General features: G+C 66.5%; 45 protein-coding genes and 1 tRNA gene. 33 read left to right on the top strand and 13 right to left on the bottom strand.

Going from position 1 to position 44,919, the window contains the following annotated elements; all coding sequences use genetic code 11:
• Positions 1–44: 44 nt before the first annotated feature.
• A complete protein-coding gene (locus A9G05_RS22150) occupies positions 45–755 on the bottom strand; it encodes a helix-turn-helix transcriptional regulator (RefSeq protein ID WP_069563001.1) in 711 nt (236 codons plus the stop codon).
• A gap of 147 nt (positions 756–902) precedes the next feature.
• Here A9G05_RS22150 and A9G05_RS22155 point away from each other — a divergent pair, with 147 nt between their 5' ends.
• From A9G05_RS22155 to A9G05_RS22265, 24 genes are all read left to right on the top strand, one after another.
• A complete protein-coding gene (locus A9G05_RS22155) occupies positions 903–1,433 on the top strand; it encodes a hypothetical protein (protein WP_069563002.1) in 531 nt (176 codons plus the stop codon).
• Positions 1,434–1,594: 161 nt separating this feature from the next.
• The gene (locus tag A9G05_RS22160) at positions 1,595–1,969 is read left to right on the top strand and encodes a putative holin (RefSeq protein ID WP_069563003.1); all 375 of its coding nucleotides are present in this window, start codon (positions 1,595–1,597) and stop codon (positions 1,967–1,969) included.
• Positions 1,962–2,237: a phage holin family protein gene (locus tag A9G05_RS22165; protein WP_069563004.1), complete on the top strand. Its 276-nt coding sequence runs from the start codon at positions 1,962–1,964 to the stop codon at positions 2,235–2,237. The genes A9G05_RS22160 and A9G05_RS22165 overlap by 8 nt, the downstream gene beginning before the upstream one ends.
• A gap of 90 nt (positions 2,238–2,327) precedes the next feature.
• A complete protein-coding gene (locus A9G05_RS22170; protein ID WP_069563005.1) occupies positions 2,328–2,861 on the top strand; it encodes a hypothetical protein in 534 nt (177 codons plus the stop codon).
• A 1-nt stretch (position 2,862) separates the two neighbouring features.
• Positions 2,863–4,362 (top strand): DUF3383 domain-containing protein, encoded by a 1,500-nt coding sequence (locus tag A9G05_RS22175; RefSeq protein WP_069563006.1) that lies wholly within the window; start codon positions 2,863–2,865, stop codon positions 4,360–4,362.
• Between the two features lie 62 nt (positions 4,363–4,424).
• Positions 4,425–4,856 carry a phage protein gene (locus A9G05_RS22180; RefSeq protein WP_069563007.1) on the top strand — a complete coding sequence of 144 codons (432 nt, stop codon included), beginning with the start codon at positions 4,425–4,427 and terminating at the stop codon, positions 4,854–4,856.
• A 2-nt stretch (positions 4,857–4,858) separates the two neighbouring features.
• On the top strand, positions 4,859–5,266 hold the full coding sequence (locus A9G05_RS22185; protein ID WP_069563008.1) for a phage tail assembly chaperone: 408 nt from the start codon (positions 4,859–4,861) through the stop codon (positions 5,264–5,266).
• Positions 5,263–5,427, top strand: a complete 165-nt coding sequence (locus A9G05_RS27740) for a hypothetical protein (protein ID WP_165663776.1) — start codon at positions 5,263–5,265, stop codon at positions 5,425–5,427. Before A9G05_RS22185 ends, A9G05_RS27740 begins: the two co-directional genes overlap by 4 nt.
• Positions 5,417–7,168, top strand: a complete 1,752-nt coding sequence (locus A9G05_RS22190) for a hypothetical protein (protein WP_069563009.1) — start codon at positions 5,417–5,419, stop codon at positions 7,166–7,168. Before A9G05_RS27740 ends, A9G05_RS22190 begins: the two co-directional genes overlap by 11 nt.
• A gap of 9 nt (positions 7,169–7,177) precedes the next feature.
• Positions 7,178–7,939, top strand: coding sequence for a phage baseplate protein (locus A9G05_RS22195; RefSeq protein WP_069563010.1), 762 nt, complete (start codon positions 7,178–7,180; stop codon positions 7,937–7,939).
• A complete protein-coding gene (locus tag A9G05_RS22200) occupies positions 7,936–8,253 on the top strand; it encodes a hypothetical protein (protein WP_044411556.1) in 318 nt (105 codons plus the stop codon). The genes A9G05_RS22195 and A9G05_RS22200 overlap by 4 nt, the downstream gene beginning before the upstream one ends.
• Positions 8,250–9,107, top strand: a complete 858-nt coding sequence (locus A9G05_RS22205) for a hypothetical protein (RefSeq protein WP_044411557.1) — start codon at positions 8,250–8,252, stop codon at positions 9,105–9,107. Before A9G05_RS22200 ends, A9G05_RS22205 begins: the two co-directional genes overlap by 4 nt.
• A complete protein-coding gene (locus A9G05_RS22210) occupies positions 9,100–9,741 on the top strand; it encodes a Gp138 family membrane-puncturing spike protein (RefSeq protein ID WP_083265542.1) in 642 nt (213 codons plus the stop codon). The genes A9G05_RS22205 and A9G05_RS22210 overlap by 8 nt, the downstream gene beginning before the upstream one ends.
• A gap of 10 nt (positions 9,742–9,751) precedes the next feature.
• Positions 9,752–10,105 carry a hypothetical protein gene (locus A9G05_RS22215; protein WP_069563011.1) on the top strand — a complete coding sequence of 118 codons (354 nt, stop codon included), beginning with the start codon at positions 9,752–9,754 and terminating at the stop codon, positions 10,103–10,105.
• A gap of 62 nt (positions 10,106–10,167) precedes the next feature.
• Positions 10,168–11,313: a baseplate J/gp47 family protein gene (locus tag A9G05_RS22220; protein WP_069563012.1), complete on the top strand. Its 1,146-nt coding sequence runs from the start codon at positions 10,168–10,170 to the stop codon at positions 11,311–11,313.
• Positions 11,310–11,948: a DUF2612 domain-containing protein gene (locus A9G05_RS22225; protein WP_069563013.1), complete on the top strand. Its 639-nt coding sequence runs from the start codon at positions 11,310–11,312 to the stop codon at positions 11,946–11,948. Before A9G05_RS22220 ends, A9G05_RS22225 begins: the two co-directional genes overlap by 4 nt.
• Positions 11,945–12,277, top strand: coding sequence for a hypothetical protein (locus A9G05_RS22230; protein ID WP_069563014.1), 333 nt, complete (start codon positions 11,945–11,947; stop codon positions 12,275–12,277). Before A9G05_RS22225 ends, A9G05_RS22230 begins: the two co-directional genes overlap by 4 nt.
• A complete protein-coding gene (locus A9G05_RS22235; RefSeq protein WP_139131222.1) occupies positions 12,217–13,581 on the top strand; it encodes a phage tail protein in 1,365 nt (454 codons plus the stop codon). The genes A9G05_RS22230 and A9G05_RS22235 overlap by 61 nt, the downstream gene beginning before the upstream one ends.
• Complete coding sequence (locus tag A9G05_RS22240) at positions 13,581–14,078, top strand: DUF4376 domain-containing protein (protein WP_069563016.1); 498 nt, start codon at positions 13,581–13,583, stop codon at positions 14,076–14,078. Before A9G05_RS22235 ends, A9G05_RS22240 begins: the two co-directional genes overlap by 1 nt.
• Before the next feature lie 255 nt (positions 14,079–14,333).
• Entirely contained in the window at positions 14,334–15,830 is a 1,497-nt protein-coding gene (locus A9G05_RS22245) for a hypothetical protein (RefSeq protein ID WP_069563017.1), read from the top strand.
• Complete coding sequence (locus A9G05_RS22250) at positions 15,830–16,297, top strand: tail fiber assembly protein (protein WP_069563018.1); 468 nt, start codon at positions 15,830–15,832, stop codon at positions 16,295–16,297. Before A9G05_RS22245 ends, A9G05_RS22250 begins: the two co-directional genes overlap by 1 nt.
• 68 nt (positions 16,298–16,365) lie before the next feature.
• On the top strand, positions 16,366–16,923 hold the full coding sequence (locus A9G05_RS22255) for a glycoside hydrolase family 19 protein (protein WP_256548478.1): 558 nt from the start codon (positions 16,366–16,368) through the stop codon (positions 16,921–16,923).
• Entirely contained in the window at positions 16,920–17,300 is a 381-nt protein-coding gene (locus A9G05_RS22260; protein ID WP_069563020.1) for a hypothetical protein, read from the top strand. The genes A9G05_RS22255 and A9G05_RS22260 overlap by 4 nt, the downstream gene beginning before the upstream one ends.
• A 14-nt stretch (positions 17,301–17,314) precedes the next feature.
• Positions 17,315–17,551 carry a hypothetical protein gene (locus A9G05_RS22265; RefSeq protein ID WP_218187205.1) on the top strand — a complete coding sequence of 79 codons (237 nt, stop codon included), beginning with the start codon at positions 17,315–17,317 and terminating at the stop codon, positions 17,549–17,551.
• A 106-nt stretch (positions 17,552–17,657) separates the two neighbouring features.
• On the opposite strand, the gene A9G05_RS22270 is transcribed toward A9G05_RS22265, so the two are convergent.
• Positions 17,658–18,164, bottom strand: coding sequence for a DUF4124 domain-containing protein (locus A9G05_RS22270; protein WP_069563022.1), 507 nt, complete (start codon positions 18,162–18,164; stop codon positions 17,658–17,660).
• A 315-nt stretch (positions 18,165–18,479) separates the two neighbouring features.
• On the opposite strand from A9G05_RS22270, the gene mgtE reads away from it, so the two are divergent.
• A complete protein-coding gene (gene mgtE / locus A9G05_RS22275; protein ID WP_069563023.1) occupies positions 18,480–19,922 on the top strand; it encodes a magnesium transporter in 1,443 nt (480 codons plus the stop codon).
• A gap of 104 nt (positions 19,923–20,026) precedes the next feature.
• Here mgtE and A9G05_RS22280 read toward each other — a convergent pair whose 3' ends face one another.
• Entirely contained in the window at positions 20,027–20,353 is a 327-nt protein-coding gene (locus tag A9G05_RS22280; protein ID WP_044411587.1) for an Arc family DNA-binding protein, read from the bottom strand.
• Positions 20,354–20,804: 451 nt separating this feature from the next.
• Here A9G05_RS22280 and phnN point away from each other — a divergent pair, with 451 nt between their 5' ends.
• Complete coding sequence (gene phnN, locus A9G05_RS22285) at positions 20,805–21,365, top strand: phosphonate metabolism protein/1,5-bisphosphokinase (PRPP-forming) PhnN (RefSeq protein ID WP_069563024.1); 561 nt, start codon at positions 20,805–20,807, stop codon at positions 21,363–21,365.
• Here phnN and A9G05_RS22290 read toward each other — a convergent pair.
• From A9G05_RS22290 to A9G05_RS22305, 4 genes are all read right to left on the bottom strand, one after another.
• Positions 21,362–21,547, bottom strand: a complete 186-nt coding sequence (locus tag A9G05_RS22290; RefSeq protein ID WP_069563025.1) for a PA3371 family protein — start codon at positions 21,545–21,547, stop codon at positions 21,362–21,364. The two genes, phnN and A9G05_RS22290, sit on opposite strands and share 4 nt — an antisense overlap.
• A gap of 16 nt (positions 21,548–21,563) precedes the next feature.
• The gene (locus A9G05_RS22295) at positions 21,564–21,743 is read right to left on the bottom strand and encodes a hypothetical protein (protein ID WP_069563026.1); all 180 of its coding nucleotides are present in this window, start codon (positions 21,741–21,743) and stop codon (positions 21,564–21,566) included.
• Positions 21,744–21,753: 10 nt separating this feature from the next.
• The gene (locus tag A9G05_RS22300) at positions 21,754–21,993 is read right to left on the bottom strand and encodes a hypothetical protein (protein WP_139131223.1); all 240 of its coding nucleotides are present in this window, start codon (positions 21,991–21,993) and stop codon (positions 21,754–21,756) included.
• A 204-nt stretch (positions 21,994–22,197) separates the two neighbouring features.
• Positions 22,198–22,665, bottom strand: a complete 468-nt coding sequence (locus tag A9G05_RS22305; protein WP_069563028.1) for an Lrp/AsnC family transcriptional regulator — start codon at positions 22,663–22,665, stop codon at positions 22,198–22,200.
• Between the two features lie 198 nt (positions 22,666–22,863).
• Here A9G05_RS22305 and A9G05_RS22310 point away from each other — a divergent pair, with 198 nt between their 5' ends.
• Together A9G05_RS22310 and A9G05_RS22315 are read left to right on the top strand one after the other, a co-directional pair.
• Positions 22,864–26,331 (top strand): indolepyruvate ferredoxin oxidoreductase family protein, encoded by a 3,468-nt coding sequence (locus A9G05_RS22310; protein ID WP_069563029.1) that lies wholly within the window; start codon positions 22,864–22,866, stop codon positions 26,329–26,331.
• A gap of 86 nt (positions 26,332–26,417) precedes the next feature.
• Entirely contained in the window at positions 26,418–27,473 is a 1,056-nt protein-coding gene (locus A9G05_RS22315) for a Glu/Leu/Phe/Val dehydrogenase dimerization domain-containing protein (RefSeq protein WP_069563030.1), read from the top strand.
• A 17-nt stretch (positions 27,474–27,490) separates the two neighbouring features.
• On the opposite strand, the gene A9G05_RS22320 is transcribed toward A9G05_RS22315, so the two are convergent.
• The gene (locus A9G05_RS22320; protein WP_069563031.1) at positions 27,491–27,967 is read right to left on the bottom strand and encodes a GNAT family N-acetyltransferase; all 477 of its coding nucleotides are present in this window, start codon (positions 27,965–27,967) and stop codon (positions 27,491–27,493) included.
• 93 nt (positions 27,968–28,060) lie between these two features.
• On the opposite strand from A9G05_RS22320, the gene A9G05_RS22325 reads away from it, so the two are divergent.
• Positions 28,061–28,137 (top strand) — tRNA-Arg (locus A9G05_RS22325).
• 29 nt (positions 28,138–28,166) lie between these two features.
• On the opposite strand, the gene A9G05_RS22330 is transcribed toward A9G05_RS22325, so the two are convergent.
• Positions 28,167–28,988 carry an AraC family transcriptional regulator gene (locus A9G05_RS22330; RefSeq protein ID WP_069563032.1) on the bottom strand — a complete coding sequence of 274 codons (822 nt, stop codon included), beginning with the start codon at positions 28,986–28,988 and terminating at the stop codon, positions 28,167–28,169.
• A gap of 138 nt (positions 28,989–29,126) precedes the next feature.
• On the opposite strand from A9G05_RS22330, the gene A9G05_RS22335 reads away from it, so the two are divergent.
• The gene (locus A9G05_RS22335; RefSeq protein WP_069563033.1) at positions 29,127–29,642 is read left to right on the top strand and encodes a carboxymuconolactone decarboxylase family protein; all 516 of its coding nucleotides are present in this window, start codon (positions 29,127–29,129) and stop codon (positions 29,640–29,642) included.
• 44 nt (positions 29,643–29,686) lie between these two features.
• Entirely contained in the window at positions 29,687–29,944 is a 258-nt protein-coding gene (grxC, locus tag A9G05_RS22340) for a glutaredoxin 3 (RefSeq protein WP_069563034.1), read from the top strand.
• An 86-nt stretch (positions 29,945–30,030) separates the two neighbouring features.
• On the opposite strand, the gene A9G05_RS22345 is transcribed toward grxC, so the two are convergent.
• Positions 30,031–30,534, bottom strand: a complete 504-nt coding sequence (locus A9G05_RS22345; protein ID WP_069563040.1) for a DUF2165 family protein — start codon at positions 30,532–30,534, stop codon at positions 30,031–30,033.
• 299 nt (positions 30,535–30,833) lie between these two features.
• Here A9G05_RS22345 and pqqF point away from each other — a divergent pair, with 299 nt between their 5' ends.
• Positions 30,834–33,248: a pyrroloquinoline quinone biosynthesis protein PqqF gene (gene pqqF, locus A9G05_RS22350; protein WP_069563035.1), complete on the top strand. Its 2,415-nt coding sequence runs from the start codon at positions 30,834–30,836 to the stop codon at positions 33,246–33,248.
• 1,367 nt (positions 33,249–34,615) lie between these two features.
• On the opposite strand, the gene A9G05_RS22355 is transcribed toward pqqF, so the two are convergent.
• The 3 genes from A9G05_RS22355 to A9G05_RS22365 are packed head-to-tail and all read right to left on the bottom strand — an operon-like array spanning position 34,616 to position 39,518.
• The gene (locus tag A9G05_RS22355; RefSeq protein ID WP_069563036.1) at positions 34,616–35,974 is read right to left on the bottom strand and encodes an HlyD family type I secretion periplasmic adaptor subunit; all 1,359 of its coding nucleotides are present in this window, start codon (positions 35,972–35,974) and stop codon (positions 34,616–34,618) included.
• 9 nt (positions 35,975–35,983) lie between these two features.
• Positions 35,984–38,143: a type I secretion system permease/ATPase gene (locus tag A9G05_RS22360; RefSeq protein WP_069563037.1), complete on the bottom strand. Its 2,160-nt coding sequence runs from the start codon at positions 38,141–38,143 to the stop codon at positions 35,984–35,986.
• Between the two features lie 19 nt (positions 38,144–38,162).
• On the bottom strand, positions 38,163–39,518 hold the full coding sequence (locus tag A9G05_RS22365; protein ID WP_069563038.1) for a TolC family outer membrane protein: 1,356 nt from the start codon (positions 39,516–39,518) through the stop codon (positions 38,163–38,165).
• A 469-nt stretch (positions 39,519–39,987) separates the two neighbouring features.
• On the opposite strand from A9G05_RS22365, the gene A9G05_RS22370 reads away from it, so the two are divergent.
• On the top strand, positions 39,988–44,919 hold a 4,932-nt coding region (locus A9G05_RS22370), incomplete at its 3' end, for a retention module-containing protein (RefSeq protein ID WP_139131224.1).

Below are 44,919 nucleotides of genomic sequence, written 5' to 3' on the forward strand. Positions count from 1 at the left end.
ATTTTTTTGCCTGTATTCCGGAGGGCGCTCGACGCCAGGGCTGCCTAGAGCAGCACCGAATACCAGAACACCCGGCCGATGACGTGGATGTGCTCGGCCACTTCGGTGGCCTCGTAGCGTTCGTCGGGGTGTTCGTCGCTGTTGAAGCTGCGGATGCGTAGCCCGCCGCCGGGGAGGCGGTAGAGCAGCTTCACCCGCAGTTGCCCATCGTGGTCGAAGGCGTACATGTCGCCGTCCTTGATGGTGCGCGAGCTGGTGTCCACGCCCACCGTGCTGCCGTCGGGCAGGACCGGTTCCATGCTGTTGCCGTTCACCGTCACGCAGGCCGCGCTGGCCGCGTCGATGTTCTTCTTGCGCAGCGAGTACTTGCCGAAGCGCAGCTTGCGCCCGGTGGTCTGCAGCACCACGGTGCTGCCCTTGCCGCCGGACAGCTCAACTTCCTTGTAGAAGGGCAGCTCGACTTCGTCGGGGTCCAGCGGGGTGTCGTCGTCCCAGGACTCCACGGCGCCGGCCCAGTGGGCGTTTGCGCCGGAAGGCGGCATGCGCGTGTCGAGCATGCCGCCGTGGCCTTCGGCGAGCCAGCGTGGGCTGACGCCGCAGACGGTGGCGATCTGCGTGGCAAAACTGGTCGCGCGCGACTTGCCACGCTCCAGATCGGAGATGGAGGCCTGGGTCATGCCCGTCGCCTGGGCGAGCTGGACCTGGCTGAGGTTGGCGTGCTTTCGCGCCGCCCGGATGCGGTCTTTGAGTTCCATGGGGCAGCAGATTAACGGTGGGCCTATTTCATTGCAAGCACCTATATATAGGTATTATTATATGCGCCTGTGCTGCCCCGTTGCCGTGAACCGGTCGACGGGGCTTTTGTTTAGCCCCGCCACGGGGCATGGAAAAGGAGACAGCCCATGTTTAACAGCACCGAACAGGCCCTGGCCGTAGCGTATTGGATGGCTGAACACCGGGTGGGGCCGAAGTCGTCCACGGCGATGGCGATCGACGTGCTGCGCGAGCGTTTCGACACCCAGTTCGTCGAGCGCCTGCCCAGCGGCCTGAGCCCCCACGAATGGCAGGCCCAGGCCACCATGACGATCCGTTTCGCCCAGCGCCTGCTGGCCGACTACCCCCTTGAACTGGCCGTGGTACAGGCCGAATACGCCCACGGGCGCGACTTCGTGCTGGCCATGGCGGCCCTGCGCGACTGGCTCAAGCCGCAGGCCGATTCGGCCGAGCAGCGCGCCGCCCTGGCGCTGTTGATGCGCATGTTCCGCCGCCCGCCCCACAGCATCCGCGAGATCGAGCGCCTGACCGGCCTGTCCAAGAGCACCCTGCACCGCTGGGACCAGGATTGGCGCGCGCGCGTGGCCCTGAAACTGCGCGAAGCCCTGGCGCGCCTGGAGGCGCCGATGAGCCGTGCGGGGATTGTCGTGGCGCATTGAAAATATTTTTGAAAAAACAGGTTCTCCCATATTGACCTGTTGGGACGATAAAGGTAACCTAGCTCCAAGATCGAAATCAGACCATCAAGAGCCCGCCCACCAGCGGGCTCTTTCGTTTCCGGGCCCGGTCGATCATCGGGCCCTCTTCAAGGAGTCCCATCATGACCGAGCCCAGTGTCGCTGCGGCAATGGCTGGGGGGATGACCGGCGCGGGGTTGGCGATCCTGATCCCCAGCATCGATGGCAACGCGCTGATCGGAGGATTCGGCGGTGCCATCTTCTTCGTGGTGTTTGCCCGCGACTACAAGCCCCTGACCCGCGCCGGCTACCTGCTGGTGTCCTGGGTGGGGGGCTATTACGCCGCCGTCGAGGCGGTCAGTCGCGGGCTGGCACAGACCAGCGGGGTGGTGGCCTTCGTGGCCGCCACCCTCTGTGTCACCGGGGGGATCGGGATGCTCGAATGGATGCGCGGCGGGCAGTTGCCCAGCTGGCTGCGCACCTTGTTGCGCCGAGGCGCGGGAGGCCGCAATGGATGACCCGCTGGCCACCGCGACCCTCTTCGTCTGTTCGGCCATCTGCCTGCGGCTGATCACCTACCGGCGGCGCGGTTCGCGCTTCCGCCCCGGTGTTTCGCTCTGCGCCTACCTGATGGCGCTGTGCACCGGTAGCCAGGCCCTGAGCATTGCGGTCGGCCGCTACCCCGTGGGGCAGTTGTCGCCGTGGATGCTGGGGGTGCTGCTGATCCTGCTGGTCCTGGTGTTCAGGGCCCGCGGCAACCTCGCCTGCATCCTGCGCCTCGGCTGACGCCAGGCGCCCACCCGTTCCATCCCCGGTCTGGCCGGGCGGCCTCGGTCGTCCGCGCTGGGTCGTGCCCTGCATATAAAGGAGAACACCATGAGCATCACCGCCACGCGGCTGGATGTGGCGGCCCTGCGCGAAGCGTTGCGCAGCCTGCTGGAGCTGCCGCCCGGTGCGCTGGTGGCCGCCGACCAGGCCACTGCGCCGCCGGCGGGCCTGTACGCCAGCCTGCGCGAGCAGCAGTCCGCCGAGGTGGGCGTGTCCCGCCGCGAGTTCAACGGCAATGGCGAGCGGGAAACCGTCGTCACCGCCTGTGAAACCACCTTCCACCTCATCACCCATGGCCCCGGGGCGCTGGATCTGGCGCACGACGCGCGCTCGATCCTGCAGTCCAGCCGGGCCCTGGACCGTTTGCGCCGGCTGGGCGTTGCCCTGCCACGCATGAAACCCATCGACAACCTGTCCGCCGTCGAGGCGGGCGTGGCCAAGGAGCAGGCCCGTCTGGAACTGGTCCTCGCCCATGGCCACCAGGTGGTCCTGGAACAGAAACACATCGCTTCCTCGGTGGTGACCGCCCACACCGATACGGGCCTCACCGCCACCCTTACAGTGAATCCAACGGAGACCTGATATGTCCCTTCCGCTTTCGCAGATCGTCAACGTACAACTCAACGTTCAACCGGTGGCCAGCCCGCGCCGTGACTTCGGCCAGCTCGCCCTGTTCACCCCCGAGGCCGGCAACGTCTTCACCGACGCCGCCACCCTCTACATCAGTTGCGCCAGCCAGGCCGAGGTGGAAGCCGCCTTCGGCAGCACCTCCCAGACCGCCCTGGCCGCGAGCGCCTTCTTCGCTCAGAGCCCGCGACCCAAGCAGCTGCTGGTGGCGCGCTGGCTGAAGAACACCCGCAACGTGCCGGCGGTGAAGGCCGCCCTCAACGGCACGCCGCTGGTGGCCACCCTGGACCAGCTCAAGGCCATCAGCGCCGGCCAGTTCTCGGTGACCGTGGACGGCGTCCGCCAGGACGTCACCGGCCTGAACTTCAGCGCCGCCAGCGACCTGCCGGCCATCGCCGCGCTGATCGACGCCAAGCTCACCGCCCAGGCCGTCAACTGCCGCTACGACGCCGTGGCCAACCGCTTCATCCTCGAAGCCGACGTCGCCGGCCAGGCCAAGTCCGTCGGTTTCGTCCAGGACCTGGGCGCCACCGGCACCTACCTGGGTGGCCTGCTGCGCCTGGAGAACGGCATGGCGCAGAAGGTCGCCGGCCGCGATGCCCTGGTGCTGGCCGCACAAACGCTGCCCGAGGCGTTCACCGCGCTGCTGGAGGTCAACTCCGGCTGGTACGCCGCCACCGTCGCCGCGTCCCTGACCGACGACGAGATCGAACAGGCGGCCGCCTGGGTTCTGGCTGCGGACAAGAAGGTCTTCGGCGTCACCACCCAGAACCCCAGCCACCTGGAGAACGTGCCGAGCAACCCGTTCAAGCGCCTGAAGGATCGCCAGAGCTACCGCACCGTCGCGGTCTACGACAAGAACGACCCCTACGCGGTGGCCAGTTGGCTGGCGCGCGCGCTGTCGGTGAACTTCGCCGCCAACAACTCCACCCTGACCATGAAGTTCAAGCAGCTGCCGGGCATCAGCGCCGACAACCTGACCCTCACCGAAGCGGACAAGTGCCGGAAGCTGGGCCTGAACTTCTACACCTACTTCGACGAGTCAGCGATGGTCGCCGAGGGCACCGTGATCGGTGGCCGCTTCTTCGATGAAGTGCACATCCTCGACTGGTACGTCGACGCGGTGCAGAAGGAGGTCTTCGCCACCCTCTACCGCTCTTCGAGCAAGGTGCCGCTGACCGACGCCGGTGTGGCGCGCCTGCTGGCCGCCGTTCGCAAGGTCTGCCGCGAGGGCGTGAACAACGGTGCCTTCGCCCCCGGTGTGTGGAACGGCGACCCCTTCGGCAACCTGGTCAGCGGCGAGCGCCTGGACGAGGGCTACTACGTCTGGGCCGACAGCGTCGACAACCTGTCCACCTCCGACCGCGAGCAGCGCAAGGCCCCGCCGATCCAGGTGGCCCTGAAGATGGCCGGCGCCGTTCACTCCGTGGACGTGCTGGTCAACTTCGACCGCTGATCCCGACCCACCCAACGTATTCCGGCCCCCGCGTGGGGCCTTTTCATTTCCGGAGATTTTCCATGGCTATCTACGACCAGAAACAACTGTCCGTCCTGATCAACGGCTACGAGATCAGCGACTGGGGCGCCGGCGCCGATGTCCTCAAGCTGGCTTTCACCACCGATTCCGGCTCCATGAAGATCGGCAGCAACGGCACCGGCGTGTTCGTTGCCAACAACGACCGGTCCGCGACCCTCACCCTGAAGCTCAAGCAGCACTCGCGTGACAACAAGTTCCTCAACAGCCTGCGCCTGCTGCAGGAAGGCAACCTCAAGGCCTTCACCCCGCTGACCCTGGAAATGCGCGACCTGCTCAACGAAGACCTGATCAGCGCCACCCGCGGCTACTTCACCAAGCGTCCCGAGGTGACCCGTGGCAGCGAGGCCAACGACACCACCTGGACCATCGTCTTCGAGCGCGCCAACGTGAACCTGGAACAAGGAGTCGCCTGACCATGAACGCCGAACATCGCATCAACCTCGACGGCTTCGACTACGTTATGCGCCCGGCCAACGCCATGCCGGCCTGGAACGCCCTGAAGAAGGCCGCGCGCCTGCTGCAGGGCGTGGAGATCAAGCGCGGCGAGGGCGGCGACAGCCTGGCCATCGGCGCCATCCTGGCCAACCTGGGCGATCCGGTGGTGGCGGAGATCGAAGCGCTGGTGATCCAGCAGACCAACGTGCAACCGGCCGACGGCGCGGCATTCCGCCTCGCCGACCGTGCCGAGGCGCACTTCAACCAACACCGCGGGCACCTGGTGCCGCTGCTGGTGGAGGGGGTGAAGTACCAGTTCGCCGATTTTTTCGCCGCCGCCGCGCCAGCCCTGTCGGCGATTCTGCCGGGACCGGCCAAGGCGGAGTGACCGACTGGTTCCTGTTCACCCCTGTCATGCGCCAGCTCTGCACCCTGCACGAGCTGCGCGCGCTCTACACCCTGGCCGACCTGTGCGACTTCCATGACGCGATAGCCGAATGGGACGAGGCACAGCGTCAGGCCCACGAGAGGCAGGCCAATGGCAATTGAAATTGGAATCCAACAACTCAGCGCGCAGTTCGCGCTGGGCCTGCAGCAGATCACCAACACCCTGAAGCAGGAGCTGAACGTCATCAGCAACACGCTGGTGCAGGAAATCAGCGTGGTGAACCACCTCAGGCAGAACGTCGAGGTCACCCGCAACACCCTGCTCTCCAGCAACAAGGCTCACTACACCTACATCGAGACCCTCAACCAGGTTCAGGGCAAGGCGGCGCAGGTCGAGAGCAGCACCTCCAGGATCGGCGGCGCCATTTCCCAGGTGTCCTCCAAGCTCTTCGACTTCGTGCAGTCCTCCCTGGGCAGCCTGAAGGACCTCAAGGCCGGGCCGGATGCCCTGGGCGTCGTCACCGACGAGCAGGCCCAGTCGGCCAAGGACTACCAGACGTCCATGGAGAAACTGGACAAGGTGCTGGACGGGGTCAAGACGCGGGTCGGCCTGGGCCTCGCCCCGCAACTGTCGTTCCTGGCGGACCGCTTCCTCGCGGTGGTGGACGCCAACAAGGAGCTGATCACCGAGGGGCTGGAGAAGACCATGACGCTGGTCGCCGAAGGCCTGGACGCGGTCTACAACTTCGGCCGCGCGCTGGACTTCGTGGTCAGCGGAACCGTCGGTTGGGACAACGCCCTGATGATGCTCGGCACGGCCCTGCTCTGGGTCGGCCGCGCCAGCCTGATGGCCTTCGCCACCAACCCCATCATGTGGATCATCGCCGCCCTGGTGGTGGTGATCGCCCTGGTGGACGACTTCATGACCTACCTGGACGGCGGCGAATCGGCCTTCGGCGGCGTCTGGGAGCCGCTGGTGAAGGGCTTCAAGGAGGTCGGCGCCATCCTGGCGGACATGAAGGCGCAGTTCGATGCGTTCTGGGCGGAGAACGGCGAGACGGTGATGGCCTTCGCCGACGGCCTGATGATGTTCATCGGCGCGGGCATCAGCAACGTCATCAACCTGTTCAAAGGCTTCTTCGCCTTGCTGAGAGGAGACGTCGACGGCGTCAAGGAGGCATTCGGCGGGATATTCGAAGGCCTGGCCACGCAGTTCGAAGTGATCGGCAGCCTGTTCTCCTGGCAGCCGCTGCTCGATGGCATCGCCGCGGTAGAGGCCGTGCTGAATGGGCTGAAGGCACGGTTCATGGCCCTCTGGGGAGAAATCAGCGAGTCGGCGATGGCCTTCGCCGAGGGCCTGATGGCCGGCATCGGTGCCAGCATCAACTACGTCATCAACCTGTTCAAAGGGTTGTTCGTCCTCGTCAAAGGCGGCTTCGACGGCGTCAAGGAAGTCCTCAACAGCTGGTTCGAAGGCGTGAAGGCCAAGTTCGAGGCACTCGGCGCCGGATTCAAGAAGGTCGCCGGGATGTTCGGCTTCGGCGATGACAAGGAAGGCACGCCCGAGGCGGCCAAGGAATCGCCGGGGATGTTCTCCGGCGTGGCCAACCTCTTCGGCTGGAACAGCGACGACGACAAGGCCGCCACGGCACCTCGCCTGGTGGAAGGTGCCAGCCAGTTCACGGCCGGTGTGCAGGACGCACAGAGTCGTGCGGCCCTCGGCGCCGGCGTCGGCGCCGCCTCCCTCATGGCCCCGGTGAGCAACAACAGCTTCAACCAGTCGGTCACGGTCCACGTGAGCGGAGACAACCCCCAAGCCATCGGACGGGAGGTCGCCGAGCAGGTGGCCTCCAACCAGCAGCGCCTGGCCACCCACAACAACCAGAGTGACATCAGACAGTGAGGTGAATCGATGGTCATGCTGATCAACCGCCGCATCGGCACGATGAGGCTCGATGCGGTCATCAACGAAACCCACACCGCTGAACTCAAGATCACCGAAAACCCGGTGGAGAGCGGCGCCAACATTGCCGACCACGCCTACGCGCAGCCCCGCACGTTGAAGATCAAGGGCATCGTGGTCGAGCATTACGACCCCCTGGCGGCCCTGGCCGCCGAGGTCACGCCGGGGCTGCGCAGCAGTGGCGACTTCGTCGACGAGGTGAGGCCGGGGATTCTGGCCAACCTGACCCGGCAGGCCCGCAATCGGGCCCAGCGCGAGCTCAAGAGCTGGCTCAAGCCCCAGGTGGATACGCCCAAGGTCCGGCCCATAGCGCCCTGGATGCTGGAGTACCAGCCGCTGTCGCGCTTCGACAGCTCGCCCAGCCAGTCGCGCCTGCAACAGGTCTACCAATGCCTGCTGGACACCCAGAAGGCCGGTGAGCTGCTACAGGTACAGACCGGTTTCTACCTGTACAAGAACATGCTGCTCACCACGATTTCCGCCGTGCAGGCCATCGATGGCGCCATCGAGCTGGACCTGACCCTGCGCGAAGTCCTGGTGGTGGATACCCGCGTCATCAACGGCGTGGTCACCCCGGCGGCCGGGACCAAGCGCTCCGGCCGCTCCCAGTGCCAGGCAGCGGAGAAGAAGTCCAAGGGCAAGACCACGCCCAAGACCAAGAAGCGCAATGAGAGCTTTGCGCATGCGGTAGGCAGGACGGTGTTCTCATGAAGCAGATCCCCATCAGCAGCGACCCGCTGCAGGAGCAGAGCTTCGAGTTCGCCGGCTACCGCCTGCGCCTGACCCTTCGCTACAACAGCATCGGCGACCACTGGGCCATCGACCTGCTGGACGAGGCCAAGGGCACCTGGCTGGCCCAGGGCCTGACGCTGGTGACCGGCGTGCCGATGCTCTGGCGCAGCACCCTGCCGTTCTTCCTCTGGCTGGAGGATGTCAGCGGCGTCGGCCTCGACCCCATCGGCGGTGACGACATGGGCAGTCGCTGCCTGCTCCACATCGGCGAGAAAGCGGAGGTGCAGCCATGAGGCAGTTCGGCCGGCGTTACCGCCTGATCCTCGGTGCCGACCAGGAAGGGCTGGTGATCGACAGCCTGCGGGTGGCCTTCGACTTCACCAAGAGCATCGACAACAAACCCAACCCGGGGACGATCCGCGTCTGGAACCTCAACCCCGAGCACCGCGAACAACTGCAGGACGGCACCCTGCGCAAGGCCTGGCTCTGGGCCGGCTACAGCGAGCTGCGCCTGCTCTACGCGGGCGACATCGCCGAGGCGGCTGTGGAGCGCAAGGGCCTGGACAACATCACCGTGCTCACCTGCGCCACCGGCGCGGTGGATTACCGCGAGGCGCGCATCAGCCGCTCCCTCGCCGCCGGCAGCACCGCCGACGACCACGTCAAGGCCGCGGTGCAGTCGATGAAGTCCACCACGCCGGGGCAGATCACCCTGCCCAAGCAACGGCCGCTGCCGCGCGGCAAGGTGCTGGTGGGGCTGAGCCGCGACGTGCTCAGCCAGGTGGCGGCGGAGCAGGGCGCCGACTGGTCCATCCAGGACGGTGAACTGCTGCTGCTGCCCGCCGGCAACGTGCTGGACGACCAGGCCGTGTTCCTCTCCCAGGAAACCGGCCTGATCGGCTCACCCAAGGAAGTGGAGGGCGGCCTGGAGCTGACCTGCCTGATCGACCCGGCACCCCGGGTCGGTGGCACGGTGCGGGTGAAGTCCATCGAGCCGCGCTTCGACGGCGACTACAAGATCGTCAGGATCATCAGCAAGGGCGACGTCATGGAGAAGGACTGGTTCTGCGTGCTCACCGTGAGCAAGGGCGAGTTCCAGCCGGCCGGCGGCGCCAAGAGCCAATCCGGAGGCAAGAGCAATGGGTAACTACGACTGGCAGACCCCCTCGACCGAGGTCGCCATGGACACCGCCCTCGATACCCGCATCAAACGTCTGCACACCGCGCTGCCGGGGCGCATCGTCGCTTTCGATGCCGCCCGCCAGGTGGCCAGCGTGCAGCCGATGATCGAGCAGCAGCTGATGGATGGCTCGCGCCAGCCCCTGCCGATGCTGCCCGATGTGCCGGTGCAGTTCCCCCGGGGGGGCGGCTTCGTGCTGACCTTCCCGGTCAAGCCGGGCGACGAGTGCCTGCTGGTGTTCAACGAGCGCTGCATCGACGGCTGGTGGCATTCCGGTGCCTCCAGCGAACCGCTGGACTACCGCCAGCACGACCTGTCGGACGCCGTGGCGGTGATGGGCATCAGCTCGCTGCCCCAGGTGGTGCCGGCCTTCGCCACCGACGCGGTGGAACTGCGCCGGCTGGACGGTTCGGCCTACGTGCGCCTGGACGAGGGCGGCACCCTGACGCTGGACGGCGCCAAGGTGCTGATCAAGTGCCCGGTGGTGTTCGAGGCCGGCATGACCGGCAAGGGCGACGTGGTGTCCGGCGGCATCAGCCTGGAGCGTCACCTGCACGGCCAGGTCATGGCCGGCCCGGCCGTCACCGGCGTGCCGCAATGAGGACACGACAATGAGAGTGAGACGAATAGACAAGGACGGCGACTGGACCTTCGGCCAGGGCCGCAACAACTACGCCGACGGCGGCGAATGCGTGGCCCAGCGCGTGTGCACGCGCCTGCGCTCCTTCCAGGGGGACTGGTTCCTCGACCTGGAGCACGGTCTGCCCTGGCTGCCGCGCATGGAGCGGCCGGCGGACCTGGCGCAGATCGAGGTGGACATCAAGCGCTGCATCCTCACCACCGAGGGGGTGAGCGAAATCCTCGACTTCCAGATGGACGTCACCCCCGACGACCGACGCCTGGCCATCGGCGTCACGCTGCGCGACAACCTCGGCAATGACCTGAGCACCCGCGTCCAGCGCTGATCGGCCGCCGCCGTCAAATCGAAGCCCCGCCTCGTGCGGGGCTTTTTCTTTGGAGAACCAACATGGGACAACTGACCAACAAGGGCTATGTCGGTGTACGCCTGGACAGCATCCTTGCGGAGCTGGACCAGGGGTTCCGGGCCATCTATGGCAACGACATCGACCTCGCGCCCGACAGCCCCGACGGGCAGATGCTCGGGCTCATCGCCCAGGTCCGTGCGGACCTGGAGGAGCTGGGCGAGGTCATCTACCGCGCCCTCGATCCGGACCACGCCAGTGGCGACTGGCTCGAACAGCGGGTCGCCTACGCCGGGCTGACCCGGCGCCAGGCGCGCTACAGCTACCTGCGCGGCACCGCCCTCACCGGGCGTGCCGGCACCGAGATTCCCGCCGGCGCCGTGCTGCGCGACGCCAACCGTGGGCGCTGGCTGCTCACTGCCGACGTCACCCTGGGTGCCGACGGCTCCGCCCGTGCCGACCTGCGCAGCGAGGAACTCGGCGCCTACAACCTGCCGGCCAACAGCAGCCTCACCCTTGAGACCCTGGTGCTGGGCTGGGACACCGCCACCACCCAGGCGCCCGCCGAAGTGGGGGCGGAGGAGGAGACCGACGCCGAGCTGCGGGCGCGTTTCTTCCGTAGCCGCGCCCGCCCGGCGCAGAACAGCCTCGATGGCCTGGTGGCCGCGCTGTTGCAACTGCCGGACGTGCGCCAGGTGGTGGGTCTGGAGAACACCGGCCCCACCCCGGACGCCGACGGTGTGCCGGGCCACAGCCTCAACCTGATCGTCGATGGCGGCGAGGAGCAGGCCATCGCCCAGGCGATCTTCCAGCGCAAGCCGGCGGGCACCGGGCTCATGGGCCAGCAGTCACGCAACGTGGTGGACGGGCAGGGCATGAAGCGCCTGATCCGCTTCGACCGCCCGGCGGTGGTCGACTGCAAGGCCTTCGTCCAACTACGGCGCGACGCCGAGTTCACCGCCATCGACGTGGCGGCGATCAAGGCGCAACTGGCGCAGTTGGACTTCCGTATCGGCCAGGACGTGCAGTTGTCGCGGCTCTACAGCCCGATCAACACCGTCCAGGGCTTCTGGGTCGAGCAGCTGAAGATCAGCCGCCGCAGCGGCACCCCGGCGGCAGACAACATCGCCATCGGTGTGCGTGAACGGGCGCGGTTCGCCCCGTCCGACATCGAGGTGGTGGTGCTATGAGCTATGACCGCCTGCTGATCTGGCAATACCAGGGCAAGCCCCGGGCCGCCGCCACCGCCGAACTGCTCTCGCGACAGTTCGGCGACACCTGGCAAGGCCTGTCGAGCCTGCCCGACGCGCTCGACATCGACCGCGCGCTGGGCGCCAACCTCGACCTGGTGGGCAAGCACGTCGGCCAGAGCCGCGTGCTCAACGGGCTCGCCCCGCGCAGCCTGTTCGGCTTCCACGAAGTCCCCGGTGCCCGTGGTTTCGGCACCGGCAAGTGGTACCGCATGGGCGATCCGCTGGAAGAGTCGGCGGTGCTGGATGACGACGACTACCGCTTCCTCATCCGCTGCCGCATCGCCCGCAACTACCAACTCGGCACCGTCGACGACATCAGCGCAGCCCTGCGCTTCATCTTCGACAGCGAGAGCCTGGTCTTCGACCAGTACGACATGAGCCTGACCGTGGTCATCCGCAGCGACCAGGTCAGCGACTTCAAGCGCTATGCGCTGAACACCCTGGACATCCTGCCGCGACCGGCGGGTGTCCGTATCCAGTTCTACGTCGCTGTGCCCCAACGGGCCTTCGGCTTCCGGGGCGCCGCCGGCGCACTCGGCTTCAACCAAGGAAAATTCGCGAGGTTCCTATGACGCATTACTCCCGTCCTGACGAACTGGTCTTCGCATCCGGCGCCAAGCCGGGCGAGGTCCAGGGTTTCCCCGACATTCCCCGTGGCTGGGGCGTGGCCTACGACCAGACCGCCGGCATCCCGCCGATGGAGTGGTTCAACGCGCTGTTCAAGCGCGGTGACGAAGGCCTGCGCTACCTGCTGCAACGCGGCATCGCCGACTGGTCGGCCACCGAGGACTACCCCGTGGACGCCCACGTTCAGGAGGGGGTAAGGTCTGGAAGGCCAAGGTGGCAAACCTTGGCAAACGGCCGTCGGTCAACCCCGGCGAATGGGGGGAGACGGCGCTGACCCGTGAGGCGTTGAAGGCGTTGATCCAGGAGCAACTGGGCGGCGGCACCCTCAACTTCGGCCAGTGGCAATGGAGCAGCGCCACCTCCGGCGGCGTGGCCAACGGCTACCTGGCGCTGAACGCCACCAACCCGGCCGACGCCACCGCGCTGATGATCGCCAAGTCCAGCGCCGAAGGCCTGGACTACAGCCGCAGCGTGGCCTTGCTGCGTGCCGGCGACACGCTGTGCATCCAGAGCCGCCCGGGCGGCAGCGTCGCCCACCGCTTCCGTGTCACAGGCGAGCTGGTGGACAGCGGCGCCTACCGCTCGGTGCCGGTGGTGTACGTCAGCGGGGCAGGGGGCGTGCCGGCCTCCAATGCGCTGCTGCAGGTGTTGATGACGCCGGCGGGGGCTTCGGACATGGGCATGCCGCTGCTGTCCGTCCAATGGTGGGTCAGCCGCGCCAGCATCCCCGCCGGCTGCGCCCCGGCCGACGGCCAACTGCTGAGCCGCGCGCTTTACCCCGACGTCTGGGCCGCCATTCGTGATGGCAAGGTGCCCAAGACCACCGAAGCGACCTGGAGCAGCGATCCCACCCAGCGCGGGATGTTCACCGAGGGTGACGGCAGCACCACGTTCCGCATGCCGGATTACAACGGCAAGGCGGTGGGGTCGTTGGGGGCGTTGTTCATGCGAGGGGATGGGGCGTTGTCGGCGGGTGGTGCTGGCGTAGTTCAGCGAGATGCGCTTCAAAATATTGTTGGTGAGCTTGCTCATGGAGGTATCGAGCATGCGTCGGGAGTTTTCCAGACTGGCCAAGGCTTTACCGGCGTGGGCTATAACGCGCAGCCGAACTATATCGCAACTTTCGATGCATCACGGGTGGCTCGTACTTCTACAGAAACTCGCCCGTTAAACGTCACTGGCTGCTGGATCATCAAGATGGGTAACGGAGTAACCAACCCTGGGGCAATTGATGCCGCTGCGGTTTCTTCGACCTATGCAGCGTTGGTAACGAGGGTGGAGGCACTCGAAATACGACCGCGTAGCGTTGGCGATGGCCAAGCTTGGCAAGACGTTACGGCTAGTCGTGCTTCAGGTGTTACTTATACGAACTCCAGTGGTCGTCCAAAGTTGGTGAGTATTTTTGCGGCTAACGGTCTAGCGACGAGGGGGATATCCGTAGGAGGAGTTTTGGTGTCGCAGTTTACGCCTATCGCATCGGGATCTATTTCCACGACTATTTCTGCTGTGGTCCCAAATGGAGCTACTTACTCGGTAACGGCGGGCACAAGTATTAATACTTGGATGGAGTTGGCCTGATGAAATACTTCGTTAATGCACTAAGTGGTGAAATTTTCGCTTATGAGCAAGATGGCTCGCAGGATCATTTGATCAACAAAGACCTTGCGCCTCTGACTACTGCTGACATTGAGGAGTACCTCAAGAAGGTGGGGCAGATAAAACCGGCTGATATCGATTACGAGCGTGACCGTCGTCTTGCGGGGGGGATCGAGTTCCAAGGCACGTTGTTCCAATCCCGGTCAATCGACCGTGAACGTATCACCGAAGCCGCCCAACTGGCTTTCATGGCGGTAGCCAGTGGTGTCAAGCCGGATGATCTGCGCTGGCTGGAACCTGAACAGGAATTCACCTGGATCGCCGCCGACAACACCCTGGTGCCCATGGATGCACCTACTGTCGTGGCCTTCGCCAAGGCCATGGCGGCGCGCACCCAGGCACTGGTCCTGGCAGGGCGTCGTCTGAAGGACATGGACGCCATTCCGGGTGACTACACCGACGACAAGTGGTGGTCGTGATGGCGCACGTTGCCAAACCTCTGACCTCTTCGCGCCCATTGGCGCCCGACCGGCTCGACTGAGCCTTCTCTCCCCAGCCCGCTCATGCGGGCTGGGCGTTTCAAGCTGAGCCATGGCGAGCATCGATTCGTGATCGGTGGGGCGTTTGCCCCTCCTTTGTTCCCGAGCGCCAGCCCCCTTCCAGAGCGGGCCGCGCTCAATCGCCGGCCGTTGCGCCGGCGATTTTCTAGCCACGAATCGAATGAGGTTTTACCCATGACTCAATACAAACGTCCTGACGAGACGGTCTTTGCATCCGGCGCCAAAACCGGAGAAGTCGAGAATTTCCCCGACATCGCCCGAGGTTGGGGCGTGTCGTTCGACCAGACCAACGGCATCCCGCCGATGGAATGGTTCAACGCGCTGTTCAAGCGCAATGACGAAGCCCTGCGCTACCTCCTGCAGCGGGGCATCGCCGAGTGGTCGGCGACCGAGGACTACCCCGCGGGCGCCCACGTGCAGGAGGGCGGCAAGGTTTGGAAGGCCAAGGCGACAAGCCTGGGCAAGCGGCCATCGAGCAGCCCAAGTGAATGGGGGGAAACCGCGTTGACGCTTGAAGCGGTGAAGGCGCTGATTCAAGAGCAGGTCTTGAGTGTTGGCAGTGGCCTCCCGTTGTTCCACGTCAGTTGGTCTCCATCCAGACAACTCGTTTATCCGGGGCAGCCCTTTGCAGACGGTGGGATCTTCAACCGGGCTTCATTCCCTGACGCATGGGCTGCCATTGCAGCAGGGAAGGTGCCCGTCGTAGACGATGCGGTCTGGTTATCCGACCCTGCCAAGCGCTGCTGTTACAGCCGTGGCGACGGCTCCACCACCTTCCGAGTGCCTGATTACAACGGCAGATTCCCTGGCTCCATCGCTGCAATGTTCCTGCGGGGTGATGGCGCCATGTCTGCGGGTACGCCGGGAGAAGTCCAGCGAGACCAGGTCCAGGCGCATCGCCATGCAACCGTTTTGGGTTCGGCTACGGCCAATTTGTCTCTGAATCCCCGATTCCCTGTCGAAGGTGCCATCTCAAACGGCATCGCTGGCGGTACTTCCCTCCAGAACCACTATGCCGTGCTTTCGGATACACCCTCCGTTGAGGGAGGAGCACGGACAGGTTCGGAAACTCGCCCCATTAACGTGACGGGTAGTTGGACGATCAAGCTCTTTGGGCAGGTGGATAACAGCGGTAATGCCGATATGGCGAAGCTGGTCACCGAGTACGCCAACCTCGCATCCCGTGTATCGATTATTGAGGCAAAGCTGGCTGCTCGCGGAACACTTATTGTCGCTGATGAGAAAGTGGCGGGTACTCAAGGGGGGGCTGCCGTGGCTGGGGTCAATATTCGGACATTAAATACGATGCGCTATAACACTATTCCGGGAGCTGGATTAGTGGGGAACCAAATAGTCCTGCCGCCAGGTAAGTATTGGTACCGGATAGAGACAACTCACGGAAACGTTGACAGTTATCATATTTTCTTATTCAACGAGACGGACGGTGTTCTTGTTGGTACTGGGCTTAGTGGTAATGGAAGTACCGTCAGTGCAAGTGACTATGTTCGAAGCACTTCTGTAATGACATCTGCAATAGAGATTACTGAAAAGAAGGCATATAGCATAAGATTGTGGGTGTCCAGCTCCTGCCCTACATACGGCTTAGGTTGTGCGTCCAATTCTGGATATACCGAGTGCTATACCGAGGCTCAATTTGTCAAGGAGGGATAATGAAATACGCAACTTTTAATGACGATGGGCGCGTAGCCTGTGTCTATAACGATGAAACTGTCATGATCGTGCCATCTGGCGCATACAGTCTGACGCAGGAACAATGGGATCAGCGCACTGCACTGGTCCTGGTTGATGGGGAAGTAGCTATTTGCCCTCCCCCTGATGTATCAGGGGTTTATCAGTGGAACGGCAATAAGTGGGTGATTAATGCTGATGCACAAGAGCAAGCAACGATTGCACAGGCGATCTCTTGGCGTGATGCCTTGCTACGTTCGGCTGCAATGAGGATGGCGCCATTGCAGGATGCGATGGATCTGGGAGAAGCCACAGCGGACGAGCAGGAGCAGTTACGCGTATGGAAGAACTATCGGGTTCAGTTGAATCGGATCGAGCAGCAGCCTGGGTTTCCGAACTCCATCGAGTGGCCTGAGCCTCCGTTCAAGGATGCTGATCAGGGGGACTAATGGCTGTCGCGGATTTAGTGATGTCTTCTGGGGCTGTATGCCAGAAGGATGTAGGTGTCATCCGCTGTATGACTGACGAGTACCTACGACGCTTCTCCCTCACCACCCCCACCCGCCAATCCGCCTTCTTCGCCCAAGCCGCCCATGAGTCCGCCGGTTTCACCCGGCTGACCGAGAACCTCAACTACAGCGCCACCGGCCTGGCCGCTACCTGGCCGGGACGTTTCCGGGGCGCGGATGGGCAGCCCAATGCGCTGGCCCGGGCCCTCCACCGTCGGCCCGAGGCGATTGCCAATGTGGTGTATGCCAACCGCATGGGGAACGGCCCCGAAGCTTCCGGAGACGGGTGGCGGTACCGGGGCAGGGGGCTGTTGCAGATCACCGGTCGGGCCCAGTACCAGCGTTGCGGTGCTGCGCTGGGGCTGCCCCTGGTGGAGCAGCCGGATCTGCTCGCCCAGCCGGAGCCGGCCGTGCTTTCGGCCGCCTGGTTCTGGCAGGTGAACGGGCTGAACGAACTGGCGGATGCCGGGGACTTCGAGGCCATCACCCGGCGCATCAACGGTGGGCTCAATGGCCTGGCCGAGCGTCGGGCGTTGTGGGCGAAGTTCCGGGAGGCGCTGGCATGAGCGCCTTTCTTTCTAGCCGCTGGCTGGCCTGGGGGCTGTGTGCCTTCGGGCTGGTCGGGTTCGGTGCCTGGATGGCCGGGCAGTTCTACCGGCCCCGGTTGGACGAGGCCCGTGCGCAGTTGGTCGCGTTGCAACAGGCCGATCAGGCCAATCGCCTGGCGCTGCTCAAGCAGGGCCAGGCGATGGCCGAACTGGAGCGCCAGGGACGTGCGCGCAGCGAGCGCGCCGAGGCGGCTGTTGCCGAGTCGCGCTCCCGGTCCGCCCGTGACTACCACGCTGCCGCCCAGGTGATGCTGGAGCCCACGCCTTCGGCCGATGCCTGTGAGGCCGCGAGGCGGGCGTTTGCCGAGGAGCTTCGGCGCGAGCGTGCGCCATGAACGGGGCGTGGTTAATGCCCCTGGGCCTGCTGGTCGGATGCACCGCGCCCGTTGTGCCGCCGCCCATGGAGGTGCGCGTGCCGGTGCCGGTTCCGTGTCGTGTCGAACTTCCGGCTGCTCCGGCCTTTGCCGTATCGGCGCTGGCGCTGGATGCGCCGATCGATCAACAGATGAAAGTGCTGCGGGCCGAACGCCTGCAGCGCATGGGCTACGAGCGAGAGCTCGTGGCCGCTTTGGACGCCTGCCGCTAGCGGGCTGTTGAACACCTGGGCGCTGCTATGGCAACGCCGTGGGTTATTCAGCGGCCTGCCGGGGGGCGTCCGTTCCCTTCCCATTTCCTGCCTTCCAGGCGCTGCGTCAGCGCCTTCCCTTGACGCAGCCTTGTTCGTCGAACGCGACGGCCTGGCTGCGTCCCTTTCCTTTCTTCGGCGCGTAGTGGTAACGGGTCAGCCCGTTGCTGCGGGTGATCCGGTCTGGTTTGCCGAGCATGCTTTCCACGTCCCGTTGTGTCATTCCGGTGCGCACCTGCTTGCGCAACATCGCCTGGCGCCGTTCGGTGCCTGTGATCCGATTGCCGCAGCCGTCCTGTCGTTCTCCCACCACCGTTATTTCGCGCCGATTCTCGGCCGCTTCCTTCCGGCTTCTGCGCACGATCCGTTCGGGTTTGGCCGGCGGCAGCAGGTACTCCGCCTCACCGTGGGCCGGGGCGGTTTCCTGGCTGGCGATGCGTTGGTCGTCGGGGCAACCCAGTTGCGAGTAGGTGATGCGCCCGTCCGGGCCCTTGCAGTGGTAGATGGTGGCGGCCTGTGGCGCGGTGAGCGGTGCGGCGAGCAGCAGGGCCAGGGTGGCGACGTATCGAAGCATGAGCGGTCCTCCATGACGATGAGCCTCGAAGGTATCTGCTTTACTTGCTTCCCAACGGTGCCTCGCCGGGGCATGAAGACGTCCCACGGAAGGTGCAAGCAATCTCAGCTTTGTGCTGCAACCGATTGTTCTGGCCACGATTTTGTAACGCGCAAAATGACCGACCGGTGTTATCATTGCGCGGTCAGCCTCGCCGAGGCTTTTGGACACCCCTCATGGACTTACCCAGTAGTTACTCAAGATCTCGATTTGCCAATCGCGTATTGACTGATTGACCCTCCTTGGCGTGCGCCGCCACTGGGGGTGGAGCGCGCTATGACCGAAGTAGAAGTAAAGAAGCCTCAAGAAAGCCTGCAGGAACGCCTTGCCCAGGTGGTCGAACTGCTGCATCGCCACAAGCTGGTGGAAGACCTGACCCACCGTCAGGAAGGTCAGCACCATCATCTGGTGGAAAACCTGGTCCACCGTCAGAACCTTGCCGAACTCCAGCGCAAGCTCGACGAACTCCACCCCGCTGACATCGCCCATATTCTTGAGTCCCTGCCGCTCGACGACCGTCTGACGGTCTGGCAACTGGTCAAGGTCGAGCGCGATGGCGACATCCTGCTGGAAGTCTCCGACGCCGTCCGCGAGACGCTGATCGCCGACATGGACGATCACGAGCTGCTCGCCGCCGCCAAGGAGATGGACGCGGACGAACTGGCGGACCTGGCCCCCGAGCTGCCCCGCGATGTGATCCACGAGCTGATGGAGTCCCTCGACGCCCAACAGCGCGAGCGTGTGCGTTCGGCACTGTCCTATGAAGAGGATCAGGTCGGTGCGCTGATGGACTTCGAGATGGTCACCATCCGCGAAGACGTCACCCTCGAAGTGGTCCTGCGCTACTTGCGTCGCCTCAAGGAGCTGCCGGGCCACACCGACAAGCTGTTCGTGGTCGACTACGACGGCATCCTCAAGGGGGTGCTGCAGATCAAGCGCCTGCTGGTGAACGACCCGGACAAGCTGGTGGCCGAAGTGATGGCCAGCGACCCGGTGAGCTTCCACCCGGACGAGGACGCCAATGACGCGGCCCAGGCGTTCGAACGCTACGACCTGGTATCGGCTCCGGTGGTCGACAAGAACGGCAAGCTGATCGGCCGTCTGACCATCGACGAGATCGTCGACCTGATCCGTGAGGAGAGCGAGAGCGAAGTCCTCAGCATGGCCGGTCTGCGCGAGGAGGAAGACATCTTCGCCTCGGTCTGGAAATCCGTCGGCAACCGCTGGGCCTGGCTGGCCATCAACCTCATCACCGCCTTCGTCGCCTCGCGGGTGATCGGCCTGTTCGAAGGCTCCATCGAGAAGCTGGTGGCCCTCGCTGCACTGATGCCCATCGTCGCCGGTATCGGTGGCAACTCCGGCAACCAGACCATCACCATGATCGTCCGCGCCATGGCGCTGGATCAGTTGAGCCCCGGCAACACCTCACGCCTGCTGCGCAAGGAGCTGGGCGTGGGCCTGGTGAATGGCCTGGTGTGGGGCGGGGTGATCGGTGTGGTCGCCTTCTACCTCTATGGCAGTTGGTCGCTGGGGGTGGTGATGACCGCCGCGATGACCCTCAACCTGCTGCTCGCCGCCTTGATGGGCGTGCTGATCCCCATGACGCTCGCCCGTATCGGCCGCGACCCGGCCATGGGCTCCAGTGTGATGATCACCGCCATGACCGACAGCGGCGGCTTCTTCATCTTCCTCGGGCTGGCGACCATCTTCCTGCTCTGACCAACCCCAAGGCCCCGCACACGCGGGGCCTTTTTCTTCCGACCTGTTAAATCGCAGGCAATAAAAAGCCGCCTCTAGGGCGGCTCTTGAATGTCGCAACGGACTCACGCTTCTTCGGCGGCGAGTTCCACGTCGTGGGCGATCAGCGCGACCAGGGCGTTCTGCTGGCGGCGGGAGAGTTGACGGAAGCGCTGAAGCAGCTCGCGCTCATGAAGAGAAAGCTCCGGGCTGTCGATCCGCATGCTCAACCCCTCATCCAACGCACCTTCCTGGAGCATGCTCTGCTCCAGTCGCGCGATGATTTCGGAGTTCATGCTGCGGTGGTGGTTGCGGGCCACATCGGCGATGCGTTCACGCATGCCTTCCGGCAGACGGACGACGAACTTGTCAGCGGTACGGCTGGAGTAGATAGCCTGTTTCATAGGGCGCATACATTCATAAACCGGTTAGTTCAGGGAGCGATGCTGGCAATGAGCTACGTGATTGTCACCGGTTTGACAATCCTTCGCATCAGGCGTTCCGCCCGACATCGCATTTGGCGTCAGGAGTGACCCTGGAGGTCAATGCAACGTTTCCTTGACGTCAAAACTGTGTCGTAAATTCTGGGCTGGGTGCAGGCTTTTTGCCAGCACCAATTGTCCGAAATGCGAGTCACTGTGCAATTCGGAGCCCTGGTCAGAGCGCTTGCCGGTGAATCGACCGTCAGACAGCCGCTTCGTTCAGTAAGGCTGCCGAACGGTTGCCATGATAACGCCGCTGCGCTGGCGTTTTGATACTGTTCGACGTTCGGTGATTCCAGGCGACCGAGGCTGCCAAAACAGGTCGGATCCCGGTATCGTGGCGGCCGTTTCCAGGCCCCTCGGTAGCGCGAGCGAGAACCCCATGAACGGCAGGCTCTTCTATCTCATCGGACCTTCAGGCTCGGGCAAGGACAGCCTGCTTGACGCCGCCCGGCCCCAGTTGGCCGAGCGCGGTTGCCGGGTGGTCCGGCGGGTCATCACCCGCTCCGCCGAAGCGGTGGGGGAGGCGGCCGAAGCGGTTACGCCCCAGCGTTTCAATGAGCTGGAAGCCCAGGGCGCCTTCGCCATGAGCTGGCATGCCAACGGACTTTCCTACGGCATTCCCAGGGAAATCGATGACTGGCTGGGTAATGGGCTGAGTGTTCTGGTGAATGGTTCCCGCGGCTATCTTCCCGAGGCGCGTAGGTGCTACCCCCGTCTCCAGGCCATTTTGCTCGACGTGGCTCCGGACGTTCTGCGTCAGCGCCTGCTGCGCCGGGGGCGGGAGACCGCGGACGAGATCGAAGCCCGTCTGGCCCGCAACGCCGCCTTTACCCAGGCCCTGCTGGCTGAAGAGAGTGAAGGGCTGGTGATACTCGACAACTCCGGCGACCTGCAAACCACCCTCGAACGCCTGCTGACGATCCTCGGTACGGTGGACTAGCGCAGCACCGGATCGAACTTGACCCGCTTACCCACCAGCAGCGCCAGCACCAGCAGCACCCCGCTGGTGGCCAGCCCGATCTTCAGGGCCTGTGCCAGCCACGCGGTTTCACCCGGCTCCAGCCACAGCCCGACGTTGCACAGCACGCACACCATCAGGCAGATCAAGGCCGACTTCGACATTTCGGGCTCCTTGCACTCAAAAGAAAGGGTCGTATTCGGAGCCATCCCCATCGGGGCGCTCGGCACGTCGTCGCTTGGCCTGCCGCTCCGGCGAGGTGACGCAGTCGATCACCCAGAACGCCAGGCAGGCCAAACCGGCCAGCACCAGGACCGCGACCGGGAGCGCCAGGCTCCAGAGGGCGTAATCAAGCTGCATCGCACCGCCCTCAGAACGACAGGCGCTGGACCGGAGCGGGAACCTGCTGCTCGGTCATGCGCAGTGCCCTGGCCGCAGGCTGGCTCGTAGCAGGTTGCCGTGCATGCACGAACTCCATCGGCGCAATGCGGATATCGGCAATCGCCTGGCGGGTGGCGTACTGCTGGTACTGCCCGTGCAAGGCAGCGAAACCAGACGCCACGAGCAGGGTGACGGCGATGGCGACGAACAGGGTGAAGAGGCTGTTCATGGGAGGGTCCTGCATCCATAGGTCCTTTTGCCATGGATAAGAGCAGGTGTCGTGCCAAGCTGGATTTTATAAAAAATCCATATAAATCAAATATTTAAATAGAAAGCGAAACGCTCCTTCCGTGCACTTTGCAAGGTGGGGTATTCCCGGCATTGCAAATTGCACGGTATCGCGCAGGCGCTCTGGAACGGGCCTGTTGCCGGCTCAGTCGAGGGGCAGTTCGGTGGTTCGCTTCACTTCGCTCATGGCGATGTTCGAGTGCGCCTCCTGCACATGGGGGCGCTGCAGCAAATGGTCCCGCAGGAAGCGTTCATAGCCCGCAATGTCCTTGGCCACCACCTTCAGCAGGTAGTCCGAGCCGCCGGCCATGGTGTAGCACTCCAGCACCTCCGGGTAGCCGACGATAGCGTCCTCGAACTCCGTCAGGTTGTTGCGCCCGTGGGCCGACAGCTTCACGTTGACGAACACCGTGATGGAAAACCCCAGGCGCTGGGGATTGAGCAGGGCGACCTTGCGCTCGATCAGCCCTTCCTCCTGCAGGCGGTGGATGCGTCGCCAGCAGGGCGACTGGGACAGCTCCACCCGTTCCGCCACTTCGGCGGCGGAGAGGTCGGCGTTGTGCTGCAACAGACGAAGGATCTTGCGATCGATGGGGCTCAGAAGGGTGTGCATGAATCAGTCCGTAATCTTGTTCTTGTTGGATGAATCATGCGCAAGTCTGGCCTTGGCGCCCGAAAATAGAAAGAAAAAAGCAGAACCCTTCGGTCAGATTATTGGGCATGCGTTCCGGGCAGCGATCCTGCCCAGGGACGGGACGATGGCCCCAACCGTGGCCATCCTGGTCGCCATAAAAATAAAAGGAGCGCCCGCATGTCACTGGCCGAGATCCGCCTGGATGACAAATACCGCCTCGAAACCGGTCACCTCTACCTGACCGGCACCCAAGCCCTCACCCGCCTGCCCATGCTGCAGAAGCAGCGGGACAAGGCCCACGGCCTCAACACCGCCTGCTTCATCTCCGGCTACCGGGGCTCGCCGCTCGGCAACCTCGACAAGAGCCTCTGGGAAGCCAAGTCCTTCCTCAGGGACAACCACATCCACTTCCAGCCCGGCGTCAACGAAGAACTGGCCGCCACCGCCGTGTGGGGCAGCCAGCAGACCAGCCTGTTCCCCGGCGCCCGCTACGACGGCGTGTTCGCCATGTGGTACGGCAAGGGCCCGGGCGTGGACCGCTGCGGCGACGTCTTCAAGCACGGCAACTCCGCCGGCGTATCCGCCCACGGCGGCGTCCTGCTGCTGGCCGGCGACGACCACGGCTGCAAGTCTTCCAGCATCGCCAACCAGAGCGAGCACGCCTTCATCGCCGCCTCCATCCCCGTGCTCAACCCCGCCAACGTCCAGGAGATCCTCGACTACGGCATCATCGGCTGGGAACTCTCGCGCTACAGCGGCTGTTGGGTGGCCCTCAAGACCATCGCCGAGAACGTCGACTCCTCCGCCGTGGTGGACGTCGACCCCCTGCGGGTCCAGGTGCAGATTCCCAAGGACTTCGTCCTGCCCGAGGACGGCGTGCACATCCGCTGGCCCGACCCGCCCCTGGCGCAGGAAAAGCGCCTGAACATGTACAAGATCTACGCCGCCCGCGCCTTCGCCCTGGCCAACAACCTCAACCAGGTCAAGCTCGACTCGCCCAACCCGCGCCTCGGCATCATCACCACCGGCAAGTCCTACCTCGACGTGCGCCAGGCCCTCAACGACCTCGGCATGGACGAAGCGCTCTGCGCCCAGGTCGGCCTGCGGGTGCTCAAGGTCGGCATGAGCTGGCCACTGGAGCCGGTCTCCGTGCACGAATTCGCCCAGGGCCTGGACGAAATCCTCGTGGTGGAAGAGAAGCGCAGCATCATCGAGGACCAGCTCACCGGCCAGCTCTACAACTGGCCCGTGGACAAGCGCCCGCGCGTCGTCGGCGAATTCGACGAGCACGGCAACTCCCTGCTGCCCAACCTCAGCGAGCTGACCCCGGCGATGATCGCCCGCGTCATCGCCAAGCGCCTCGCCCCCATCTACACCAGCGAGCAGATCGAATCGCGCCTGGCCTTCCTTGCCGCCAAGGAGAAGGCCCTCGCCGCACCCAAGCACACCACCGTGCGCACCCCGCACTTCTGCTCCGGCTGCCCGCACAACACCTCCACCAAGCTGCCCGAAGGCAGCCGCGCCCAGGGTGGTATCGGCTGCCACTACATGACCCAGTGGATGGACCGCAACACCGACACCTTCACCCAGATGGGCGGGGAGGGCGCCACCTGGATCGGCCAGGCCCCCTTCACCGACACCCCGCACATCTTCCAGAACCTGGGGGACGGCACCTACTTCCACTCCGGCCAACTGGCCCTGCGCGCCGCCGTCGCCGCCGGCGTCAACATCACCTACAAGATCCTCTACAACGACGCCGTCGCCATGACCGGCGGCCAGCCCATCGACGGCGAACTGCGGGTCGACCAGCTCAGCCAGCAGGTCTTCGCCGAAGGCGTCAAACGCATCGCCCTGGTCACCGACGAACCCGAGAAGTACCCCACCCGCGCCACCTTCGCGCCCATCGTCACCTTCCACCACCGCCGCGAGCTGGACGCCGTACAGCGCGAACTGCGCGAGTTCAAGGGCGTCTCGGTGATCATCTACGACCAGACCTGCGCCACCGAGAAACGCCGCCGCCGCAAGCGCGGCAAGCTCGCCGACCCGGCCAAGCGCGCCTTCATCAACCCCGCCGTGTGCGAGGGCTGCGGTGACTGCAGCGTCAAGTCCAACTGCCTCTCCGTGCTGCCCCTGGAAACCGAACTGGGCCGCAAGCGGCAGATCGACCAGAACGCCTGCAACAAGGACTTCTCCTGCGTCGAAGGCTTCTGCCCCAGCTTCGTCACCGTCCACGGCGGCAGCCTGCGCAAGCCCGAGGCCGCCGGAGCCAAGGCGCTCTTCGTCGCCCTGCCCGAGCCGCGCCAGCCGAGCCTCGCCCGGCCCTGGAACATCCTCCTGCCCGGCGTTGGCGGCAGCGGCGTCACCACCGTTGGCGCCCTGCTGGGCATGGCCGCCCACATCGAAGGCAAGGGTTGCACCGTGCTCGACCAGGCCGGTCTGGCGCAGAAGTTCGGCCCGGTCATCACCCACATCCGCATCGCCGCCAGGCAGGACGACATCTACGCCGTGCGCATCGCCGCCGGCGAGACCGACCTGCTGCTGGGCTGCGACCTAGTGGTCGCCGCCAGCGAAGAGGCCCTGGCCAAGCTCAACGACCGCATCGCCACCGCCGTGGTCAACAGCCACGAGGCCGCCACCGCCGAGTTCACCCGCAACCCAGACGCCCAGGTGCCCGGCGCCGCCATGCGTGACGCCCTGGTGGAAGCGGTGGGCGAAGCCAAGACCCACTTCGTCGACGCCACCCGCCTGGCCACCCGCCTGCTGGGCGACAGCATCGCCACCAACCTGTTCATGCTCGGCTACGCCTACCAGAAGGGCCTGGTGCCCATCTCCGCCGCCGCCATCGACAAGGCCATCGAACTCAACGGCGTTGCCGTCACCCTCAACCAGCAGGCCTTCCTCTGGGGCCGCCGTGCCGCCCACGACCTGCAGGCGGTGGAGAAGCTCGCCCGCCCGGTCGAGATCGAAGCCCCGCGCTGCGAAACCCTGGAAGAAATCGTCCAGCACCGCGCCGACCACCTGCGCGCCTACCAGGACGCCGCCTATGCCGAGCGCTACCGCGCCCTGGTGGAGCGCGTGCGCCAGGCCGACATCGGCGAAGACAAGGCCCTGACCCGCGCCGTGGCCCGCTACTACGCCAAGCTGCTGGCCTACAAGGACGAATACGAAGTGGCCCGGCTCTACAGCGACGCCAGCTTCCGCAAGCAACTGGAGGCGCAGTTCGAGGGCGACTACAGCCTCGAATTCCACCTCGCCCCGTCCTGGCTGGCCAAGCCCGACCTGGCCACCGGCGAGCCGCGCAAGCGTCGCTTCGGCCCCTGGATGCTCAAGGCCTTCGACGTCCTCGCACGCTTCCGCTTCCTGCGTGGCAGCGCCCTCGATCCCTTCGGCTACAGCCACGAGCGCAAGCTCGAACGTCAGTTGATCGACGAGTACGAAGCCCAGGTGGAGCTGATCCTCAAGGAGCTGCGCCCCGGCAACTACGCCGCCGCCGTCGCCCTGGCCGAACTGCCCGAGCAGATCCGTGGCTACGGCCCGGTGAAGGAGCGCGCCCTGGCCAAAGTCCGCCAGCAGGAGCAGCAACTGCGCGCGCGCCTCACCGCCAGCGACGTGCAGGTCTTGCACCTGTTCGACCCGGCAGCCTGACGCCTGATCGGAGGCCCCTCCCCCAGTCCATGGGGGAGGGCGCCCCATCGACTTGAAACACGCCCAACCCGAATCGAGGAACCCCCATGTCCGTCTTCAGCCACGTCGAATTCGACCACCACGAGCAGGTCGTCCACGGCCACGACAAAGCCAGCGGCCTCAAGGCCATCATCGCCATCCACAACCGCAACCTCGGCCCCGCCCTCGGCGGTTGCCGCATGTTCCCCTACGCCGACGACGAGCAGGCCCTGCGTGACGTACTGCGGCTGTCCCGTGGCATGACCTACAAGTCCGCCCTGGCCAACCTGCCACTGGGTGGCGGCAAGGCCGTCATCTTCGGCGACCCCCGCAAGGACAAGACCGAAGCGCTGTTCCAGGCCATGGGCGACTTCGTCGACAGCCTCGGCGGGCGCTACATCACCGCCGCCGACTCCGGCACCGGCCCGACGGAAATGCAGATCATGGCCGAGCGCACCCGCCACGTGGCCGGTGCCAACACCCGCGAAGCCTTCGACGGCGGAACCCGCAGCGGCGACCCGTCACCGTCCACCGCCTACGGCGTGTTCATCGGCCTCAAGGCCGCCGTGCAGCACCGCCTGCGCCGGGACGACCTCAAGGGCCTGCGCGTCGCCATCCAGGGCGTCGGCCAGGTGGGCTTCCACCTCGCCCGTATGCTGCATGACGCCGGGGCCGAACTGTGGGTGACCGACATCGTCGAGGCCAACGTGCGCCGCGCCGTCGAGCAACTGGGCGCCAAGGCCGTCGGCCAGCACGAGATCTACGGCCTGGACGTGGACGTCTTCGCCCCCTGCGCCATGGGCGGCATCCTCAACCTGCAGACCCTCGAAGCCCTGCGCGCCCCCGTGGTCGCCGGCGCCGCCAACAACCAACTGGCCGACGCGCAACTGGCCGAGGAACTGCGCCGCAACGGCTGCCTCTACGCCCCGGACTACGCCATCAACGCCGGCGGCATCATCGACGTGCACTACGAGCGCAGCGGCGGCAGCACCGCGGCCCTCAAGGCCCACATCGAAGGCATCGGCGCCACCCTCAAGACCATCTTCCAGCGCGCCGACCAGGAAGGCCGCACCACCACCGACGTGGCCGACCGCCTGGCCGAAGAGCGCTTCGGGCGGGTCTGAGGCGCGCGACGTCGGCGCTACAGGTCCAGGTAGAAACTGACCCCGTGGCGCCGGTACCCCAGGGACTCGTAGAAGGCATGGGCCGCCTCGCGGCCCAGCCCGCTGGAGAGCACCAGCTTGTAGCAGCCCAGCGCCCGGCCACGTTCCGCCGCCTTCTCCATCAGCGCCTTGCCCACCCCAAGGCCACGGGCCTCCGCGTCCACCACCACGTCCTCGACGATGGCCGAGCGGGCGAAGTTGTGGGCCAGGTGCTCCACCAGGATCACCGTGCAGGTGCCCAGCAACTGGCCCTCCCGCTCCGCCACCAGCACCTCCCGCCCGGCCGGCAGGTTCTCCAGGCGCAGCGCCAGCAGCGTCGGGTCCGGCTGCGGCTCGTCCGGCCCCAGTTGGTGCAGCAGCAGCGCCAGGGCCGGCGCATCGGCCGGGCTGGCGGCGCGCAGGTCCAGGGTCACGAAAGGGGAGTCGGGGAGGGGATCAAGGCGGCTCGGTTGCATGGTGTCGCTCCTTTTTTCCGAAAGTCTGAGCCTAGCCGGTGGCAGTGGCATGACAAAAACGTCGAGCGCCGCTAACATGCCGCCCGTTCCGATGTCCCAGTAGCTCAATTGGATAGAGCATCCCCCTCCTAAGGGGAAGGTTGGTGGTTCGAACCCACTCTGGGACACCATCCCCACGCCGCCCCGGCGTCCTCGCCCGTCACTCCTGTGCCAGCAACCATTCCCGCGGACTTGCCCCCGTCTTGCGGCGGAAGGCCCGCGCCAGCGCCGACGGACTTTCATAGCCCACCGCATCCGCCACATGAGGGATCGGCCGGCCCTCGCGCAACAGCTTCTGCGCCAGGCCCACGCGCCATTGCACCAGATAGTCGGCCGGTGTCTGCCCGGTGACGGCGCGAAAGTGCGCGGCAAAGGCCGCGCGGGACATGGCCACCGCGCCGGCCAGCTCCGCCACCGTCCATGGATGTGCCGGGGCTTCGTGCATCAGGTTCAGGGCCTTCGACAGGCGCCGATCGGCCAGGCCCGCCAACATGCCTGTAGCGAGCCCGCCGTGGTCCAGCAGGTGGCGCAGCAACTGGATCACCAGCAGCTCGAACAACCGGTCCATCACCGCCCGTCGCCCGCAGGCCTCGCCGAACGCCTCGGCGAACAGCCAGTCCAGGTTGTCGGCCAGCCGGGGCAGCGCCTTCAGGGGCAGCACCAGGTAGTCCGGCAGCGCCGCCGCCAGCGGATTGCCCGAGGCCCCGCCGAAGGCCAGGGTCGCGCACACCAGCCGGGTGCCGTCCAGCTCGCTGGCCTCCAGGCGATGGGCATAGGGGCGGGGGAAGAACACCAGGCAGGGCTCCTCCAGCGTCCAGTGGCTGCCGTCGTCCATCTGCAGCACCACGCGGCCGCCCTGCAACAGGTGTACATGGCCGCTGCGACTGTCCTGGCCGAAGGCCTCCAGACCGCAGAAGGGCCCGCTGAAGAACGTGCCCGCCTGGACACCGAAGTGCCCCAGCAGGGCGGAAAGTCGATCCATGGTCAGGCTCCAGTCAAAGGCTGGATTCTGGACGATCGGTTGCAAGATCGCGAGTTTCTGCGTCCATGGGTTCAGAGCGTGTCCCTAGCATGGGAACCGTATCCACAAGGGATACCCACCCCCACAGGAGAATCCGCCATGCCCCGTATCGCCCCCGTCGCCCCCGATGCCGTTTCCACCGCCGCCCGCCCGCAGTTGGACGGCGTGCAGAAGAGCCTCGGCTTCGTGCCCAACCTGTTCCAGACCCTCGCCCATGCGCCTTCCGTGCTTTCGGGCTACCTGCAGTTGTCCCAGACCCTGTCCCGGGGCAGCCTGGGCCCCCGTGAGCGGGAACAGATCGCCCTCGCCGTATCCGCCGTCAACGGCTGCGACTACTGCCTGGCCGCACATGGTCACTTCAGCGCCCTGGCCGGCTTCTCGGCCGACGACATCGAGGCCGCACGCAACGGCCAGGCCAACGCCCTGACCCGCCTCGCCCGGCAACTGGTGGAGAACCGTGGCGCCCTGTCCGACGCCCAACTGGCCGAGGCACGCGCCGCCGGCCTCACCGATGCCGCGCTGGTCGAGGTGGTGGCCCAGGTCACGTTGATGACCCTGACCAACTACCTCAACAACCTCGCCCACACCGACGTGGATTTCCCGCCGGCCCACTGATCCACCCCGCGCGGGTGGGTGACCGCCCGCACCTGGAGAACACCATGAACGACGTGATCCTCTACACCACGCGCACCTGCCCGTACTGCATCGCCGCCAAGGCGTTGCTGCAGCGCAAGGGCGTGGTCGCCACCGAGGTGGATGTGCAGCTCGACTCGCAACGCTTCGGGGAAATGCTCGAACGCAGCGGCGGGCGCCGCAGCGTGCCCCAGGTCTTCATCGGCCCACGGCACGTGGGCGGATTCGATGACCTGGCCGCCCTGGAGCGTCAGGGCCAACTGGATGCCTGGCTTGGCAGATAGGGCGGGCCGGGGATCGCCGATCCGCCAGGGGGGAGACGGGTGGCCCAGGCCGGTTACCCGGCTGGCCTCCCGTTGAGCGCAGGTTCTTAGGCCTCCCGGGGCACACCATCCTCCGGCAGGCTGAGGTAGATCAGCACCACCAGCAGCGTGATGAAGAAGCGGAAGGCATCCGGTACGCCGTTCCACTGCTTCGACATCCACATCCCGAACCATTCCCCGCCCACCGACATGAAGCCCACCTGCCAGGTCAGGAAGCCCAGGGTCAGGCCGGCCACTGCCCAGCCCTTGGCCGCGCGGAACGTCTCGGCCGGCGCCTTCACCGCCCGCAGCAGGCGCACGCCGCCGATCCAGCAGAGCAGGGCGGTCAGGCTTTCCAGCGCGATGATGAAGATGTAGCCCGCATGGTGCATCCAGGGCGTAGTGATGGAGCGGTACATGATCTGGTTGTCAGGGAACAGCGTGTCCATCAGGAACACATGGCGCACGAAAGCGAAGTTGGTGCCGTAGTCGGTGATGTTGCCGAAGGCGACCAAGGTCGCGAAGAAAGCCATGGCCAGCACCATGGCGGCCTTGGACAGGCGGATCAGGATCATGCCGTTATTCCTTTTGGGTAGGGGAGGACCGCGCGCCCGAGGCAAGGCAGCCGGGCTCTGGGTCGGGTCGAGTGGGGGCGCAGGGCGCGCGGGTGCGGACATCGGGACTGGAAGACCTGAGGCCGGCGCCGGGCGGGGAAGCACGGCGGCTCGGCTGGATGGAACGGCCGCACCGGAAGGCTCGCGGATTCTCTTCAGGCCAGGCCGGAGCGTCAAGGCACCGCTGACGTCCAAAGAAGCATTGCCCTGTGGGCGCGGGTTGAGGATGCTGTGCGCATTTGTCGACGGTGCAGCCCATGTCCGAGACGCCCGCCCCCTCCAGCCCGCTCCCCCTGCGCACCTGGCAGCAGCCGGGGACCCTGGCCGCCGTATTGTTGCGGGTCCATGCCGGCAGCCATGACGCACCCCGCGAGTGGCCGGGCCTGGCGCACTTCCTCGAACACCTGCGCTTTCTCGGCGGCCAGCGCTTCACCCAGAGCCAACGGCTGATGCCTTTCGTCCAGGCCAGCGGTGGCCGCCTCAACGCCAGCACCCAGGCCCATCACACCGACTACTTCTTCGAACTGCCCGCCGACCGGCTCCAGGCCGGCCTGGAGCGGCTCGCCGACCTGATCCAGGCGCCACTGCCCGGCCTCGACCTGCAACGCCGCGAGCGGGAAATCCTGCAGATCGAATACCTCAACCGGGGGCGCGATCCCTGGACCCAAGCCCAATCCGCCCTGGCCGCCGCACTGGCGCCGGGTCACCCACTGGCCGACTTCCACGCCGGGCACCGCGACAGCCTGGCCATCGACGACCCCGCCTTCCAGGCCGCCCTCGCGCACTTCGCCGGAGCCGGCGAACGGCAACTCTGGGTGGCGGCGCCACAGCCGGCGGAGCAGGTGCAGGCGCTCGTCCAGCAGGCCTTCGCCGGCTGCCCGCCCGGCCAGGCGCAGCCACACCGGGCACCGCCGCCCCTGCTGCCGTTGACCTGCCGCAGCCTGCGCCTGCAACTGCCCGGCGCCCCGCGCCAGTGGCTGGCCTTCGCCCTGGAGCGCCAGCCCGAAGCCCTGCCCGACGCCGTGGCTCTGCTCGGTGAGCTGCTGCGGGACGAAAGCCCCGGCAGCTTCCAGGGCTGGCTGTGCGAGCAGGGCCTGTGCGACGGCCTCGACCTGCATCTGACCTATCACCACCAGGGCCAGGCCCTGCTGGTGCTGGAGCTGGCCCTGGCGGATGCCAGTGCCGACACCCGCGCCCGCATCGAAGGCGGCCTGTTCGGCTGGCTCGCCGCCCTGCGCGAGCGGGAGCCCTGGGCGCGCCTCCTGCACGAGCGGCCCCCCGCGCCCCGGCAGGCACCCCTGGAATTCATCCGCGACCAGGCGCAGCGCCACGGCACCTTGCCCGCCAGCGCCTTGGCCGCCCTGCTGGCCCAATTGCAGCCGGCCCGCCTCGTGCGTCTGCTGAGCGAGGCGCGCCCGGTTTCGGCCCGCTGCCTGTCGGCCGGTTTCGAACTGGCGCTGGAGCCCGCGCCCCTGGCGCCGCCCCTGCGCCCGGAGGTGCGCTGGCACTTCGGCCCCGCACTGGCCTTCCAGGCTTTCGTCGCGACGCAACAGACCTCCCGCACGGCGCCCCCGCTGATGCGCTGGCCAGGTGACCCCGAGCACGCCCAGTTGCTGCTGCGCTGGCGGCTCACCCCCAGCACCCGCGACCCTGCCCACCACCCGGCCCTGCAGCGTGCCCTGCGCGGGTTGCGCAGCCAGGCCCAGCAGCAGGGCGGCGACCTGCTGCTGCTGGAGCAGGGGCTGGATTGGCAGTTGCGTGTCATTGGCCGCTCCCGCGACCTACCGGCCATGCTCGCCGCCGCCTTGCGCACCGTGCTGGCGCCACCGCTGGCCGCCTGCGAACAGGGCCCCCGGCTGCTGCAGGCCGGGCGCAACCGACAGGCCGCCGAACTGCCGATTCGGCAACTGCTGCACTGCCTGCCCGACGTACTCGGCACCGCGCGAGGGGCTGCCCCGGGCCAGGCCGGCGTCAGCCCTGCCAGCATCCGCCGCAGCCTCGACGCCAGCCGCTGGGACGTGATCGCCCTCGGCCTGGCTGACGACGACCTGCCCAGCGTCCAGGCCCTGCTCGACGCCCTGCCCGGCGAAGCGATGCCCCGCAGCCTCGCGCCGCCGGCTCTGGCCCCTGGCCACCACTGGCATCACCTGCCGAGCGAGGGCGAGCCGGCGCTGGTGCTGTTCTGCCCAGTGCCGGATCGCAGCGCCCGCAGCGAAGCGCTCTGGCACTGGCTGGGGCGCACCCTGGAATCGCCCTTCTACCAGCGTCTGCGCACCGAGCTGAACCTGGGCTACGCGGTGTTCGCCGGCCTGCGCCACATGGGCGGCCAGGCCGGACTGGTCTTCGCCGTACAGGCCGCCGACACGCCGGTGCCCGAAGTGCTGGCGCAGGTGCAGGCCTTCCTAAACCAGGCGCCGCCCCTGCTGGCGCAGGCCGAACCCCTGCGCGAGGGCCTTCAGCAGGCATGGCGACAAGCGGCCGCGGACCTGCCCGGCAACGTCAGCACCCTGCACCTCGCCGCCCGGCCGGCGGACTGGCACCTGCAACTCGCCCTGGCCCTCGCCACCCTCGCTCCCGCCGACCTGCACCGCGCTCTGGCGCGGCTGGTGGCCGGAGAGGGCGGCTGGCACCTGCTGGCCAACGCCCCGTCGCCCGGCCTGCCCTGGCGCTAAGCCCCTCCCCGCGTCCTACTCCGTGCACAGCGAGCCGCGCCCTGCCCCTGGGCGGGCCTTCGGTTGTCCTCCGCCCAAAGGCGAGCGTCACGACCGCCGGCAGTCCCGCGTGAAGATGGGGGCAGCCCAACAGGATCGGTTTCAACATGGGCAGTCAGGTGGATGACCTCAAGCGGAACGCATGGGGGGATGGAGCGCCATTCGCCCCGCAGCCCGGGCTACCGATGCCCCGGCGCCGCCGCCGTGCCTGAAGCCCCGGCGTGATGCGCTTCGTGGCCTCAGCGCATCCTACGAACCGAACCGATAGAACCGGTGGCACCCGTAGGATGGGCTGAGCTGTGCGAAGCCCATCGCGCCCCGGCACACGATTGCCGCCGAGCACCGTAGGGTGGAGCACGCTTCACCGATCCACCATTCGTGGCCGTGTCGAGCGCCATGGGTGGATGGAAAGAGCGCCATCCACCCACATGCGGTGCCCACCCTCGATGCGTTGTGGATGACGCCGTGCAAATGCCTGAACCCCCGGCGTGATGCGCTTCGTGCCTCAGCGCATCCTACGAACTGGCACGCAATTACCGGAGAGCACCGTAGGATGGGCTGAGCTGTGCGAAGCCCATCGCGCCCCGGCACACGATTGCCGCCGAGCACCGTAGGGTGGAGCACGCTTCACCGATCCACCATTCGTGGCCGTGTCGAGCGCCATGGGGGGATGGAAAGAGCGCCATACACCCTGCGCGGTGGCTACCCTCGATGCGTTGTGGATGACGCCGTGCGAGCGCCTGACTCCGGCGTGATGCGCTTCGTGCCTCAGCGCATCCTACGAACTGGCACGCAATTGCCGGAGAGCACCGTAGGATGGGCTGAGCTGTGCGAAGCCCATCGCGCCCCGGCACGTAATTGCCGGCGAAGCACCGTAGGGTGGATCGCGCTTCACCGATCCACCATTCATGGCCATGCCGAGCGTCATTGGTGGATGGAAAAAGCGCCATCCACCCAATGCGGTGCTCACCCTCGATACGTTGTGGATGACATCGCGCAAGCGCCTGACTCCGGCGTGATGCGCTTCGTGCCTCAGCGCATCCTACGAACCGGTGGCCCATCGCGTCTTGGCACGTAATTGCCGGCGAAGCACCGTAGGGTGGATCGCGCTTCACCGATCCACCATTCGTGGCCGTGCCGAGCGTCATTGGTGGATGGAAAGAGCGCCATACACCCTGCGCGGTGCCTTCCCTCGATGCGTTGGGGATGACGCCGTGCAAGTGCCTGACCCCGGCGTGATGCGCTTCGTGCCTCAGCACATCCTACGAACCGTGGTCCCATCGCGTTCTGGCACGCGATTGCCGGCGAGCGCTATCCGCCACCCTGCACTAGCGTTCGCGCATGGCTTCGGAGCGGGCCTTGAGGACGGGTTTGAGGAGGTAGTCGAGCACGCTTTTCTCGCCGGTGATGATGTCCACGGTGGCGACCATGCCGGGGATGATGAGCAGCGGTTTGGCGTTGCTGCCGAGGTGGCTTTTGTCGGTGCGGACCTGGATGAGGTAGAAGCTGTTGCCCTTGTCGTCGGTGATGGTGTCGGCGCCGATCAGTTCCAGCTTGGCCTTGAGCCCGCCGTAGATGGTGTAGTCGTAGGCGCTGAACTTCACCATGGCCTTCTGCCCGGGGTGGAGGAAGGCGACGTCCTGCGGGCGGATGCGCGCTTCGATCAGCAGGTTGTCCTCCAGCGGCACCACTTCCACCATGTCGCTACCCGGCTGGACCACGCCGCCGATGGTGTTGACCTTGAGCTGCTTGACGATGCCGTGCACCGGCGAGAGCACGGTGGTGCGCGAGACGCGGTCGTCGATGGCGCGGCCGGTGGAGGTGATCTTCTGCAGCTCGGTGCGGGCTGCGTTGAGTTCCTTGAAGGCGTCGGAGCGGAACGACAACTGGCTCTCCTCCATCTTTCGCTCGATCTCCTTCACCGCTGCCTCTGCCCGGGGGATGGCCAGGTTGGTGCCGTTCAGCTCGCCGCGCATCTCCACCGCGCTGCGCCGCAGGCGGAGGATCTCCACCTCGGAGATGGCGCCGGTGCCCACCAGTGGCTGGGACATGTTCAGCTCCTGCTGCAGCAGCGCCAGGCTGGAGGCGTACTGCTGGGACTTGGAGCGGAACTCGGCCAGTTCCTGCTCCTTCTGCCGCAACTGTTCCTTGAGGATGTGCTGCTCGCTCTCCAGCCGTTGCAGGCGTGTGCGGTTCAGCGCGCGTTCGTCCTCGGCCAGTTGCGGTGCGCCCTTGGCGATCTCGTCGGGCACCTCGAAGGGCCGGCCCTCGGCCTCGGAGGCCAGGCGCTCGACCCGCGCCATCAGCGCCAGGCGGTCGGCCTCGGTCTCGCCCTTGTTGGAGAGGAAGCGGGTGTCGTCCAGGCGCAGCAGCACATCGCCCTTGTTCACCACCTGGCCTTCGCGGACGAAGATCTCCGAGACGATGCCGCCCTCCAGGTTCTGGATCACCTGCACCTTGCTGGAAGGGATGGCCTTGCCTTCGCCGGTGGTGACCTCCTCCAGCACGGCGAGCTTGGCCCACACCAGGGCGACGATCAGCAGGGCACAGGCCACCCACACGGTGATGCGGGTGCCGGTGGGGGAGTCTTCGAGGATGGCGCCGTCCACCTCGGGCATGAATTCGGTGTCGGCACGGGCCGGGGCGCGGCCGCCGAAGTACTGGGCGGGGGTTTTAGCGTTGGCCATGGAGCCCTCCTAGACAGCCGCCGGGCCGACACGGCCCTTGCGCAAGGCATCGATGACGGCCTCTTTCGGCCCGTCGGCGACGATGTGTCCCGCATCCAGCACCACCAGGCGTTCCACCAGGCTGAGCATGGAGGCGCGGTGGGTGATGAGCACCACCGTCTTGCCCTGGGCCCAGGCGTGCAGGCGGTTGCGCAACAGGTCTTCGCTGGTGTTGTCCATGGCGCTGGTGGGCTCGTCCAGCAGCAGGATGGGCGGGTCCAGCAGCAGCGCGCGGGCCAGCAATACGGCCTGGCGCTGGCCGCCGGAAAGCAGTTGGCCGCGTTCGCCCACCGGGCGGTCGAAGCCCTGGGGGTGCTGCCGGGCCAGTTCGGTGACGCCGGTCAGCTCGGCCACCTCCAGCATCCGCGCGTCGTTCACGTAGCGGGCGCCGAGGGTGAGGTTGTCCCGCAGGCTGCCGGAGATCAGCGGCATGTCATGGGTGACGAAGCCGATCTGGTGGCGCAGGTCGGCCACGTCCAACTGGCGCAGGTCGATGCCGTCCAGCAGCACCTGGCCTTCTTCGGGGCTGTAGAAGTTCATCAGCAGCCGCGCCAGGGTGCTCTTGCCCGAGCCGCTGCGGCCGATGATGCCGACCCGCTCGCCGGCTGCCAGTCGCAGGCTGACGTTGTGCAGCGCCGGGGCGTTCTGCTCGGGGTAGCGGAAGCTCACCCCGCGCACGTCGATGGCGCCGCGAATGTGGGTGCGCTCCAGGGGCTGCTGGGTGTTCTCCCGCTCCTGGGGCAGGCCCATCAGCGAGTCGGTGCTCTGCATCGTCAGTTGGGCCTGCTGGTAGCGGGTGATCAGCCCGGCGATCTGCCCGAGCGGCCCGAGCACGCGACCGTTGAGCATGTAGCTGGCCACCAGGGCGCCGACGCTGAGGTTGCCGCCGATGATGCTGTAGACCCCGGCGACGATCATCGCCAGCCCGGCGAACTGCTGCAGGAACAGGGTGCCGTTGGTGACCAGCGCAGAGAGGAAGCGGGCGTGGCTGTCCAGGCGGGTGAGGGCGCCGTGGGTGCGTTCCCAGCGGTGCTGGCGCTCGCTCTCGGCGCCGCAGGCCTTGAGGGTTTCCAGGCCGGAGAGGGTTTCGATCAGCAGCGCCTGGCGTTCCGCGCCCAGGGCCAGGCTGCGTTGCACGGTGTCGCGCAGGCGGGTCTGGATGATCCAGGCGAAGATCGCCGTGATGGGGAAGGCGAGGATCGGGATCACCACCAGCCAGCCGCCGAGCAGCCCGATCACCACCAGCATGAGGATGGAGAAGGGCAGGTCGATGAGGCTGGTGAGGGTGACGGCGGTGAGGAATTCCCGCAGGCCCTGGAAGTCATGAATGCTCTGGGCGAAGCCGCCGATGGTGGCCGGCCTGGCCTTCATCGACATGCCGGTGATGCGCTCGAAGAGGGTGGCCGAGAGCACCACGTCGGTCTTCTTCCCGGCGGTGTCCAGCAGGTGCGCCCGCAGCACCCGCAGCAGCAGGTCGAAGCCGGTGCCGATGAGCAGGCCGATGGTCAGCACCCAGAGCGTCGAGGTGGCCTGGTTGGGCACCACGCGGTCGTAGGTCTGCATCACGAACAGCGGCACCAGCATCCCCAGCAGGTTGATCAGCAGGCTGGCCAGTACCGCGTCGGTGTAGAGCCAGCGCGACAGCCGCAGGGTGTCGCGGAACCAGGACTTGACCCGGGGCATCAGCGGCTTGCGGGTCTCCTCCAGCTCGTGGCGGGGGCGGGCGAACAGCGCCTGGCCGCTGTACTCGGCGGCCAGGGCCTCGCGGTCGATCCATTGCTGGCCGCCGTCGGACTCGCTGGGCAGGATCAGCGCGCGGCCGTCCTTGCCCCACTGGTGCAGCACCGCGCTGCGGCCGTTGCGCAGCAACAGCAGCACCGGCAGGTTGAGCGGCGAGATGGCGTGCAGCTCGCGGCGCAGCAGGCGGCTCTGCAACCCGGCCCGTGCCGCTGCGCGGGGCAACAGCTCCGGGGTCAGGCGCTGTTCGGCCAGTGGCAGGCCGGCGGTGAGGCTGCCCCGGCTGGCGGGGCTCTCGTGCAGCCTGCAGAGGATCAGCAGGCCGTCGAGCAGGGGGTCATCGTGGCTCTGCCGCGGGTCGACTGCAGGGCCCGCCAGTTCCATGGTGGTCATCGACAGCTCCGGGTCCGGGTTACTTCAGGTCCGGTAGTCGGGCCTCGCTCTTCACCTCGGTGGCGGCTACGGCTTCGGCCGGGACCACTACTCGCTGGCGCTGCAGCAGGCCGCCCATGGCCGCGAACACGCGGTACATGGCGAACTCCTCGGTGTAGCGGACTTCGACGTAGCGGCGGTTGGCGGTGAACAGCTCGTTGTCGCTGTCCAGCAGGTCCAGCAGGGTGCGCTGGCCAAGGCCGAACTGCTGCTGGTACGCCTCGCGCACGCGCTGGGTGTAGTCGGCGTATTCACGCGCCTTGGGGGTTTGCAGGCGGGCGTTCTCCATGGCGTTCCAGGCCAGGGCGAGGTTCTCGTTGAGGGTGCGCAGGGCGTTGTTGCGGATATCCATCGACTGGTTGATGGAGTGGGCGGCAGCCTGCAGACGGGCCTTGTCGCGCATGCCGTTGAACAGGTTGTAGTTCATCACCACGGCGGCTCGCCAACCCTTCACGTGGCCCTCGTCGCCTTGCACGTCGTTGTCGGCGTTGGTGGCCAGCTCGCCGTCGAAGCGCGGATAGAACGGCGACTTGGCCGACTCGTACTGGCTCTCGGCAGCCTGCACGTCGGCCTGGGCGGATTTCAGGTAGGGGTTGTTCTCCATCATGGTCTGGCGCGCTGCCAGCAGGTCGGCGGGCATCTCGCCGCGGACGCTGGAGGGGGCTTCCAGCTCGTCCGCCGGGCGGCCGACGGCGCTGAAGAAGTTGGCCTCGGCATCGGCCAGGTTCACTTCCTCGGTGTAGAGGTTGTTCTCGGCCAGTGCCAGGCGGGCGGCGGACTGGTCGGAGTCGGCGGTGCTGCCCACGCCGCGCTGGCTGCGCAGGTTGATCTGGTCGCCGACGCGCTGGTGCGACTGCAGGTTGTTGCGGGCCAGGGCCACCATTTCGCGCCGCTTGAGCACTTCCAGGTACACCTCGATGGTGCGCAGCGCCAGGCTCTCGGCGGTGGCCAGGGTGTAGTAGGCGCGGGAGTTCACCACTGATTGGGTGCGGCCCACCTCGTTGGGGGTGTTGAAACCGTCGAACAGCATCTGCCGCAGGCGCAGCTCGGCGTTGCTGTAGTTGAGGGTCTCGGTGTTGTGGTTGCCCTGGGCCCGGGTGCTGGGGTTGTCGGTCATCTGCCGGCCGTAGCCGGCGATCAGGTCGACGGTCGGCAGGTAGCCGCCCTTGGCCACCTTCACCTGCTCGTCGGCCACGAGGCGGGCGTTGGAGGCAGCGCGCAGTTCCGGGTGGCTGTCGAGGGTGCTCTGAATCGCATCCGTGAGATTCATCGCCTGGACCGGGGTGCTGGCGAAGGCCAGCAACATGGCGCTCCAGAGTGGGGTAAGTGCTCGCATGAGGGGGCTCCTTGTCCGATGCTTTTTGCTGCTTTCTTCAGGGTCGACGTTTTTTTGGCGAAATTGCCTGTCCAACCGTTTCAGGCTTGTAACATCAGAGCTAAGAACAACTTTTGACGGAGCTAAGAAATTTTTCTCACAAGGTATATGCAGAAAAAATCTTATGCAGGTGCGGCAAACCGGCACATCTTGTTCTCCTGTCAGCCGCGAAATACGGGCCTTTCAGGCATTCGCGGTCTGGTTTCAGGTGGCCAGTTGCGCGATTCGAGCCCTGGGGAGACGCCGGTTTTGCTGGAGCAGTTCGACATGGAAATAAGTGACGTTTTTTTGTCGCGAATTTTTTGACCAAAATATTGTCGCCCCGCCCCACGCATTCCCCCCCCTTTGAGCACCGCTCCTACGCAGCGCTGGCCCTATTCGAGAAGGGTTGTCGGCAGTGGTCGACAGGTGTGCGCTGGAGGAAGGATTCATGGCTACGGTAATCGGTGTCGTCAGGCAGGTCGTAGGCGAGGTGTTCGCGGTAGCAGGCGATGGAACGCGCCGGCCGTTGGTGGAAGGGGACCGGGTCTTCGCCGGCGAGCAACTGGTCACCGGCGCCGAAGGTGCGGTGGCCATCAACCTGGCCAGCGGCGGTGAGCTGACCCTGGGGCGCGACAGCAGCACCACCCTGAGCACGCAGATGCTCAGTACCGGTGGCGATAACGTGGCGCCGGTCGACCCGACCGCCGATGCCCAGCCGCAGCCCCCGAGCCAGCAGGAACTGACCGACGTTGAGCAACTGCAGGCCGCCATCGAGGCCGGCGTGGACCCGACCCTGGCCGCCGAGGCCACCGCAGCCGGTCCGGGCGCGGGCGGTGCCGGTGGCGCGGGCGGTGTGGGCGGCGGCCACTCCTTCGTGCTGCTGTCGGAAACCGGCGGCGCGGTGGACCCGACCATCGGCTTCCCCACCGGGCCCATTGACTTCACCCCGCTGTTCCCCGAGGGCGACATCCCCCCGCTGCCGGACGACTCCACCCCTTCGCTGACCGTTGTGTTCCTGGATGAGGCCGGCAGCGTGGTGACCGGCCCCGGCGAGGTGGATGAAGAGGCCCTCAACGGCGGCGAAGGCGGGGGCGGCAAGGCCGGTAGCAACGCCGGCAGTAGCGCCGAAAGCACTTCTGGCAGCCTGGTGATCACCTCGCCGGACGGCATCGACCGTGTCGAGGTGCTGGACGTCAACGGCAACTGGATCAACGTCACCGGTGGCGGCACCGTGCAGGGCGCTTTCGGCGTGCTGGTGTTCGACGGTGCCGGCAACTGGACCTACACCCTCACCGACAACAGCCTCGACCACGGCAACCCCAACGCCACCGGCGCCGACGATCAGGTGTTCGACAACTTCAGCGTGCGGGTCTTCGACCTGGACGGCGACGTGTCGCCCACCGTGCCGCTGACCGTCGCCATCAACGACGACGGCCCCACGGCCGGGCTGGAGCCGACCCAGGAAGGTGGCTTCGTGACGCTGGACGAGACCGCCGGCCTGCAGCCGGACAGCCAGGACGTGAGCGGCCCGCTGGCGGTGTTCGCCACGGTGGCCAACCCCTCCGGTGACATGCTGGCCTTTGCCCAGGGCAATGGCCCCGTGGTGCTGGGAGCCTTCGACGTGGGCGCCGACGAAGCCGGCACCTCGGCGGTGTTCTCCCTGGCCCTGGGCGAGGGCGGCGGGGAGGGCGGCAGCGGCCTGTTCACCACTGCTGGCAGCCCGGTCACCCTGGCCTTGGAGAGTGGCTTGGTGGTGGGCCGTGACGGCAATGGCAATGCCGTGTTCGCCATTGCCATCGATCCGAACTCCGGCCAGTTGAGCGTGGTGCAGTACGAGTCCCTGCGTCATTCCGACAGCAGCAGCGATGACGAGGGCCTGGACCTGTCCGGCCTGGTGCGCGCGGTGTTCACCGTCACCGACGGCGACGGCGACCAGGCCACCGCCAGCGCCGAGATCGGCAGCGCCATCCGCTTCGAGGACGACGGCCCCACGGCGGTGATCCGACTGACCGAAGGCGGCAGCGTGACCCTCGATGAAAGCGCCGGCTTGCAGAACGGCACGGCCACGCCCGGTGTCCCCGGCGATGCCGGCAACCAGGACAGCAGTGATCCGGCCGTGGCGGCACTGTTCAGCGGCGTGGAAAACGCCGGCAGCGACCTTGCCAGCCCCGGCTATGCCCAAAGCAACGGCCCGGTGGTGGATGTTTCCGGCAGCAGCACCGGCGAGGACGAGGAGGGCGCTACCACGGTGCTGAGCCTGTCCATCGTCGGTGGCGACGGCACCGATTCCGGCCTGACCACCACCGACGGGCGTTCCATCGTCCTCAGCCTGGAAGGCGGGCTGGTGGTGGGCCGCATCGTCGGCGGCAGCCTCGACGGTCAGGCTGCGTTTGCCGTGGCCATCGGCCAGGACGGTACCCTCAACGTCGCCCAGTACGTGTCGCTGTTCCACCCGGACACCAGCAGTGGCGATGACGGCGTCAGCCTCACCGGCAAGATCAACGCCGTGGTCACCGTGACCGACGGCGACGGTGACGTGGCCGTTGACCAGGTGGGCGTCGGCGCTGCCGTGCGCTTCGAGGACGACGCCCCCATCGCCAGCATCCAACGGGTGGAAGGCCGTGGCGTGACCCACGATGAAAGCCCCGAGTTGCAGAACGCCACCACCACCCCGGCCCCGGCCGGTGATGCCGACGACAACGACGTGGCCAGCAAGGAGGTGGCTGCGCTGTTCGACGGGGTGGACAACGTCGGCACCGACCTGCTCGGCTTCGCCCAGAGCGAAGGCTCGCTGGTCAGCACCGCCGGCAGCAGCTTCGGCGAGGACCAGGAGGACGCGACGGTCGAACTCAGCCTGGCCGTCACCGGCGGTGACGGCGTCGACTCGGGCCTGACCACCACCGATGGCCAGGTGATCCGTCTGTACGTGGAGAACGGCCTGGTGGTCGGCCGGGTGGAGGGCCCGCAAGGGCCCGGCCAAGCAGCTTTCGCCATCGCCCTGGGGGCCGATGGCACGGTGAGCGTGGCCCAGTACCTGTCCCTCTATCACGCCGACACCGGCAGCGCTGACGATGCGGTTGACCTGGCCGGCCTGGTCAAGGCTGTGGTCACCGTGACCGATGGCGACGGAGACGTGGCCCGGAGTGAAGTGGACATCGGCAGCGCTGTGCGCTTCGAGGACGACGCGCCCAGCGCGGCCATCCGGGCCGTGGAAGGCCGCGTGGTGATCCACGACGAAACTCCCGGCCTGCAGAACACCAGCGCCACACCCGGCGTCCCCGGCGATGCCGCCAACCATGACACCAGCAACCCGGCCGTGGCGGCGCTGTTCGCCAGCGTGATCGATGCCGGCACCAGCCTGGCAGCCGGCTATGCCCAGAGCACCGGCGCGGTGGTGGACACGTCTGCCAGCAACGTTGGCCAGGACCAGGAGGGCGCCACCACGGTGCTCAGCCTGTCGGTGCAGGACAGCGACTCGGGCCTGAAGGCCCTCGACGGCTCGCCCATCCTGCTCAGCGTCGAGAATGGTCTGGTGGTCGGCCGGGTGTCCGGCGGCGCCCTTGACGGGCAAGCCGCGTTCGCCGTGGCCATCGGCCAGGACGGCACCCTCAGCGTGGCCCAGTACCTGCCGCTGCAGCACCTGGACGACAGCAGCGCCGACGACACACTGAGCCTCACCGGCAAGATCAACGCCGTGGTCACCGTGACTGATGGCGACGGCGACGTGTCGGTGGCTTCCACCGGTATCGGCGAGGCCGTGCGCTTCGAGGACGACGGCCCCACCGCCAGCGACGTGCGCGCTGAAACCGTGCTGGACGATGAAGGCCTGGCTGGCGGCATCAACGGCGGCCCTGGCGATGTGCCCGGTGCCAACACCAGCGCCAGCGGCAGCCTCGGCTACGGCGGTGGCGCCGACGGCGTGAAGAGCGTGGAACTCACCGGCCCTGGCAGCCTGGGCGGCGAGAGCGTCACCTCCACCTGGGACGCCGCCAGCAACACCCTGACCATCAGTTCCGCCCGGGGCGCGTTGATGACCGTGGTGCTCACCGACCCGGCCACCGGCGCCTACACGGTCAACCTGCTGCAACCGCTGATGCACCCGCAGGGCGGCACCGAGGACAGCATCACCCTCAACGTCGGCTACAAGGTCACTGACGGTGACGGCGACAGCGCCAACGGCTCCCTCGCCGTGGTGATCAACGACGACTCGCCCAGCGTTCAGGCCAGCGAGCTGGACCTGACCTCCTCGGTGACCTTCCTCGGCACCAACGCCGGCTACGCCAACACCTACGGCTACTACATCAAGGGCGACGACGGCACGCCCCAGGGCGGCAAGATCATCTGGGCCAACGTGCACGACCAGGGTGCAGGCAGTCAGGTCAACCTCAATGGCCTGGACCCGGCCCACACCGGCTTCTTCCTCATTCCCGACGGTGCCGCCAACGGCGGCCTGAGCAATGGCGCGGAGGTCACCTTTCAACTGGTGGGCGGCAAGTGGCAGGCCTTCATCGGCAGCACCCCGCTGGTGGGGGCCGATGGCGCCAACGTGCTGTTCAGTGACGCGGCCCTGAACCCCGGCGGCTCCCACCTGCAGGACACCGGCAGCGCCGGCAATCAGAACTGGGAAGACAAGACCGACACCTCCGACTACGACTACAACGACGTCAGCACCAACGTCACCTGGGGCTCGGCGATCGCCCTGCAGGTGGACGAGTCCAACTTCGCCCAGGACGCCACCGCCAACTTCAGCGGCGTGTTCAACGTGCAACCCGGTGCCGACGGTCTGGGCAGCCAGACCTACAGCCTGAGCGTGCAGAACGCCAGTTCCGGCCTGGTGGACACCGCCACCGGCGAGGCGGTGCTGCTGAGCCTCAACGGCTCGGTGATCGAAGGCCGCACTGCCGGCACCGGCGAGCTGGTCTTCACCCTCAGCGTGAACGCGGCCGGCACCGTCACCCTCGACCAGCAGCGCGCCGTGGTGCACCCCACCAGCGACGCCGACGAGGCCAAGTACCTGGGCGCCGGGCGTGTCAGCCTGACCCTCACCGTGGTGGACAAGGACGGTGACAGCGCCAGCGGCGCGGTGGACATCGGCAAGCTCATCAGCTTCAAGGACGACGGCCCGAGCATCAGCGCCGGCCAGGCCGGCGTCGCCAGCCTGCAGGTGGACGAAACCATCCTGGGCACCGACGCCACCACTGATTTCAGCAGTGCCTTCACCAGCAGCTACGGCGCCGACGGTGCCGACGGTGCCGGCAGCATTGCCTACAGCCTGGCGCTCAGTGCCAACGGTGCCTCCAGCGGCCTTAAGGACAGCGCCAGCGGCAGCGACATCAAGCTCTACCTGGAAGGCAACCAGGTGGTCGGCCGTGTGGGGGGT

Origin of the sequence: Pseudomonas sp. ENNP23 (assembly GCF_001728945.1) — a bacterium.
Classification (GTDB): Bacteria; Pseudomonadota; Gammaproteobacteria; order Pseudomonadales; family Pseudomonadaceae; genus Metapseudomonas; species Metapseudomonas otitidis.

Bases quoted from the DNA above. Each gene is read 5' to 3' on its own strand.
- A9G05_RS22150 (WP_069563001.1), bottom strand. From the start codon at position 755: ATGGAACTCAAAGACCGCATCCGGGCGGCGCGAAAGCACGCCAACCTC.
- A9G05_RS22155 (WP_069563002.1), top strand. From the start codon at position 903: ATGTTTAACAGCACCGAACAGGCCCTGGCCGTAGCGTATTGGATGGCT.
- A9G05_RS22160 (WP_069563003.1), top strand. From the start codon at position 1,595: ATGACCGAGCCCAGTGTCGCTGCGGCAATGGCTGGGGGGATGACCGGC.
- A9G05_RS22165 (WP_069563004.1), top strand. From the start codon at position 1,962: ATGGATGACCCGCTGGCCACCGCGACCCTCTTCGTCTGTTCGGCCATC.
- A9G05_RS22170 (WP_069563005.1), top strand. From the start codon at position 2,328: ATGAGCATCACCGCCACGCGGCTGGATGTGGCGGCCCTGCGCGAAGCG.
- A9G05_RS22175 (WP_069563006.1), top strand. From the start codon at position 2,863: ATGTCCCTTCCGCTTTCGCAGATCGTCAACGTACAACTCAACGTTCAA.
- A9G05_RS22180 (WP_069563007.1), top strand. From the start codon at position 4,425: ATGGCTATCTACGACCAGAAACAACTGTCCGTCCTGATCAACGGCTAC.
- A9G05_RS22185 (WP_069563008.1), top strand. From the start codon at position 4,859: ATGAACGCCGAACATCGCATCAACCTCGACGGCTTCGACTACGTTATG.
- A9G05_RS22190 (WP_069563009.1), top strand. From the start codon at position 5,417: ATGGCAATTGAAATTGGAATCCAACAACTCAGCGCGCAGTTCGCGCTG.
- A9G05_RS22195 (WP_069563010.1), top strand. From the start codon at position 7,178: ATGGTCATGCTGATCAACCGCCGCATCGGCACGATGAGGCTCGATGCG.
- A9G05_RS22200 (WP_044411556.1), top strand. From the start codon at position 7,936: ATGAAGCAGATCCCCATCAGCAGCGACCCGCTGCAGGAGCAGAGCTTC.
- A9G05_RS22205 (WP_044411557.1), top strand. From the start codon at position 8,250: ATGAGGCAGTTCGGCCGGCGTTACCGCCTGATCCTCGGTGCCGACCAG.
- A9G05_RS22210 (WP_083265542.1), top strand. From the start codon at position 9,100: ATGGGTAACTACGACTGGCAGACCCCCTCGACCGAGGTCGCCATGGAC.
- A9G05_RS22215 (WP_069563011.1), top strand. From the start codon at position 9,752: ATGAGAGTGAGACGAATAGACAAGGACGGCGACTGGACCTTCGGCCAG.
- A9G05_RS22220 (WP_069563012.1), top strand. From the start codon at position 10,168: ATGGGACAACTGACCAACAAGGGCTATGTCGGTGTACGCCTGGACAGC.
- A9G05_RS22225 (WP_069563013.1), top strand. From the start codon at position 11,310: ATGAGCTATGACCGCCTGCTGATCTGGCAATACCAGGGCAAGCCCCGG.
- A9G05_RS22230 (WP_069563014.1), top strand. From the start codon at position 11,945: ATGACGCATTACTCCCGTCCTGACGAACTGGTCTTCGCATCCGGCGCC.
- A9G05_RS22240 (WP_069563016.1), top strand. From the start codon at position 13,581: ATGAAATACTTCGTTAATGCACTAAGTGGTGAAATTTTCGCTTATGAG.
- A9G05_RS22245 (WP_069563017.1), top strand. From the start codon at position 14,334: ATGACTCAATACAAACGTCCTGACGAGACGGTCTTTGCATCCGGCGCC.
- A9G05_RS22250 (WP_069563018.1), top strand. From the start codon at position 15,830: ATGAAATACGCAACTTTTAATGACGATGGGCGCGTAGCCTGTGTCTAT.
- A9G05_RS22255 (WP_256548478.1), top strand. From the start codon at position 16,366: ATGACTGACGAGTACCTACGACGCTTCTCCCTCACCACCCCCACCCGC.
- A9G05_RS22260 (WP_069563020.1), top strand. From the start codon at position 16,920: ATGAGCGCCTTTCTTTCTAGCCGCTGGCTGGCCTGGGGGCTGTGTGCC.
- A9G05_RS22265 (WP_218187205.1), top strand. From the start codon at position 17,315: ATGCCCCTGGGCCTGCTGGTCGGATGCACCGCGCCCGTTGTGCCGCCG.
- A9G05_RS22270 (WP_069563022.1), bottom strand. From the start codon at position 18,164: ATGCTTCGATACGTCGCCACCCTGGCCCTGCTGCTCGCCGCACCGCTC.
- mgtE (WP_069563023.1), top strand. From the start codon at position 18,480: ATGACCGAAGTAGAAGTAAAGAAGCCTCAAGAAAGCCTGCAGGAACGC.
- A9G05_RS22280 (WP_044411587.1), bottom strand. From the start codon at position 20,353: ATGCGCCCTATGAAACAGGCTATCTACTCCAGCCGTACCGCTGACAAG.
- phnN (WP_069563024.1), top strand. From the start codon at position 20,805: ATGAACGGCAGGCTCTTCTATCTCATCGGACCTTCAGGCTCGGGCAAG.
- A9G05_RS22290 (WP_069563025.1), bottom strand. From the start codon at position 21,547: ATGTCGAAGTCGGCCTTGATCTGCCTGATGGTGTGCGTGCTGTGCAAC.
- A9G05_RS22295 (WP_069563026.1), bottom strand. From the start codon at position 21,743: ATGCAGCTTGATTACGCCCTCTGGAGCCTGGCGCTCCCGGTCGCGGTC.
- A9G05_RS22300 (WP_139131223.1), bottom strand. From the start codon at position 21,993: ATGAACAGCCTCTTCACCCTGTTCGTCGCCATCGCCGTCACCCTGCTC.
- A9G05_RS22305 (WP_069563028.1), bottom strand. From the start codon at position 22,665: ATGCACACCCTTCTGAGCCCCATCGATCGCAAGATCCTTCGTCTGTTG.
- A9G05_RS22310 (WP_069563029.1), top strand. From the start codon at position 22,864: ATGTCACTGGCCGAGATCCGCCTGGATGACAAATACCGCCTCGAAACC.
- A9G05_RS22315 (WP_069563030.1), top strand. From the start codon at position 26,418: ATGTCCGTCTTCAGCCACGTCGAATTCGACCACCACGAGCAGGTCGTC.
- A9G05_RS22320 (WP_069563031.1), bottom strand. From the start codon at position 27,967: ATGCAACCGAGCCGCCTTGATCCCCTCCCCGACTCCCCTTTCGTGACC.
- A9G05_RS22330 (WP_069563032.1), bottom strand. From the start codon at position 28,988: ATGGATCGACTTTCCGCCCTGCTGGGGCACTTCGGTGTCCAGGCGGGC.
- A9G05_RS22335 (WP_069563033.1), top strand. From the start codon at position 29,127: ATGCCCCGTATCGCCCCCGTCGCCCCCGATGCCGTTTCCACCGCCGCC.
- grxC (WP_069563034.1), top strand. From the start codon at position 29,687: ATGAACGACGTGATCCTCTACACCACGCGCACCTGCCCGTACTGCATC.
- pqqF (WP_069563035.1), top strand. From the start codon at position 30,834: ATGTCCGAGACGCCCGCCCCCTCCAGCCCGCTCCCCCTGCGCACCTGG.
- A9G05_RS22355 (WP_069563036.1), bottom strand. From the start codon at position 35,974: ATGGCCAACGCTAAAACCCCCGCCCAGTACTTCGGCGGCCGCGCCCCG.
- A9G05_RS22360 (WP_069563037.1), bottom strand. From the start codon at position 38,143: ATGACCACCATGGAACTGGCGGGCCCTGCAGTCGACCCGCGGCAGAGC.
- A9G05_RS22365 (WP_069563038.1), bottom strand. From the start codon at position 39,518: ATGCGAGCACTTACCCCACTCTGGAGCGCCATGTTGCTGGCCTTCGCC.